The organism is Caballeronia arationis (genome assembly GCF_001544975.2).
Lineage (GTDB): Bacteria > Pseudomonadota > Gammaproteobacteria > Burkholderiales > Burkholderiaceae > Caballeronia > Caballeronia arationis.
In genome coordinates, this window is sequence record NZ_FCOG02000059.1 from 1 (window position 1) to 40488 (window position 40488).

The 40488-nt window shown below is 64.3% G+C and carries 35 protein-coding genes; 28 read left to right on the forward strand and 7 right to left on the reverse strand.

Annotated elements, in window-relative coordinates:
• The 4 genes from AWB81_RS26750 to def all read left to right on the forward strand — a co-directional run.
• Positions 1-1438, forward strand: a 1438-nt coding sequence (locus AWB81_RS26750) for a coiled-coil domain-containing protein (RefSeq protein WP_159938943.1), incomplete at its 5' end; no start/stop codon positions are given.
• A gap of 134 nt (positions 1439-1572) precedes the next feature.
• Positions 1573-2802: a cell division protein ZipA C-terminal FtsZ-binding domain-containing protein gene (locus AWB81_RS26755; protein WP_062639547.1), complete on the forward strand. Its 1230-nt coding sequence runs from the start codon at positions 1573-1575 to the stop codon at positions 2800-2802.
• Between the two features lie 191 nt (positions 2803-2993).
• Positions 2994-5072, forward strand: coding sequence for an NAD-dependent DNA ligase LigA (ligA, locus tag AWB81_RS26760; protein WP_062639548.1), 2079 nt, complete (start codon positions 2994-2996; stop codon positions 5070-5072).
• Entirely contained in the window at positions 5069-5602 is a 534-nt protein-coding gene (def, locus tag AWB81_RS26765) for a peptide deformylase (protein ID WP_062639549.1), read from the forward strand. Before ligA ends, def begins: the two co-directional genes overlap by 4 nt.
• Before the next feature lie 73 nt (positions 5603-5675).
• On the opposite strand, the gene AWB81_RS26770 is transcribed toward def, so the two are convergent.
• The 4 genes from AWB81_RS26770 to map all read right to left on the reverse strand — a co-directional run bounded on the left by AWB81_RS26770 (position 5676) and on the right by map (position 11215).
• Positions 5676-5909 carry a hypothetical protein gene (locus AWB81_RS26770; RefSeq protein ID WP_062639550.1) on the reverse strand — a complete coding sequence of 78 codons (234 nt, stop codon included), beginning with the start codon at positions 5907-5909 and terminating at the stop codon, positions 5676-5678.
• A 226-nt stretch (positions 5910-6135) separates the two neighbouring features.
• Positions 6136-7008 carry a pseudouridine synthase gene (locus AWB81_RS48525; RefSeq protein ID WP_327372519.1) on the reverse strand — a complete coding sequence of 291 codons (873 nt, stop codon included), beginning with the start codon at positions 7006-7008 and terminating at the stop codon, positions 6136-6138.
• A 594-nt stretch (positions 7009-7602) separates the two neighbouring features.
• Positions 7603-10188, reverse strand: a complete 2586-nt coding sequence (locus tag AWB81_RS26780; RefSeq protein ID WP_062639551.1) for a [protein-PII] uridylyltransferase — start codon at positions 10186-10188, stop codon at positions 7603-7605.
• Positions 10189-10405: 217 nt separating this feature from the next.
• Entirely contained in the window at positions 10406-11215 is an 810-nt protein-coding gene (gene map, locus AWB81_RS26785) for a type I methionyl aminopeptidase (protein WP_062639552.1), read from the reverse strand.
• A gap of 439 nt (positions 11216-11654) precedes the next feature.
• On the opposite strand from map, the gene rpsB reads away from it, so the two are divergent.
• The 16 genes from rpsB (at position 11655) to AWB81_RS26865 (ending at position 27613) form a co-directional block, all read left to right on the forward strand.
• Entirely contained in the window at positions 11655-12407 is a 753-nt protein-coding gene (gene rpsB, locus AWB81_RS26790) for a 30S ribosomal protein S2 (protein ID WP_062639553.1), read from the forward strand.
• Positions 12408-12602: 195 nt separating this feature from the next.
• On the forward strand, positions 12603-13484 hold the full coding sequence (gene tsf / locus AWB81_RS26795; protein WP_062639554.1) for a translation elongation factor Ts: 882 nt from the start codon (positions 12603-12605) through the stop codon (positions 13482-13484).
• Positions 13485-13744: 260 nt separating this feature from the next.
• Complete coding sequence (gene pyrH, locus AWB81_RS26800; RefSeq protein WP_062639555.1) at positions 13745-14458, forward strand: UMP kinase; 714 nt, start codon at positions 13745-13747, stop codon at positions 14456-14458.
• A gap of 85 nt (positions 14459-14543) precedes the next feature.
• Positions 14544-15104 (forward strand): ribosome recycling factor, encoded by a 561-nt coding sequence (gene frr, locus AWB81_RS26805; protein ID WP_062639556.1) that lies wholly within the window; start codon positions 14544-14546, stop codon positions 15102-15104.
• Between the two features lie 63 nt (positions 15105-15167).
• Complete coding sequence (gene uppS, locus AWB81_RS26810) at positions 15168-15950, forward strand: polyprenyl diphosphate synthase (RefSeq protein ID WP_062639557.1); 783 nt, start codon at positions 15168-15170, stop codon at positions 15948-15950.
• The gene (locus tag AWB81_RS26815; protein WP_062639558.1) at positions 15944-16756 is read left to right on the forward strand and encodes a phosphatidate cytidylyltransferase; all 813 of its coding nucleotides are present in this window, start codon (positions 15944-15946) and stop codon (positions 16754-16756) included. Before uppS ends, AWB81_RS26815 begins: the two co-directional genes overlap by 7 nt.
• A gap of 10 nt (positions 16757-16766) precedes the next feature.
• Complete coding sequence (locus AWB81_RS26820) at positions 16767-17981, forward strand: 1-deoxy-D-xylulose-5-phosphate reductoisomerase (protein ID WP_062639559.1); 1215 nt, start codon at positions 16767-16769, stop codon at positions 17979-17981.
• A 7-nt stretch (positions 17982-17988) separates the two neighbouring features.
• Entirely contained in the window at positions 17989-19362 is a 1374-nt protein-coding gene (gene rseP / locus AWB81_RS26825) for an RIP metalloprotease RseP (RefSeq protein ID WP_062639560.1), read from the forward strand.
• A 76-nt stretch (positions 19363-19438) separates the two neighbouring features.
• Complete coding sequence (gene bamA / locus AWB81_RS26830; protein ID WP_062639561.1) at positions 19439-21751, forward strand: outer membrane protein assembly factor BamA; 2313 nt, start codon at positions 19439-19441, stop codon at positions 21749-21751.
• Between the two features lie 46 nt (positions 21752-21797).
• Entirely contained in the window at positions 21798-22337 is a 540-nt protein-coding gene (locus tag AWB81_RS26835; protein WP_200822552.1) for an OmpH/Skp family outer membrane protein, read from the forward strand.
• Positions 22338-22378: 41 nt separating this feature from the next.
• Positions 22379-23449, forward strand: coding sequence for a UDP-3-O-(3-hydroxymyristoyl)glucosamine N-acyltransferase (lpxD, locus tag AWB81_RS26840; protein WP_062639562.1), 1071 nt, complete (start codon positions 22379-22381; stop codon positions 23447-23449).
• Between the two features lie 145 nt (positions 23450-23594).
• A complete protein-coding gene (gene fabZ, locus AWB81_RS26845; RefSeq protein ID WP_062639563.1) occupies positions 23595-24053 on the forward strand; it encodes a 3-hydroxyacyl-ACP dehydratase FabZ in 459 nt (152 codons plus the stop codon).
• Between the two features lie 78 nt (positions 24054-24131).
• Positions 24132-24920: an acyl-ACP--UDP-N-acetylglucosamine O-acyltransferase gene (gene lpxA / locus AWB81_RS26850; protein ID WP_062639564.1), complete on the forward strand. Its 789-nt coding sequence runs from the start codon at positions 24132-24134 to the stop codon at positions 24918-24920.
• A gap of 11 nt (positions 24921-24931) precedes the next feature.
• Positions 24932-26098 carry a lipid-A-disaccharide synthase gene (gene lpxB, locus AWB81_RS26855; RefSeq protein WP_062639565.1) on the forward strand — a complete coding sequence of 389 codons (1167 nt, stop codon included), beginning with the start codon at positions 24932-24934 and terminating at the stop codon, positions 26096-26098.
• Positions 26098-26820 (forward strand): ribonuclease HII, encoded by a 723-nt coding sequence (gene rnhB / locus AWB81_RS26860; RefSeq protein WP_062639566.1) that lies wholly within the window; start codon positions 26098-26100, stop codon positions 26818-26820. The genes lpxB and rnhB overlap by 1 nt, the downstream gene beginning before the upstream one ends.
• 10 nt (positions 26821-26830) lie before the next feature.
• A complete protein-coding gene (locus AWB81_RS26865) occupies positions 26831-27613 on the forward strand; it encodes a TrmH family RNA methyltransferase (protein ID WP_062639567.1) in 783 nt (260 codons plus the stop codon).
• A gap of 16 nt (positions 27614-27629) precedes the next feature.
• On the opposite strand, the gene ppsR is transcribed toward AWB81_RS26865, so the two are convergent.
• Complete coding sequence (gene ppsR, locus AWB81_RS26870) at positions 27630-28448, reverse strand: posphoenolpyruvate synthetase regulatory kinase/phosphorylase PpsR (protein ID WP_062639568.1); 819 nt, start codon at positions 28446-28448, stop codon at positions 27630-27632.
• Between the two features lie 445 nt (positions 28449-28893).
• Here ppsR and ppsA point away from each other — a divergent pair, with 445 nt between their 5' ends.
• The 3 genes from ppsA to AWB81_RS26885 all read left to right on the forward strand — a co-directional run bounded on the left by ppsA (position 28894) and on the right by AWB81_RS26885 (position 32796).
• A complete protein-coding gene (gene ppsA / locus AWB81_RS26875) occupies positions 28894-31311 on the forward strand; it encodes a phosphoenolpyruvate synthase (RefSeq protein WP_062639569.1) in 2418 nt (805 codons plus the stop codon).
• Between the two features lie 98 nt (positions 31312-31409).
• On the forward strand, positions 31410-31838 hold the full coding sequence (locus AWB81_RS26880; RefSeq protein WP_062639570.1) for an NfeD family protein: 429 nt from the start codon (positions 31410-31412) through the stop codon (positions 31836-31838).
• 19 nt (positions 31839-31857) lie between these two features.
• Positions 31858-32796 carry an SPFH domain-containing protein gene (locus tag AWB81_RS26885; protein ID WP_062639571.1) on the forward strand — a complete coding sequence of 313 codons (939 nt, stop codon included), beginning with the start codon at positions 31858-31860 and terminating at the stop codon, positions 32794-32796.
• A 57-nt stretch (positions 32797-32853) separates the two neighbouring features.
• Here AWB81_RS26885 and smpB read toward each other — a convergent pair whose 3' ends face one another.
• Positions 32854-33303: an SsrA-binding protein SmpB gene (smpB, locus tag AWB81_RS26890; protein ID WP_062639572.1), complete on the reverse strand. Its 450-nt coding sequence runs from the start codon at positions 33301-33303 to the stop codon at positions 32854-32856.
• A 134-nt stretch (positions 33304-33437) separates the two neighbouring features.
• Between smpB and AWB81_RS26895 the strand changes: the two genes are divergently transcribed.
• Complete coding sequence (locus AWB81_RS26895) at positions 33438-33875, forward strand: type II toxin-antitoxin system RatA family toxin (protein WP_062639573.1); 438 nt, start codon at positions 33438-33440, stop codon at positions 33873-33875.
• On the forward strand, positions 33872-34201 hold the full coding sequence (locus AWB81_RS26900) for an RnfH family protein (protein WP_062639574.1): 330 nt from the start codon (positions 33872-33874) through the stop codon (positions 34199-34201). Before AWB81_RS26895 ends, AWB81_RS26900 begins: the two co-directional genes overlap by 4 nt.
• 83 nt (positions 34202-34284) lie before the next feature.
• Here AWB81_RS26900 and AWB81_RS26905 read toward each other — a convergent pair whose 3' ends face one another.
• Entirely contained in the window at positions 34285-36636 is a 2352-nt protein-coding gene (locus tag AWB81_RS26905) for a Tex family protein (protein ID WP_062639579.1), read from the reverse strand.
• Positions 36637-36818: 182 nt separating this feature from the next.
• Between AWB81_RS26905 and AWB81_RS26910 the strand changes: the two genes are divergently transcribed.
• The 3 genes from AWB81_RS26910 to yoaA all read left to right on the forward strand — a co-directional run bounded on the left by AWB81_RS26910 (position 36819) and on the right by yoaA (position 40393).
• Complete coding sequence (locus tag AWB81_RS26910; RefSeq protein ID WP_235025927.1) at positions 36819-37772, forward strand: colicin transporter; 954 nt, start codon at positions 36819-36821, stop codon at positions 37770-37772.
• Positions 37773-37847: 75 nt separating this feature from the next.
• A complete protein-coding gene (locus tag AWB81_RS26915; protein WP_062639575.1) occupies positions 37848-38078 on the forward strand; it encodes a DUF465 domain-containing protein in 231 nt (76 codons plus the stop codon).
• Positions 38079-38134: 56 nt separating this feature from the next.
• Entirely contained in the window at positions 38135-40393 is a 2259-nt protein-coding gene (yoaA, locus tag AWB81_RS26920) for a DNA repair helicase YoaA (protein WP_062639576.1), read from the forward strand.
• Positions 40394-40488 lie beyond the last annotated feature (95 nt).

Here is a 40488-nt window from a genome sequence, read left to right on the forward strand (position 1 = left end):
TACGCAGGCGTCGCAGGCGCTCTCGGATGCGCGCTCGGCCGCGGAGCGCGCGACGCAGCGCGTCCACGCGCTGCAACTCGACGTGCTGAAGCTCACGCAGGCGCACGAGCGCTACACGCAGCGCAGCACGCAGATCCGCGAGGAACTCGAAGAAATCAAGGCGCAGATCGACGAACAGCGTGCATTGCGGGCGGAATCCGAAGCGAACTTCGAGCGTCACGACGCCGAACTCGCCGAACTGCAGGCGCGCTTCGAAGACAACCAGCTCGCGTTCGAAGCGCTCGACGAGACGCTTACAAACGCGCGTCAGGAAGCACGCGATCTGGAACGCGCGGCGAGCGACGCGAGCTTCGCGGTGCGCGGCCTCGCGGCGAAGATCGAGGAATACAAGCGCAATATCGACACCGCGCACGACCAGAGCGAACGCGTCGCGGGCGCGCTCGAAGACGCGCGCGCCGAACTCGAAACGATCAACGAGCAGACCGCGCAAGCCGGCCTGCAGGACGCGCTCGACATTCGGGCGGCGAAGGAAGAGTCGCTCCACGCGGCGCGCATCGAACTAGACGACCTGACCGCGCGCCTGCGTCAGTCCGACGAGGCGCGCCTGAGCGTCGAGCGTTCGCTGCAGCCGCTGCGCGACCGCATCAACGAATTGCAGTTGAAGGAGCAGGCGGCGCGCATCAGCGGCGAGCAGTTCGTCGAACAGTTGCAGGCCGCGGGTGTCGACGAAGCCGACCTGAAGGCGAAGCTCACGCCGGACCTGAAGCCGTCTTATCTGCAGGGCGAAGTCACGCGCCTGAACAACGCGATCGCGGCGCTCGGGCCCGTCAACATGGCCGCGCTCGACGAGCTCGCGGCGGCCACGCAGCGAAAGGACTTCCTCGACGCCCAGTCGGCCGACCTGAACAACGCGATCGGCACGCTGGAAGACGCGATCCACAAGATCGACCAGGAAACGCGCGCGCTGCTGCAAGGCACCTTCGACGAGGTGAACCGCCATTTCGGTGACCTGTTCCCGCGTCTTTTCGGCGGCGGACAGGCGAAGCTCATCATGACCGGCGACGAAATTCTCGACGCCGGCGTGCAGGTGATGGCGCAACCGCCCGGCAAGAAGAATTCGACGATCCACCTGCTTTCGGGCGGCGAGAAGGCGCTGACGGCTACCGCGCTCGTCTTCGCGATGTTCCAGTTGAATCCGGCGCCGTTCTGTCTGCTTGACGAAGTGGACGCGCCGCTCGACGACGCCAATACCGAGCGCTTCACGAATCTCGTGCGCGCGATGGCGGCGAAGACGCAGTTCCTGTTCATCTCGCACAACAAGATCGCGATGGAAATGGCGCAGCAGCTGATCGGCGTGACGATGCAGGAGCAAGGCGTGTCGCGGATCGTTGCCGTGGACATGGAATCCGCGGCCGGATTCGCACAGAATGCTGGCTGAAAGACATTGAACCCAGAGGAGGCCGGAACAGCGTTCCGGCCTTACGCGCGAGGCGCGGAGTCGGCGCACGCTGAAGACAGCGTGCGCGACAGATCGCGCGGCGCATCGCAACCAGAAAGAATGATGGAGCGTGCATGGACGAGTTGACACTCGGTTTGATCGGCGCCGGTGCCGTGGTGGTGGGCGGCGTCGTGGTCTACAACGCGTGGCAGAGCGCGAAGGTGCGTCGCAGGATGCCTCGCCCGATGCCCGACGAAGCAGCGGATTCGCTCGCCCGCCAGGAGGCGGACGAGGAGCATCCGTTCATCGAACCGGTGCGGCCCGCGCGCCGCGAGCCCGCTATGGGCGAGTCCACCGGCCAGGAAAAGAGCGAAGCGCGCGTCGAGCCGAGCTTCGGCGGCGCGCCGATGCCCGGTGTTGCGCCGGCCGATACTGCCGTTGATCTCCAGGCCGAAGCGACGTCGACCAATGGCGAGCCGCCTGTCGAAAGCGAAGAGTCGCAAGAACCGATCGTGCCCGCCGCGACGACGATCTCTTCGGCGCCGCCCGCACTCGTCGACCGGCGTATCGACTGTGTCGTGCCGATCCGGCTGACCGCGCCGATCGCCGGCGACAAGCTCGTGCCGCTCGCGCAGCGCCTGCGTCGCGCGGGGACCAAGCCGGTGAACATCGAGGGCAAGCCCGAAGGCGAGTCCACGTGGGAATTGCTCAAGAACGGCGCGCGTTACGACGAACTGCGCGCGGCGGCGCAACTCGCGAACCGCAGCGGGCCGCTCAACGAACTGGAGTTCTCCGAGTTCGTGACGGGCGTGCAGCGTTTCGCCGACGCCATCGACGGCGCGCCCGAATTTCCCGACATGCTGGAGACGGTCGGCATGGCGCGCGAACTCGATGCGTTCGCCGCTCAGTGCGACGCGCAGTTGTCGATCAACATCCTTTCGGACGGCGCGCCGTGGTCGGCTAACTACGTGCAGGCAGTGGCGTCGCAGGACGGCCTGCTGCTCTCGCGCGACGGCACGCGCTTCGTCAAGCTCGACGCGAAGCAGAACCCGGTCTTCATGCTCCAGTTCGGCGACACCAACTTCCTGCGCGACGACCTTACGTACAAGGGCGGCCAGATGATCACACTGGTGCTCGACGTGCCGGTCGCCGATGAAGACATCCTCCCGTTCCGCCTGATGTGCGATTACGCGAAGTCGCTGTCCGAGCGCATCGGTGCACGCGTCGTTGACGACCAGCGCCGGCCGCTGCCGGAATCGGCGCTGCTCGCCATCGAAAAGCAGTTGATGACGCTCTACGCGAAGCTGGAGCAGGCCGGCATCCCGGCGGGTTCGCCCGCGACGCGGCGGCTCTTCAGTCAGTAGGCGTCCCGGGCGCCGCCTGAACCACGCAATCGCGCTCCCGAGTCGAACTGGATCGGGGCGCGATTTTTTGTGCGTGTCCGCACGGCCCCGCTCGGGTTGGCCATCCGGCCGATGCCACGATTTACCGATCTTCTGAGACAATCGAACGACCGGATTTCTTCTCCCTTGCCACACACCCTGTCTTGCCACGCATGTCCGCCAAAACAAAAGCCGAATCCGCCGTCAAATCGAAATCCGTGGCCCCCGTGCCGGGCGCCGAGCGGCCGGCGGAGCGCGCCGCCTGGCTGCGTTCGGAACTGGAGCGCGCGAACTACGCGTACTACGTGCTCGACCAGCCGGACCTGCCCGACGCCGAATACGACACGATCTTCAAGGAACTGCAGCAGATCGAAGCCGACCAGCCCGATCTGATCACGCCGGATTCGCCCACGCAGCGCGTCGGCGGCCAGGTGGCGGCGGGCTTCGAGCCGGTCGTCCACGACGTGCCGATGCTGTCGCTCAACAACGGCTTTGCCGACGAAGACATCGTCGCGTTCGACAAGCGCGTGTCCGAGGCGCTCGGTTACGCGCCGGTGCAGTACGCGTGCGAGCTGAAGTTCGACGGCCTCGCCATTTCGCTGCGCTATGACGACGGCCATCTCGTGCAGGCCGCCACGCGCGGCGACGGCGCGACCGGCGAAGACGTCACGGCCAACGTGCGCACGATCCGCTCGATCCCGCTGAAGCTGAAGGGGAGGAACGTGCCGAAACGGCTCGACGTGCGCGGCGAGGCGCTGATGTTCAAGCGCGATTTCGACAAGCTCAATGCGCGCCAGCGCGAGGCCGAGCAGCGCGAATTCGCGAATCCGCGCAATGCGGCGGCGGGCAGCCTTCGCCAGCTCGATCCGAAGATGACGGCGCAGCGGCCGCTGTCGTTCTTCGCGTACGGGATCGGAGTGCTGGAAGGCGCCGACATGCCGCCGACGCACTCGGCGCTGCTCGACTGGTACAGCGAGATGGGTTTGCCGGTGAATTCGGAGCGCGGCGTCGTCGAAGGCGCCGAAGGGCTGCTCGATTTCTTCGGCAAGACGGGAGAGAAGCGCGACGGCCTGCCGTACGACATCGACGGCGTCGTCTACAAGGTCAACCGGCGCGAGGAGCAGGACAAGCTCGGTTTCGTCTCGCGCGCGCCGCGCTTCGCGCTCGCGCACAAGTTTCCGGCGCAGGAAGCGCTCACGCAGCTGCTCGCAATCGACGTGCAGGTCGGCCGAACGGGCGCGATCACGCCGGTGGCGCGGCTCGCACCGATCTTCGTCGGCGGCGCGACGGTCACGAACGCGACACTGCACAACGAGGACGAGGTTCGTCGCAAGGACATCCGCATCGGCGATACGGTGATCGTGCGGCGCGCGGGCGACGTGATTCCGGAAGTGGTCGGCGCGATCCTGGACCGCCGTCCCGACGACGCCCGCGAGTTCGTGATGCCGACCGAATGCCCGGTGTGCGGCTCGAAGATCGAGCGCCTGCCGGACGAAGCGATCGCACGCTGCACGGGCGGCCTCTTTTGTCCCGCGCAGAGGAAGCAGGCGCTGTGGCACTTCGCGCAACGCCGTGCGCTCGACATCGACGGTCTCGGCGAAAAGATCATCGACCAACTGGTCGAGCAGAATCTCGTGCGCACGCCCGCCGATCTCTTCCATCTCGGCTTTTCGACGCTCTCCGCGCTCGACCGTTTCGCCGACAAATCTGCGCAAAACCTGCTCGATTCGCTCGAAAAGGCGCAGAAGACGACGCTCGCGCGCTTTATCTACGCGCTCGGCATCCGCCATGTGGGCGAAACGACCGCGAAGGATCTCGCGAAGCACTTCGGCTCGCTCGATCCGATCATCGCGGCTTCGGTCGAGGAATTGCTGGAAGTGAACGACGTCGGGCCGGTCGTCGCGGAATCGATCCACAACTTTTTCGCCGAAGAGCACAACCAGCACGTGATCGAGCAGTTGCGCGCGAAGGTGTCGTGGCCCGAAGGGCCGCCCGCACCGAAGGCGCCGCAGGGCGTGCTGGCGGGCAAGACGGTCGTGCTGACGGGCACGCTGCCGGCGCTCTCGCGCGAGGAGGCGAAGGAAATGCTGGAGGCTGCCGGGGCGAAGGTGGCCGGCTCGGTGTCCAAAAAGACCGATTACGTGGTGGCGGGGGCGGAGGCGGGCAGCAAGCTCGTCAAAGCCGAGGAACTCGGCATCCCCGTGCTCGACGAAGACGGTATGCGCAGGCTTTTGGAAGGAGTGACTCCATGATTCGCGAAATTCTGAAGATGGGTGATCCGCGGCTCTTGCGCATCGCGCAGCCGGTCGAACATTTCGATACGCCGGAACTGCACGCGCTCGTGCAGGACATGTTCGACACGATGCGTGACGCGAACGGCGCGGGGCTCGCCGCGCCGCAGATTGGTGTCGACCTGCAGGTCGTGATCTTCGGTTTCGGCTACAACGAGCGCTACCCGGACGCGCCATCCGTGCCGGAGACGGTGCTGATCAATCCGATCGTGACGCCGAATTCGCACGACATGGAAGAGGGCTGGGAGGGTTGCCTCTCGGTGCCCGGCCTGCGTGGCGCCGTGCAGCGTTACTCGATGATCCGCTACCAGGGCTTCGACCAGTTCGGCGGCGCGATCGAGCGGCTCGCCGAAGGTTTTCACGCGCGCGTCGTCCAGCACGAGTGCGACCACCTGATCGGCAAGCTTTATCCGATGCGCATCACGGACTTCTCGAAGTTCGGCTTCACCGAGGTGCTCTTCCCGGGACTCGACGCGCCGCGGGACGACTGAGCGTCGCCGCGGCCATCGGGCCACCCGCGATTTGCCGATTACGCAGAAGGCCGCTCCGGGGAGCGGCCTTCGTTCATGCAAACGTCTTTTTGCTGCCGATGTCCGGCTGGCGGAATAGCTTGACGTGCTCGGGGTTTGCCGAGGCCTGGAGCCGCCCGTCCGGAAGGCGCGCGATCACGACCTCGCCGATGCCAGGGCTCATCACGACGACTTCGTCGCGAAGGGCGAGCAGCGCGTCGAGCCGTCGTCGGCCGCTGATTATTTCGAGGCCGGATTTCGTTTCGCGAACAATGATCTCAACTGACATGGCGGTTCTCCCCAATGACGTCTGAAGCATGAAAACGCGCCCTCCAGGCGGTAAAAAGGGCGTTACCTGCCTATCGGATGGATGACATATTTTCTTTAAACAAAATTCAAAAAAAAATCGACGCGCACGATTGGGGTGCATGCGCGTCGATTTAAGTATTTGCGTCGTTTTTTCGCGACGCATTTTTGGCGGGCGGCTCGCGATCGTTTAGCGGTTGCTGCGCGAATCAGAACGTCTCATCCGCCCCCAGATAACGCCATTGTCCGGCGGGCAGTTCGCCGAGCGTGACGTGTCCCATGCGGATGCGTTTCAAACCCACGACTTCGAGGCCGACCAATTCGCACATGCGGCGGATCTGGCGCTTCTTGCCTTCGCGCAGCACGAAGCGCAGTTGTTCGCCGTTCTGCCAGCTCACCTGGGCCGTCTTGAGCGGCACGCCGTCCAGTTCCAGTCCATGGCGCAGGAGCGCAAGGCTCTCGTCCGGCAGATGCTTGTCGACATCGATCGTGTGCTCGCCGAATTTCACGCGCACGAGATATTCCTTGTCGACTTCCGAATGGCCGCCGATCAGTTGCTTCGCGACGCGGCCGTCCTGCGTGAGGACGAGAAGCCCCGTGGAATCGATGTCGAGGCGCCCGGCCGGCGCCAGCGTGCGCAGATGGTTCGGCGAAAACCGGATGCCGGAATGATCCTCGGCCCAATGATTCGACGGATTGATCAGCGTGACTGCGGGTTGATAGCCGTCTTCGGCCTGGCCCGAGACATAGCCGACCGGCTTGTGGATCAGGATCGTGACCAGTTGCGATTGGACCGCGTGCGCCGCGGGCAGGATTTCGATGTTCTGATCCGGGCGGATTCGCGTGCCGAGCGTGTCGATCACCACGCCGTCGACGAGCACCCAGCCTTTTTCGATCCACTCGTCGGCTTCGCGACGCGAGCACAGGCCGAGCTCGGACATCACCTTCGACAGGCGCACGAGGCCTTCCTCGCCGGCGCGCGCGACGCGGGCGGGGGAGGGGGGCGTGTCGGCGGGTTTTGCTGCGGGCTTCGGCGTGGGTTTTGCCGACGGGCGGTCGTTGTCACGACGCGGACGGTCCAAGGACGGCCGCGGCGGGCGCGAATCGTCGCCACGCGACTTGAACGGACGACGCTCGTCGGTGCTTCCGGAGCGATCGCCACGCGGCGCGCCACGGTCGCCAAAGGACGGGCGCGGGCCGCGTTCACCGCTAGCGGATCGCGAATCGTCGCCACGCGACTTGAACGGACGACGCTCGTCGGTGCTTCCGGAGCGATCGCCACGCGGCGCGCTGCGATCACCAAACGACGGACGCGGACCGCGCTCACCGCCGGCAGACCGCGAATCGTCGCCGCGCGATTTGAACGGACGACGTTCGTCGCTACTTCCGGAGCGATCGCCACGCGGCGCGCCACGGTCGCCAAACGACGGACGCGGACCTCGTTCACCGCCAGCGGATCGCGAATCGTCGCCACGCGACTTGAACGGGCGGCGCTCGGCGGTGCTTCCGGAGCGATCGCCACGCGCTGCGCCGGCCTTTGGCCCCGCGGGCCGCGGTCCGGCCGGTGCTTCGGCCCTCACGGGCTTGCGCCCGGCAGCGCTGCCGGAACGAACGGGGGAACGCGCCGGCGTCGCCGGGCGCGGATGTTTGGCTGTCAGTTTGACGCGCATAATTTCTCAGGCTGCGATCGCGCGCAGCAGTTCGGTTTCGACCTGAATCTGGGTCCGGTTGCTGGAAAGGCCTTTGCCGTCGAGCAGGAAAACGTCCTCGACGCGTTCGCCGAGCGTGTTGATCCGCGCGGCCTGCACGCCGATCCGGTGTTGCGCCAGAACCCGCGCGATCGAATAAAGGAGGCCCTGACGGTCGTTCGCCGACACGGACAGGATGTAGTACTGGCCGCGCTCGTCGGGACGCAGGTCCACGCGCGGTGTGATCGGAAAGGTGCGTACGAGCCGCGACAGCCGTCCCTTCGACGGCTCCGGCAAGTTGCGTTCGGCCGTGAGCAAGGTGCTCAGTTGCTCCTCGACCAGATTCGCGATGTCGCGATAATGCCCGTCATGGTCCGGATGCGCGACCAGAAAGTTGTCGAGCGCGTAGCCGTGACGCGTCGTCGTCACGCGCGCGTCGAGCACGGACAGGCCGTTCTTGTCGAAATAGCCGCAGATCGCGGCGAAAAGATCCGGACTATCCTTTACGTACACGAGCACCTGCAACCCTGCGCCGATCGGCGACGGCCGCGCGCGCACGATTGGCTTGATGCTTTCGACGTGCTTGTAGAGCACGCGCGTCTGCCACGCGATATCGGCGGCATCGTGGCGCAGGAAATAGCCGACGTCGAGCTGGTCCCACAGCCGGCGCTGCGCGTGTTCGGGCACGGTTTCGAGGCGCAGGAGCGCGAGCGCCTCTTCCTGGCGCGACTTCAGTTCCGAATGCGCGTCGGGTTCGGCGCCGCCGAGCACGGCCCGCGTCGCGCGGTAGAGATCTTCGAGCAGCTTGCCTTTCCACGCGTTCCAGACCTTCGGGCTGGTGCCGCGAATGTCGGCGACGGTCAAAAGATAAAGCGCGGACAGCCGCCGTTCGTTTTTTACCAGCGCGGCAAACTGCTTGATCACTTCGGGATCGCTCGTGTCCTGCTTCTGCGCGACCTGGCTCATCGTCAGATGCTGCTCGACGAGCCAGACGATCAGCGCGCTGTCCTCGGTGCCGATGCCGTGCTCACGGCAGAAACGCCGCGCGTCGACCATGCCGAGCGTCGAGTGATCGCCGCCACGGCCCTTCGCGATGTCGTGAAAGAGCGAGGCCACGTAGAGCACCCACGGACGCTCGAAATTGCCAATTATCTGGCTGCAGAACGGATACTCGTGCGCATGCTCGGCGATCGCGAAGCGCCTGAGATTGCGCAGCACCATCAGGATGTGCTGGTCGACCGTGTAGACGTGATACAGGTCGTGCTGCATCTGCCCGACGATGCGCCGGAAATTCAGCAGATAGCGCCCGAGCACGCTCGTCTGGTTCATGAGCCGAAACGCGTGCGTGATGCCTTCCGGCTGCTTCAGGATCTCCATGAAGAGCCGGCGGTTTTCGGGATCGCGCCGCCAGTCGCGGTCCATCAGGTCGCGCGCGTTGTAGATGGCGCGCAGCGTGCGCGCAGAAAAGCCCTTCACGCCGCGCGTCTGTTCGTAGAGCAGGAATGCTTCGAGAATCGCGTGCGGTTCGCGTTCGAACACGTCGTCGCGGGCGATTTCCAGCATGCCCTGCTTCTCGACGAAGCGCTCCGAGATCACGCGCGTAATGCCGCTCGTCGACGGGAACAGTTGCGCCTCGACGTTCTGGATCAGGATGGTCGCGAGCTGCGTCACCGCTTTCGCCGCCCAGTAGTAACGGCGCATCAACTGCTCGCTCGCGCGCTTGGTCGCGGTCGCCTGGAAGCCGAAGCTCTCGGCGAGCGACGTCTGCAGGTCGAACACGAGAATGTCCTGCCGGCGCTTCGCGATCACGTGCAGGCGCGCACGCAGCGCCTTCAGAAAGCCTTCATTGCGGCGCAGTTCGCGCGCTTCGCGTTCGGTGATGAGGCCGCGCAGATCGAGTTCGCGCCAGCTGCTGCCGAAGCCCGCCGCCCGCGAGATCCACAAAATGAGTTGCAGGTCGCGCAGGCCGCCAGGGCTTTCCTTGACGTTCGGCTCAAGGCTGTATGGCGTGTCCTGGAATTTGGCGTGCCGCTGGCGCATTTCCAGCACTTTCGCCTGGAAGAACGCGCGCGGGTCGAGCGTCTGCTGGTAGCGCTCGCGAAATACCTGGAACAGCGGCGTGTCGCCCCAGACGCGCCGCGCTTCCAGGAGCGACGTGAGCACGGTCACGTCGTTGCTCGCTTCGTCGATGCATTGCGCGACCGAGCGCACGCTGCTGCCGATGTCGAGCCCGATGTCCCACGCCATGCCGATGAAGCGCTCGATGCGCGCGGTGAGTTCGGCATCGCCGGAGTCGGCCGGCTTGTGGTCCGGCAGCAGCACGAGGATGTCGACGTCGGAATACGGCGCGAGTTCGCCGCGTCCGTAGCCGCCGACCGCGACGAGCGCCGCCCACGACGGCATCCCGCAGGCGTCCCAGGCGCCGCGCAGCGCGTCGTCGGTGGCGCGGGCGAGGGCGTGCATCAGCGAATCGACGTTCGAGGCGGTCTGGAAGCGCTCCAGCAGCGCGGCCTTCTCCGACTTGAAAGCGGCTTTCAGCGATTCACAGGGCGGGGCGACGGCTGTAACGCTCATGGGCGGAAATGGGGAGGGAGCGGTTGAATGGAGCGGACGATCGCGTCCGACGTCCGCTTGCCGGCGGGAGTGTGCTTGCGCTCTGCACTAGGCCGCGCGAGCGCCGGGTTGCACCGGATGTGGCGGAAAGCTGGTCTGACTCTTCATGCGTTGCCTCGAAAGGGGCGCGGAATCGGGATTCGGATGAACTTCGCGTGCGGCAGGCCGCGCCGCCGCGTCAAGCCGTCGCGGCGATCAGTTGCGACGGAGCCTGCGTTCCCGCCGAGACCGTCAGCACTTCGTAACCCGTCGGCGTGACGAGCACCGTATGCTCCCACTGCGCCGACAGACTGCGATCGCGTGTCTTCACGGTCCACTGATCGGGCATCGTGCGGATGTCGCGGCGCCCGGCGTTGATCATCGGCTCGACGGTGAAGATCATGCCGGCTTCCAGTTCGATGCCCGTGCCCGGGCGCCCGTAGTGCAGCACCTGCGGCTCCTCGTGGAACACCTGGCCGATGCCGTGGCCGCAATATTCGCGCACGACGCTGTAGCCCTGCGACTCCGCGTGCTTCTGGATCGCGGCCCCGATATCGCCCAGGCGCGCGCCGGGGCGCACCTGATCGATGCCGAGCCACATGCAGTCGAAGGTGGTCTGCACGAGACGCTTCGCTAGAATGGACCCTTCGCCCACGACGAACATGCGGCTCGTATCGCCGAAATAGCCGTTCTTGATGACCGTAACGTCGATATTGAGGGCGTCGCCGTTCTTCAGCGCCTTCTCGCCAGGGATGCCGTGGCAGATCACGTCGTTTACGGAAATGCAGGTCGCCTTCGGATAGGGCGGGTAGCCGGGCGGCTGGTAGTTCAGCGGCGCGGGCACGGTGCCCTGTTCCTTCACCATGTATTCGTGGCATAGGCGGTCGAGTTCGCCGGTGGTCACGCCCGCCACGATGTGCGGCGTGATGAAATCGAGCACCTCGCTGGCGAGCCGGCAGGCGACGCGCATTTCTGCGATGTCGTGGTCGTTTTTCAGCGTAATGGACATGACTTGTCAGGAAAAATCGTGTAGGCGGCGCTTTCGCGCGAAAGCGGCATTATCGCACCTTGCGAGGCGTGCCGCAGAGGGGCGCGAGGCGCGAGGCGGCCTCGTAAAGCGGATTTTTCCTTTTTCGCAGCGATTCGCGCGCAGTCCTGGTTTTCGGGCCCGGCCGCGCCGATGCAAGGTTCGACGTCCGGGCCGCCCGGCGCCGCCCGGTTTTCCCTCATCCGGGCGCCTTGAGCGGTGTAATCATCGCGTGCTATACTCTTTGGCTAAGTCGGTACCAAGCTTGTCTTCGTCTTATCAATCTCGATCAGACGCTTGCGGGCCCAAGGTTTCGACTTGATTCGCAAGCCGGCGCACCCAGGGTGTCCGGCGTCCGGCAAGAAAAAACGGGCGCAGGATGCGGCAGCCGGCTTAAGACCCAACCCTCGCGGAGAATTTCATGGCAGTTACCATGCGTCAAATGCTGGAAGCCGGTGTCCACTTCGGTCACCAAACGCGCTTCTGGAACCCGAAGATGGCCCCCTATATCTTCGGTCATCGCAACAAGATTCACATCATCAACCTCGAAAAGACGCTGCCGCTTTATAACGACGCGCTGAAGTACGTGCGTCAGCTGGCAGCCAATCGCGGCACGATCCTGTTCGTCGGCACGAAGCGCCAGTCGCGCGACACGGTCGCTGAAGAAGCGCAACGCTCCGGCATGCCGTTCGTCAACGCGCGCTGGCTCGGCGGCATGCTGACCAACTTCAAGACGCTGAAGATTTCGATCAAGCGCCTGAAAGACATGGAAGCAGCGCTGGAATCGGGCGAAACCGAGCGCATGAGCAAGAAGGAAGCGCTCCTGTTCGAACGCGAAATGGCCAAGCTGCAGAAGTCGATCGGCGGCGTGAAGGACATGGGCGGCATTCCGGACGCGATCTTCGTGATCGACGTCGGCTATCACAAGATTGCCGTGACCGAAGCGAAGAAGCTGGGCATCCCGGTCATCGCCGTGGTCGACACGAACCACTCGCCGGAAGGCATCGACTACGTGATCCCGGGTAACGACGACGCCAGCAAGGCCGTCGCGCTGTACGCGCAAGGCGTGGCCGACGCGATCCTCGAAGGCCGTGCGAACGCGGTGAACGAAGTGGTCCAGGCCGCTCGCGGCGGCGAAGGCGACGAGTTCGTCGAGGTCAACGCAGAGGCATAACGAGCCCTGTATCCGGCACAAAAGGGGGCTTTCTTGAAGGCCCCTTTTTTTTAAGCCGCTTTTCTTTTAAGCCGTTTTGAGCCGATTTTTCGGCCGGCGAGCGGGCGCCGCGGCTGCTGCAACCTCGCTGTGACCCAATTCCTGTCGCGGGCACCGAGCCGGCGGCACGTATCAAACAGACTCAAGGAGCGAATGATGGCGGCAATTACCGCAAGCATGGTGGCAGAACTGCGCGCGAAGACCGACGCGCCGATGATGGAATGCAAGAAGGCGCTGACGGAAGCCGACGGTGACATGGCGCGCGCCGAAGAGCTCCTGCGCGTGAAGCTCGGCAACAAGGCGAGCAAGGCGGCATCGCGCGTGACGGCAGAAGGCATCGTGACCGCGCACGTCGAAGGCGGCGTGGGCGCGCTCGTCGAACTGAACTGCGAAACCGACTTCGTCGCAAAGAACGACGACTTCCTCGCGTTCGGCAAGACCATCGCCGAGATCGTGGCGAAGAACAACCCGGCCGACGTGGCCGCGCTGTCGGCGCTGCCGCTGGAAAGCTCGACGGTTGACGCCGTGCGCCTCGCGCTCGTCGGCAAGATCGGCGAAAACCTGTCGATCCGCCGTTTCGTGCGCTTCGAAACCAGCAACAAGCTGGCTTCGTACCTGCACGGCACGCGCATCGGCGTGCTGGTCGAGTTCTCGGGCACGGACGAGCAGGTCGGCCGTGACGTCGCGATGCACGTCGCGGCCATGAAGCCGGTCTCGCTGTCGTCGGACGAAGTCCCCGCCGACCTGATCGCGAAGGAGCGCAGCATCGCCGAGCAGAAGGCCGCCGAATCGGGCAAGCCGGCTGAAATCGTCGCGAAGATGGTCGACGGCAGCGTGCAGAAATATCTGAAGGAAGTCTCGCTGCTGAACCAGCCGTTCGTGAAGAACGACAAGCAGACGATCGAACAGATGCTGAAGGCAGCGGGCGCGTCGGTTGAGAAGTTCGCGCTGTTCGTGGTCGGCGAAGGCATCGAGAAGCGTCAGGACGACTTCGCAGCCGAAGTGGCCGCGCAAGTCGCAGCAGCAAAGCAGGTCTAAGCCCCTTCGCGCGACGGGGTCGCCCGCCGCGCGAATGCAGCATGGCAGCACCCGAATCACGCAGGATCGCGGTGGAACATTCGTTCCGCCAGTTCCCAGGCAGTCAGTCAGGCGGCCAGTTCGGCATCGGATCGTTGTATAAGGGTTAACCCTTGTGGTCGGCCGCCCGATGCCCGAATTTGGCGCGCTTGCCGTAAATGTCGTTTCACCCCTACAGTTCTACGTTGTTGCAACCCTCCTCGGCGCGATCGGAACCTCATATGCCCACAGCCTACAAACGCGTACTCCTCAAGCTCTCCGGCGAAGCCCTCATGGGCGACGATGCTTTCGGCATCAATCGCGCAACCATCGAACGGATGGTGGCGGATGTGGCTGAAGTGGTGCGCATGGGCACCCAGCTCGCGGTCGTGATCGGCGGCGGCAACATTTTTCGCGGGGTCGCGGGCGGCGCGGCCGGCATGGACCGTGCAACAGCCGACTACATGGGCATGCTCGCCACGATGATGAACGCGCTCGCGCTGCAGGACGCCATGCGCCACGCCGGCATCGAAGCGCGCGTGCAGTCCGCGCTACGCATGGACCAGGTGGTCGAGCCGTATATCCGTCCGCGCGCCATTCGCCAGCTCGAAGAAGGCAAAGTGGTGATTTTCGCGGCCGGCACGGGCAACCCGTTCTTCACGACCGATACGGCTGCGGCGCTCCGCGGCGCGGAAATCGGCGCGGAAGTCGTGTTGAAAGCGACCAAGGTGGACGGCGTATACTCCGCCGACCCGAAGAAGGATCCGGACGCGACGCGGTACAGCACAATCAGTTTCGACGAGGCGATCGGCCGCAATCTGCAGGTGATGGACGCGACGGCTTTCGCGCTGTGCCGCGACCAGAAGCTGCCGATCCGCGTGTTTTCCATCACCAAGGCGGGCGCGTTGAAGCGCATCGTCCAGGGCGACGACGAAGGCACGCTCGTCCACGTGTAAACTCTTGCGTATCCGGGCGCGGCGCGGCTCGAAGGCTGGCGCCGTTTACGCCTGTATCGCCAGTAACCAAGGTTTGGAGGTTTAAATGAGTGTGGCTGACATTAAAAAGGGCGTCGACCAGAAAATGCAGCGGTCGATCGAGGCGTTCAAGGCCGACCTCGCCAAGATCCGCACGGGTCGCGCCCATACCGGCTTGCTCGACCATATCCAGGTCGATTATTACGGCTCGAACGTGCCCATCTCGCAAGTGGCGAACATGACGCTCGTCGATGCCCGCACGATCGGCGTCCAGCCGTGGGAAAAGAAGATGGTGCCGGTCGTCGAGAAGGCGATCCGCGAATCCGATCTGGGCCTGAACCCGGCCACCCAGGGCGAGCTGATCCGCGTACCGATGCCCGCGCTGACCGAAGAGCGCCGCAAGGAACTCACGAAAGTCGTGAAGAGCGAAGGCGAAACGGCGAAGATCGCAGTGCGCAATCTGCGTCGCGACGCCAACGAGCAACTGAAGAAGCTCGTGAAGGACAAGGAGATTTCGGAAGACGACGACCGCCGCGCAGGCGACGACGTCCAGAAGCTCACCGACAAATTCGTCGCGGAAATCGACAAGCTGGTTCAGTCGAAGGAAGCCGAGATCATGACGGTCTAAAGACCGCTTGCGGTCCTGCCAGTCGTGCTGGCTTCATTCTGTCGATAATAAGATTCAGCGGCCATGACCTATACCAGCTCTACCGTTCGCGTGCCTGATGTCGCGGCTGTTCCGCGCCATATCGCGATCATCATGGACGGCAACGGCCGTTGGGCGACTGAGCGGCGCCTGCCGCGCGTCGCCGGACATACGCGCGGCGTCGATGCCGTGCGCGCAACCGTCGAAAGCTGCGCACGGCGCGGCGTGGAGTACGTGACGCTGTTCGCGTTCAGTTCCGAAAACTGGCGCCGTCCGACCGAGGAAGTCACGTTCCTGATGCGCCTGTTCGTCACGGCGCTGGAGCGCGAAATCGGCAAGCTGCATGCGAACGGCATCCGTCTGCGCGTCGTCGGCGACATTGCGATGTTCGACGACCGCATCCGCGCGCTGATCCAGCGCGCCGAAACCAAAACCGCCCGCAACACACGACTCACGCTGACCATCGCCGCGAACTACGGCGGTCGCTGGGACATCATGCAAGCCACTCGTAAGCTTGCCGAGCAATCGGCGGCGGAGGGCGAGGCAGTGCGGGTAGACGAGGATTCGTTCGCGCAGCACCTCGCGATGGCATACGCGCCGGAGCCGGATCTCTTCATCCGCACCGGCGGCGAGCAGCGCATCAGCAACTTCCTGCTGTGGCAGCTCGCGTACACCGAGTTTTATTTCACCGATACCTACTGGCCGGATTTCGACGCCGAAGCGCTTGCGCGCGCGATCGAATCTTACGGCGAGCGCGAACGGCGCTTCGGCCGCACGAGCGCACAGCTCGCGTCGCAATCGCAGAAGGCCGACACCCTTTCATGCTAAAGACCCGTGTCATCACGGCAATCGTTCTGCTGGCGGTACTCGTCCCGGTCACGCTGTTCGCGCCGGTCGGGGCGTTCGGTGCGCTGATCGCGTTCGTCGTAGTGTTTGCGGCCTGGGAATGGGCGCGGCTTTTGAAGCTCGGTGGCGTCGGTCCGGTCGTCTATGCGCTCGTTTGCGCGCTCGCGCTCGTCCTGAGCACCTATCTGGGCGTGGCGCCCAAGGGTCTCCTGCAGATGGCCGCGATCTTCTGGGTGCTCGCGGGGCCGTTCGCGCTGTTTCGCAAGCCGGCGCTTGCTTCGGGCGCCTGGCGTCCGTTTCTCCTTTTTGCGGGCGTCGTCGTGTTCGCGGCCTGCTGGCACGCGCTGGTTGCGGCCCGCACGGTCGGCGTGGCGTTCGTGCTATCGCTTCTCCTAGTCGTCTGGCTTGCCGACATAGGCGCATACTTCGCCGGAAAAGCCCTCGGACGCCACAAGCTCGCGCCGTCCATCAGCCCCGGCAAGACTTGGGAAGGCGCCATCGGCGGCTGGGTCGCGGTGATCGTGATCGGCTCGATCGCCGCAGTGACGCTCGTTTTCGCGCCGACCCTGTTCACGGCCTTCGTCGAGCATCTCGGCTGGGCCCGGGCGCTTGTCGCGCTCACCGTGCTGGTCGCGTTCAGCGTGATCGGCGATCTGTTCGAATCGCTCTTGAAGCGCCAGGCCGGCGTCAAGGACTCGAGCGGTCTGCTGCCGGGCCACGGCGGCGTGCTCGACCGCATCGACGCGCTGTTGCCTGTTTTGCCGATCGCACTGCTGCTCGTCGGCTAAAGAAGGATTTATGCAAAAACGTCTGACTTTGCTCGGCTCCACGGGCTCGATCGGCGAAAGCACGCTCGACGTCGTGGCGCGACATCCCGACCGGTTCTCGGTCTACGCGCTCACCGCTCATCGCAACGGCGACAAACTCGTCGCCCAGTGCCTGCGCTTTCAGCCCGCAGTCGCGGTCGTCGGCGACGCCGATACCGCCGCGCGCGTCGAGGCGCAACTGCGCGCGGCCGGCTGCAAGACGGATGTGCAACACGGCGAGAAAGCGCTGGTCGACGCGTCGTCGTCGGCGGAATGCGACACGGTCGTGGCCGCGATCGTCGGCGCCGCGGGCCTTGCGCCCACGCTCGCCGCCGCGCGCACGGGCAAGCGCATCCTGCTCGCGAACAAGGAAGCGCTCGTGATGTCGGGGCAGATTTTCATCGATGCCGTGCGCGACAACGGCGCGGTGCTCCTGCCCGTCGACAGCGAGCACAACGCCGTGTTCCAGTGCCTGCCGCGTGAAGCCGCGATGCACGGCGGCGTGTCGAAGATCATCCTGACCGCGTCGGGCGGCCCGTTCCGCACGCGCGAGCCATCGTCGCTCGTGAACGTCACTCCCGACGAAGCGTGCAAGCATCCGAACTGGGCGATGGGCCGCAAGATCTCCGTCGATTCCGCGACGATGATGAACAAGGGCCTCGAAGTGATCGAAGCGCACTGGCTCTTCGACCTGCCGGGCTCGCGTATCGAAGTGCTGATCCATCCGCAGAGCGTGATCCATTCGATGGTGTCGTACGCCGACGGCTCCGTGCTCGCGCAGCTCGGCAACCCCGACATGCGCACGCCGATCGCGCACGCGCTCGCGTTTCCGGATCGCGTGGAGTCGGGTGTCGCGCAACTGGATCTTGCGCAGATCGCTTCCCTCACGTTTGAAAAGCCGGACTTCGAACGCTTCCCGTGCCTCGCGCTCGCGATCAAGGCGCTGGAAGCCGGCGGCATCGCCAGTGCGGCGCTGAATGCGGCGAACGAAATCGCCGTCGAGGCGTTTCTCGCCCGCCGCATCGGCTTCATGGCGATAGCCGAAGTGGTCGAGCGCGTGCTGAACGCGCTGCCAAACACGAGCGCCGCCACGCTCGACGACGTCCTCGCCGCCGACGCGAACGCGCGCCGCCTCGCGAACGGATTCGTCGACAAGCTGACATCCAGCCCAGCGAGCAATCTGCCCGTCGAGCGCATCGCGCATTGAGGCCGTCATGAACTTCCTGACCGAAATCGTTGCCTTCGTCGTTGCGATAGGCGTGCTCGTCGTCGTCCACGAATTCGGCCATTACAGCGTTGCGCGATTGTGCGGCGTGAAGGTGCTGCGGTTCTCGGTTGGCTTCGGCAAGCCGCTCGTGCGCTGGGTCAGCCAGAAGACGGGCGTCGAATGGACGATCTCCGCGCTGCCGCTCGGCGGCTACGTGAAGATGCTCGACGAGCGCGAAGCCGAAAGCGACATTGCAACGGAGGATTTGCCGCGCGCATTCAACCGGCAGAGCGTCGGCAAGCGCATCGCGATCGTCGCGGCGGGGCCCATCGCCAACTTCATTCTCGCGATCGTGCTGTTCTCGGCCGTATTCGCGGGCGGCGTGACCGAGCCGGCCGCAATCGTCTCGACGCCGGCGGCCGACACGGCAGCCGCGCAGGCAGGCTTCGAAGGCGGCGAAACGATCGTGTCGATGCGCGATGCACAGGCCGGTGGCGACGCGCATCCGATCCGCTCATGGTCCGATCTGCGCTGGAAGCTGCTCGATGCGTCGTTCGATCACCGCAGCATCGTGCTCACCGCGAAGACACCCGAAGGCACCTTCGACTTCCCCGTCGATGTCGCGGGCATCGGCGATCCGGACGCCGATCAGGACTTCATGGACAAGCTCGGCTTCGCGCCGGGCGGCGGCACGCTCTCGGTGGCGGGCCTGGAAGCGGGCAGCGCGGCGCAGAAGAGCGGCCTGCGCGCGGGCGACAAGCTGCGCGCGATCGACGGCAGGAAGGTCGAGAACGCCACGGGTTTCATCGACTACGTGCGCGCCCACGCGGGTAAGCCGGTGACACTTACGGTCGAGCGCGACGGCCGTCTCATGACCGTGACGGTCGTGCCGGATGCGAAGCGCGACGAGCAGACCGGCCACGACATAGGGCGCATCGGCGCGGCGCTCGCGAACCAGTTGCCGAGCGTCGACGTGCGTTACGGACCGCTCGAGAGCCTGCGCCTCGGCGTGAACCGCACGTGGGATATCAGCGTGTATTCGCTGCGCATGTTCGGGCGGATGATCGTCGGCGAGGCCTCGCTCAAGAACCTCTCGGGACCGGTGACCATCGCTGATTATGCGGGCAAGAGCGCGAGGCTCGGATTGTCGGCGTTTGTATCGTTTCTGGCGCTTGTCAGCATCAGTCTCGGAGTGTTGAACTTGTTACCGATTCCGGTATTGGACGGTGGTCATCTGTTATATTATTTGGTTGAAGCCATTACCGGCAAAGCGGTATCCGATCGCTGGCAGCTGGTTCTGCAACGGGCGGGCCTCTTGTGCATCGTCGCTTTGTCGATGATCGCACTGTTCAACGATCTGGCTCGCCTAATCCGTTTTTGATCCATTTTCACCAGGTCTGGCGGCGTCTCATGAGGGACCGCCGGAACTGATGCAGCTATAACACTGGGGAAGCACGTTGTTCAAACCTCATCGCTTTGTTCCTAAGACGGCTGTGGCCGCGGCACTGGCCGCAACCGGCATGGCGGCACACGCGACCACGCCTTTTGTCGTGCAGGATATCCGGATCGACGGTCTCCAGCGCATCGAACCGGGTTCAGTCTTCGCCTACCTGCCGATCAAGCAAGGCGACACGTTTACCGACGACAAGGCATCCGAAGCGATTCGCGCTCTCTATGCAACGGGCTTCTTCAACGACGTGCAGATTGCCACTGAAGGCAACATCGTCGTAGTGCAGGTGCAGGAACGTCCGGCCATCTCGCAAATCGATTTCGCCGGGCTCCATGAGTTCGACAAGGACAACCTGACGAAGGCATTGCGTTCGGTCGGTTTGTCGCAGGGCCGTTCGTACGACAAGGCGCTCGTCGATCGCGCCGAGCAGGAACTGAAGCGCCAGTATCTGACGCGCGGCTATTACGCCGCCGAAGTCACGACGACGGTGACGCCGGTCGACCGCAATCGCGTGGCGATCCTGTTCTCGGTGGCCGAAGGTCCGAGCGCGAAGATCCGCCAGATCAACTTCATCGGCAACAAGGCCGTGAGCACGAGCACGCTGCGCGACGAGATGCAGCTCTCCACGCCGAACTGGTTCTCGTGGTACACGAAGAACGATCTGTACGCGAAGGAAAAGCTCACGGGCGACCTCGAGAATGTCCGCTCGTATTATCTGAATCGCGGCTACCTCGAATTCAGCATCGACTCGACGCAGGTCTCGATCTCGCCCGACAAGAAGGACATGTACCTGACGATCGCGCTGCACGAAGGCGAGCCGTACAAGGTCAACAGCATCAAGCTCGCGGGCAATCTGCTCGACCGCGAGGCTGAGCTCACGAAGCTCATCAAGATCAAGCCGGGCGAGCGCTTCTCGGCCGAAAAGCTGCAGGCGACCACGAAGGCGATCGTCGATAAGCTGGGCGAATACGGCTACGCGTTCGCGCAGGTCAACGCGCAGCCGCAGATCGACCAGTCGAACCATACCGTCGACCTCACGCTGCAAGTTGATCCGAGCCGCCGCGTCTATGTGCGGCGCGTGAACATCGTCGGCAATACGCGGACGCGTGACGAAGTGGTGCGTCGCGAAATGCGTCAGCTCGAAAGCTCGTGGTTCGATTCGAGCCGCCTCGCGCTGTCGAAGGACCGCGTGAACCGCCTCGGCTACTTTACCGACGTAGACGTGACGACAATTCCTGTCGAAGGCACGAACGACCAGGTCGACGTGGACGTGAAGGTCGCGGAAAAGCCGACCGGCGCAATCACGCTGGGCGCGGGTTTCTCGTCGACGGACAAGGTGGTGCTGTCGGCGGGCGTGTCGCAGGACAACGTGTTCGGCTCCGGCACGAGCCTCGCGGTGAACGTGAACACCGCGAAGACGTACCGCACGCTGACGGTGACGCAGGTCGATCCGTACTTCACGATCGACGGCATCAAGCGCATCACCGACGCGTACTACCGCACGTACCAGCCGCTCTATTACTCGACCGATTCGAGCTTCAAGATCATCACGATGGGCGCCGACACGAAGTTCGGCATCCCGTTCTCCGAGCAGGACACCGTGTATTTCGGCGCCGGCATCGAGCAGAACACGATGGACGTGGACGCCAACACGCCGACCGCGTACAAGAACTACGTGAACGAGTTCGGCCGAGTGGTGAACAACATCCCGCTGACGGTCGGCTGGTCGCGCGACAATCGTGACAGCGCGCTCGTGCCGAGCCGCGGCTACTACCTGCAGACGAACGCCGAATACGGCACGCCGCTCGGCAACACGACCTACGGCAAGTTCGACGCGCAGTTCCAGTATTACTACTCGTTCGCGCGCGGCTTCGTGCTTGGTTTCAACCTGCAGGGCGGCTACGGCAAGGGCCTGCAAGGCCAGACGTACCCGATCTTCAAGAACTACTACGCGGGCGGTATCGGTTCGGTGCGCGGCTATGAGCCGAGCTCGCTCGGTCCGCGCGACGCCTCGACGGGCGACCCGATCGGCGGCTCGCGCATGGCAGTCGGCAATATCGAACTGACGTTCCCGCTGCCGGGCACGGGTTACGACCGCACGCTGCGCGTCTTCACGTTCCTCGACGCTGGTAACGTCTGGGGCGACCCGGGTCAGGGCGGTACGGAAGGCGGCTCGAACGGCCTGCGCTACGGCTACGGTGTCGGTCTCGCGTGGATCTCGCCGATCGGCCCGCTCAAGCTGAGCGTCGGTTTCCCGCTGCAGAAGCACACGGGCGACCAGTATCAGAAGTTCCAGTTCCAGATCGGCACGGCGTTCTGACGTGATGCGTGACTCGTTTCTGCCCTTTAGTGACGTGAGGAAGACTTTGCGAACCGGTAAGCTTTCGAAACATTTGGGGTCGGCCCTTGTGCTGTCGATGATCCTCGGCTTCTCGGGCGTTGGCGCATACGCGCAGGACACGGGTGCCGCACGGATCGCGGCCGTCAATTCCGACCGCATCCTGCGCGAGTCGGCGGCGGCGAAAGCGGCGCAATCGAAGCTCGAGCAGGAGTTTTCGAAGCGCGACAAGGCGCTGCAGGAAATGGCGCAGCGCCTGAAAACAATGTCGGACGGCATGGACAAGAATGGTCCGTCGATGTCGCCTTCGGATCGCGCAGCGCGTCAGCGCGATCTTTCGCAGCTCGACGCGGACTTCCAGCGCAAGCAGCGCGAATTTCGCGAAGACCTGAACCAGCGCCGCAACGAAGAACTCGCCGCGGTGCTGGAACGCGCAAACAAGGTCATCAAGCAGATCGCCGAGCAGCAACACTACGACCTCATCGTGCAGGAAGCAGTGTACGTGAGCCCGCGTATCGATATCACCGATCAGGTGCTGAAGGCCCTCGCCGCCAGCAGCGCGAACTGATCAGGAGCCGCAGACGGATGGCATCAGGCATGACATCGGGAATGACGATCACGCTCGCTGAACTGGCCAGGCGCTTCGGCGGCGACATTGTCGGCGACGCGGAACAGCGCGTCGGTAGCCTGGCCCCGCTCGACAAGGCCGACGCGGGGCAACTCGCGTTCCTCGCAAATCAGAAATACCTGCCGCAAGTTGAGACGACGCGGGCCGGCGCGGTCCTGATTTCCCTTGCGGATCTGGAAAAAGTAGCGGCGCGGGACGGCCTTAACTTCATCGTCACGCCAAATCCGTACGCTTATTTCGCGCGCGTCGCGCAGGCGTTCATCGACCTCGCGACGCCGGCCGCCAAACCGGGCGTGCACCCGAGCGCGTCGATCGACCCGGGCGCCAAAGTCGCGGCGAGCGCCGTGATCGGCGCGCACGTGACGGTGGAAGCGGGCGCGGTGATCGGCGAACGCGCGAAGCTCGACGCGGGCGTCGTGATCGGCCGGGGCGTGAAGCTCGGCGACGACGTTCATCTCTATCCGAACGTAACGGTCTATCATGGCTGTAAGCTCGGCGCGCGCGTGATCGTGCATGCTGGCGCGGTGATCGGTGCGGACGGCTTCGGTTTCGCGCCGGACTTCGTCGGAGAAGGCGACGCACGCACCGGCAGCTGGGTGAAAATCCCGCAGGTCGGGGCGGTGGATATCGCGGAAGACGTCGAAATCGGCGCGAATACCACGATCGATCGAGGCGCGATGGCGGATACCGTCATCGAGGAATGCGTGAAGATCGACAATCTCGTGCAGATCGGGCACAACTGCCGGATCGGCGCGTACACCGTGATCGCCGGCTGCGCGGGCATCGCGGGCAGCACGAACATCGGGCGGCATTGCATGATCGGCGGTGCGGTGGGCATTGCGGGCCACGTGACGCTGGCGGACCACGTGATCGTCACGGCGCAGTCGGGCGTGTCGAAGTCGCTCACGAAGCCGGGCATGTACACGAGCGCGTTTCCCGCCGTGAATCACGCCGACTGGAACAAGAGCGCGGCCATCATGCGCAACCTCGACAAATTGCGCGACCGCATCAAGGCGCTCGAAGCGGCTCTGGACGAGCGCAAGGGCGAGTAGCACGGCAGCCTCGACAAGCGGGCCGTTCGAGCCGCACGATCAAAGATAAAAGCAGCGACAACAGCAGAGACGACAGCATCCCAGGCGGGCCGCGTGCGGTCCGCAGTCAACACCCGCGCTTAAAAGGCGCGCGAGCAGAACGATCATGAGCACAGAAAAAATCAATCTCGACATCCACAAGATTCTTACGTTGCTGCCGCATCGGTATCCGATCCTGCTCGTCGATCGCGTGCTCGAACTTGAGCCGCACAAGAGCATCAAAGCGCTGAAGAACGTGTCGATCAACGAGCCGTATTTTCAGGGTCACTTCCCGACGCGTCCGGTGATGCCGGGTGTGCTGATTCTCGAAGCGCTGGCGCAGACGGCCGCGCTGCTGACGTTCGCGGAAGAACCGCACGATCCGGAAACGACGCTCTACTACTTCGTCGGCATCGACGGCGCGCGCTTCAAGCGCGTGGTGGAGCCGGGCGATCAGCTGATCCTGAACGTCACGTTCGAGCGGTACATGCGCGGCATCTGGAAATTCAAGGCGCGCGCCGAAGTCGAAGGCGCGGTCGCCGCGGAAGCCGAACTCATGTGCACCGTGAAGAACACCGACGCGTGATCGCGGCACGGCCCCGGGCACATCGGCACCGAACCACACGCAACGTGGCGAACAGAACAGAACACTAGGCGAGGGCGCATGAGCAAGATTCACCCTACCGCGATCGTCGAGCCGGGCGCTCAGCTCGATGAATCCGTCGAGATCGGACCGTATGCGATCGTCGGCGCGCACGTCGTGATCGGCGCGCGCACGACCGTCGGCTCGCACAGCGTGATCGAAGGTCACACGACGGTCGGCGAAGACAATCGCATCGGCCATTACGCGTCGGTCGGCGGCCGTCCGCAGGACATGAAGTACAAGGACGAACCGACGCGGCTCGAAATCGGCAATCGCAACACCATCCGCGAATTCACGACGATCCACACGGGCACCGTGCAGGACCAGGGCCTGACCTCGATCGGCGACGACTGCTGGATCATGGCGTATGTGCACGTCGGCCACGACTGCCGGCTCGGCAGCAACGTGATCATGTCGAGCAACGCGCAGCTCGCGGGCCATGTGACCGTGGGCGACCACGCGATCGTCGGCGGCATGTCGGGCGTGCACCAGTTCGTGCGCATCGGCGCGCATTCGATGCTGGGCGGAGCGTCGGCGCTCGTGCAGGACGTGCCGCCATTTGTGATCGCGGCGGGCAACAAGGCGGAGCCGCACGGCATCAACGTCGAAGGACTGCGCCGGCGCGGCTTTTCGGCGGAGGCGATCTCGGCGCTGCGCGCGGCGTATCGCGTGGTCTACAAGAGCGGCCTGTCGCTGGAAGAAGCGAAGGCGCAGCTGCGCGAACTCGCGACCGCCGGCGGCGACGGCGACGCGCCCGTCGGGGCGTTTTCCGACTTCATCGCGGCGTCGCAGCGCGGCATCATCCGCTGAACGCCGCTTCGATGACGCTGTTACCCAATCCCTTGCGCGTCGCGATGGTCGCGGGCGAGCCGTCCGGCGACCTGCTGGCGGCGTCGCTGCTCGGCGGGCTCAAGGAGCGGCTGCCGGCCGCGACGCACTATAGCGGCATCGGCGGCCCGCGCATGACGTCCGTCGGCTTCGACGCCCACTGGCCGATGGACAAGCTGACCGTGCGCGGATATGTCGAAGCGCTCAGGCACATCCCCGAGATTCTCGGCATCCGCAATGAACTGAAGCGGCAGTTGCTGGCGGAGCCGCCGTCGGTGTTCATCGGCGTGGACGCGCCCGATTTCAATTTCGGGCTCGAACACGCGCTGCGCGACGCGGGCATTCCGACCGTGCATTTCGTTTGTCCGTCGATCTGGGCGTGGCGCGGCGGCCGCATCAAGAAGATCGTGAAGGCCGTCGATCACATGCTGTGCGTCTTTCCGTTCGAAACCGCGCTGCTGGAGAAGGCGGGCGTTGCGGCGACTTACGTCGGCCATCCGCTCGCCGACGAAATCCCCATCGAGCCGGATACGCTTGGCGCACGCCGCGAACTCGGGATCGCCGAGGGCGGTCCGGTGATCGCCGTGCTGCCGGGGAGCCGCCGTTCGGAGATCGCGCTGATCGGTCCGACGTTCTTCGACGCGATGGAACTGATGCAGTTGCGCGAACCCGGCGTGCGTTTCCTGATGCCGGCTGCGAATCCGGCGCTGCGCGAACTGCTGCAGCCGCTGGTCGAGGCGCATCCGCACCTGAATCTCACGATCACCGACGGCCGCGCGCAAACCGCGATGACTGCTGCCGACGCGATTCTTGTGAAAAGCGGCACGGTGACGCTCGAAGCGGCGCTCCTGAAAAAGCCGATGGTCATCTCGTACAAGGTGCCGTGGCTCACGGGCCAGATCATGAAGCGCCAGGGCTATCTGCCGTATGTCGGCCTGCCGAACATCCTCGCGGGGCGTTTCGTCGTGCCGGAAATCCTGCAGCATTTCGCGACGCCCGAAGCTCTCGCCGACGCCACGCTGAAACAGTTGAATGACGACGCGAACCGCCGTACGCTGACGGAAATTTTCACGGAAATGCACCACGCGCTGCGCCAGAACACGGCGCAGAAGGCGGCGGAAGCTGTCGCGAACGTGCTCGAATCCCGGAGGCCGCGATAATGGCGGGCGCAGCGAAAAAGCCAGCGAAGGCGCTATTGAAGCAGCGCGGCCTGAATTTCGACTCGCCGCTCGACGTCATTTGCGGCGTCGACGAAGCGGGGCGCGGACCGCTCGCCGGTCCGGTCGTCGCGGCGGCGGTGATTTTCGACCCGGCCAAGCCCAAGATTCGCGGTCTCGACGACTCGAAGGCGCTCAGCGCGAAGAAGCGCGAGGAACTGTACGAAAAGATCGTCGATCGCGCGCTTGCTTACTGCGTCGCCTCGGCGAGCGTCGAGGAAATCGACACGCTCAACATCCTCCACGCCACCATGCTCGCGATGAAGCGCGCGGTGGAAGGCCTGTCGGTCGCGCCGACGCTCGTGAAGATCGACGGCAACCGCTGCCCGATTCTCGCGATCCGTTCGGAAGCCGTGATCGGCGGCGACGCGCTCGTAGCGCAGATCTCGGCAGCGTCGATTCTCGCGAAAGTCACGCGCGACCGCATGCTGCTGCAATTGCACGAGACGCACCCCGTCTACGGTTTCAACGCGCACGCCGGCTATGGCACGCCGCAGCATCTCGCGGCGCTGCGCGACCACGGGCCGTGCGAGCATCACCGGCGGTCGTTCGCGCCGGTGCGCGAGGCGCATGCGCGCCTTGGCATCGTGCTGCCGGAACTCGCGCCGGAAGTGATCGCGGCCACCGCCGCGCTCGATCAGGACCCGGACGCCCGCGCCTTCTGACCTCTCCAACGTGAAATCCATCACCTCGCGGGACAATCCGCTCTACAAGCGCCTGAAGGCGCTCGCCGGTTCGACCGCGCAGCAGCGCAGAAGCGGCCACGCGCTGCTCGAAGGGCTGCACCTCGCGTCCGCCTATCTCGATGCCGCCGGCCAGCCGGAGACCTGCATCGTCACCGAAGGCGCGCTGCAGCACGAGGAAGCGCGCGCGATCGTCGCGCGTATCGAGGAAAAGCGCGTCCACACGCTGCCCGATGCGCTGTTTGGGCAGCTGTCGAGCGTCGTGCATGGCGTCGGTATGTTGCTGCTCGTCGAGAAGATCGACGCGCCGCTGCCTGAGCGCGTCGCCTCGACCTGCGTCGTGCTCGACGGCGTGCAGGACGCGGGCAATGTCGGATCGATCCTGCGAAGCGCGGCGGCGGCAGGCATACAAAACGTGTTTTGCGCGCCGGGGACGGCTTACGCGTGGTCGTCGAAGGTGCTGCGCTCGGCGATGGGCGCGCATTTCCTGCTGAATATTTTCGAGGATGCCGAGCCGGCCAGCCTGATCGCGCGGCTCGACGTGCCCGTCACGATCACCGATTCGCACGGCGCAAAAGCGATCTACGACTGCGATCTGTCAGGCGAACTCGCCTGGGTGTTCGGCAACGAGGGAGCGGGCGTGTCGCAGGCATGGCGCGATGCGGTGACGCATCGCGTGACGATTCCGCAGCCGGGCGGCATGGAGTCGCTGAACGTGGCGGCCGCAGCCGCCGTGTGTCTTTTCGAGCAATGTCGCCAGCAGCGCGGCATCTGAACTTCAGCAATCGCCCTCAGTAATACGACGGCCGCTCCAGCTTGATTTCCTGGAGGATGGTCGTCGCGATTTCCTCGATGGACTTGTGCGTCGAGGACAGCCACTTGATCCCCTCGCGCTTCATCATCATTTCCGCTTCGTTGATCTCATAGCGGCAGTTCTCCAGCGCCGCGTACTTGCTGCCCGGCCGCCGTTCGTTGCGGATTTCCGAAAGCCGCTGAGGATCGATCGACAGACCGAACATCTTGTCGCGGTGCTCCAGAAGCGGCGTCGGCAGCTTGCCACGCTCGAAATCTTCCGGGATCAGCGGGTAATTGGCGGCTTTTACGCCGTACTGCATCGCGAGGTAGAGGCTCGTCGGCGTCTTGCCGCTGCGCGAGACGCCCACCAGGATCACGTCGGCCTCGGTCAGGTTGCGGTTGCTCTGGCCGTCGTCGTGGGCGAGCGAGAAGTTGATCGCCTCGATGCGGTTCTTGTATTCCTCGGTGTCCGCGTTCTGGTGCACGCGCCCCATTGCGTGCGTCGACTTGATCTCCAGTTCGTGCTCAAGCGGCTCGATAAAGGTCTGGAACATGTCGAGCACGAGCGCATTCGACGATTTCACGATCCGGTTCGATTCGCTGTCGACGAGCGTCGTGAAGACGATAGGACGGCGCCCGTCGAGCGACACGGCCTCGTTGATCTTCTCGACGGTGGCAAACGCTTTGTCGCTCGAATCGACGAACGGCACGCGCACGAGCCTGAATTTCTGGTCGAACTGGGAGAGGATCGAGTGCGCGAAGGTTTCGGCAGTGATCCCGGTACCGTCGGAGACGATGAATACGGATGGCGGCATCGGTGAAAGGGAACGAGAGTGGGCGAACGCGCTCAAATCGATACGCTTTTCATTGAGCGAACTAAAAGCCTACTGAACAGGGACGATGTGCGCCGGCGCACCGTTGACGTCGATTAAGCTGCGCATTTGTCGGCTCGGCAGAACATTTCGAGAGCCAGCACGGTAGAATAGCGGCAACCTGTTCGATAAGCAATTGCGAACAATTTGATATCGAATCTCGTCGTTTCCACCCGGTATTCGCGCGATTTTCCTGCAGATCGGCGTCGTTTCGAGCAAATAATCATCGACTCGACGCATGTCCGAATCGTGTTTTTTGACCGCTCCGGACTTTTTTGCGATAGCTCATCAAACAGGTTGTGCAAGGTACGGCACGCGCTTTCAACGGGCGCGGCCGCACGAGAGCCCGCTTGCATGATCGAGAATTTCATCCACCTCAGGGGCTTGTATGACTAACGCAGTCAATGTTGCGAAAGATGTCGCAAAGGATCAGGCGTATGTAGTTCCATTCGAGCAGTTGCGAATGACCGATGTTGAAATCGTCGGCGGCAAGAACGCGTCGCTTGGCGAAATGATCAGCCAGCTGGCGAACGCCGGCGTGCGCGTGCCGACCGGCTTCGCCACGACGGCACTGGCCTTTCGCGATTTCCTCAATCACAACAACCTGACCGACCGCATCGCGAAGCGTCTCGAAACGCTCGACGTCGACGACGTGAAGGCGCTCGCCGAAGCCGGCAAGGAAATTCGCCAGTGGATCATCGATGCACCGATGCAGCCGCGTCTCGAAGCGGACATCCGCGCGGGATTCGACACGCTGCAAAGCAGCTCTCCCGAAGAGCTGTCGTTTGCGGTGCGTTCGTCGGCGACTGCGGAAGACCTTCCGGACGCCTCGTTCGCGGGCCAGCAGGAAAGCTATCTGAACGTGGTCGGCGTCGAGGACGTGCTCGACCGCATGAAGCACGTGTTCGCGTCGCTCTACAACGACCGCGCCATCTCCTATCGCGTCCACAAGGGCTTCACGCACGCTGAAGTCGCGCTGTCGGCGGGCGTGCAGCGCATGGTCCGCTCGGACGTGGGCGCCGCGGGCGTCATGTTCACCATCGATACGGAATCGGGCTTCAAGGACGCCGTGTTCATCACGTCGAGCTATGGCCTCGGCGAAACGGTCGTGCAGGGCGCCGTGAACCCGGACGAGTTCTACGTCTACAAGACCACGCTCGCAGCCGGCAAGTATCCGATCATCCGCCGCTCGATCGGCTCGAAACTGATCAAGATGGAATTCACGAAGGCGGGCGAAGAAGGCCGCGTGAAGACCGTCGACGTGACGCACGAGCAGCGCAACCGCTTCTCCATCACCGACGACGACGTGATCGAACTCGCGAAATACGCGGTGATCATCGAGAAGCACTATCAGCGTCCGATGGACATCGAGTGGGGCAAGGACGGGCGCGACGGCAAGATCTTCATCCTGCAGGCGCGTCCGGAAACGGTGAAGAGCCAGGCGGCCGGCAAGGCCGAGATGCGTTTCAAGCTGAAAGGCCAGTCGAACGTGCTCGCAACGGGCCGCGCAATCGGCCAGAAGATCGGCGCGGGCCCCGTGCGCGTGATTCACGATCCGTCGGAGATGGAACGCGTGCAGCCGGGCGACGTGCTCGTTGCCGACATGACGGACCCGAACTGGGAGCCGGTGATGAAGCGCGCAGCGGCCATCGTGACGAACCGCGGCGGGCGCACCTGTCACGCGGCGATCATCGCGCGCGAACTGGGCGTGCCGGCAGTGGTCGGCTGCGGCGACGCCACCGACGTGCTGAAGGAAGGCTCGCTCGTGACGGTATCGTGCGCGGAAGGCGACGAAGGCAAGATCTACGACGGCCTGCTCGAAACCGAAGTGACCGAAGTCCAGCGCGGCGAACTGCCCGAGATTCCGGTCAAGATCATGATGAACGTCGGTAACCCGCAGCTCGCGTTCGACTTCTCGCAACTGCCGAATGCGGGCGTCGGCCTCGCGCGCCTCGAATTCATCATCAACAACAACATCGGCGTGCACCCGAAGGCGATTCTGGAGTACCCGAACATCGACGCCGACCTGAAGAAGGCGGTCGAGAGCGTCGCGCGCGGTCATGCATCGCCGCGTGCGTTCTACGTCGACAAGCTGACCGAAGGCATCGCCACGATCGCGGCGGCGTTCTATCCGAAGCCCGTGATCGTGCGTCTGTCGGACTTCAAGTCGAACGAGTACAAGAAGCTGATCGGCGGCTCGCGCTACGAGCCGGACGAAGAAAACCCGATGCTCGGCTTCCGGGGCGCGTCGCGCTACATCGCCGACGACTTTGCCGAAGCGTTCCACATGGAATGCATCGCGCTGAAGAAGGTGCGCGAGGAGATGGGGCTCGACAACGTCGAGATCATGGTGCCGTTCGTGCGTACGCTGAAGCAGGCGGAGCGCGTGGTCGGGCTGCTCGAGAAGTTCGGCCTGAAGCGCGGCGTGAACGGGCTCAAGCTCATCATGATGTGCGAAGTGCCGTCGAACGCGATTCTCGCCGAAGAGTTCCTGCAGTTCTTCGACGGCTTCTCGATCGGCTCGAACGATCTGACGCAGCTCACGCTCGGCCTCGACCGCGACTCCGGCATGGAACTGCTCGCCATCGACTTCGACGAACGCGATCCGGCCGTGCAGTTCATGCTGAAGCGCGCAATCGAGACGTGCCTGCGGCTCGACAAGTACGTCGGCATCTGCGGGCAGGGTCCTTCGGATCACCCGGACCTCGCCGAATGGCTCGCGAAGGAAGGCATCAAGTCGATGTCGCTGAATCCGGACACGATCATCGATACGTGGCAGACGCTCGCGAAGGCGTTGAACAAGTAAGCAAGCATCACATGGCGGCCTCGCGATAGCCTTTTCGAGACGGCTGCCGTGCTATAAACACCCCGGATATTCCGGGGTGTTTTCGTTTGGAGACTGGCATGGCCGCAGGCGGACTTTTGTGGTGGATCGCAGCCGGCGTGCTCGTGGTGATGGAACTGTTCACGGGCACCTTCTATCTGCTGATGGTCGCGCTCGGTTTCATCGCGGGCGGGCTCGCGCACTGGGCCGGCGCGACGCTCGCCGTCGAACTCGCGGCGGCAGCGGGCGTGGCGCTCATCGCGGTCATAGTGTTGCGCCGCTCGCGCTTCGGTAACTGGAAAAAACGCGACGCCTCGCGCGATGTCAACGTGAACCTCGACATCGGCGAGACGCTGCAGGTGAACGAATGGCACGAAGGCCACGCACGCGCGATGTATCGCGGCGCGCAATGGGATATCGAACTCGCGCCGGGCGAAATCGAAGGCGCGGGCTGGTACCGGATCACGGCGATGCAGGGCAACCGCCTCGTCGTTGCGGCAAAGCGCTAACAACAAAGGAGTCTGAGTGATGGACGTAACTATCGTCGGGGCAATCCTGCTGGTGATCGTGGTCGTGATCGCCGGGCAAACCATCAAGATCGTGCCGCAGCAGCATGCGTGGGTGCTCGAACGCCTCGGCCGCTATCACGCGACGCTCACGCCCGGTCTCACGATCGTGTTGCCTTTCATCGATCGCGTCGCCTACAAGCATGTGCTGAAGGAGATTCCGCTCGAAGTGCCGAGCCAGGTTTGCATCACGCGCGACAATACGCAGTTGCAGGTGGACGGCGTGCTGTACTTCCAGGTGACGGATGCAATGAAGGCGTCCTACGGTTCGAGCAACTTCGTGTACGCGATCACGCAGCTCTCGCAGACGACACTGCGCTCCGTGATCGGCAAGCTGGAACTCGACAAGACGTTCGAGGAGCGCGATTACATCAACCATTCGATCGTCACCGCGCTCGACGAAGCGGCGTCGAACTGGGGCGTGAAGGTGCTGCGCTACGAGATCAAGGACCTTACGCCGCCGAAGGAAATCCTCCACGCGATGCAGGCGCAGATCACAGCCGAGCGTGAAAAGCGCGCGGTGATCGCGGCATCGGAAGGGCGCAAGCAGGAGCAGATCAATCTCGCGTGGGGCGCGCGCGAGGCCGCGATCCACAAGTCCGAAGGCGAGCGGCAGGCGGCGATCAATCAGGCGCAGGGGCAGGCATCGGCGATTCTGGCGGTCGCCGAGGCGAACGCGCAAGCCATCGAAAAGGTCGGTGCGGCCATCCAGTCGGGCGGCGGCATGGAGGCGGTGAACCTGAAGATCGCGGAGCAGTATGTCGGCGCGTTCGGCAATATCGCGAAGCAGGGCAACACGCTGATCGTGCCCGGCAATCTCGCGGACATGAGTTCGATGATTGCCTCCGCCTTGTCGATCGTGAAGGGCGAGGGCGGCAGCGCCGTCATTCGCAAGAGCTAAGACAAAGGGCGTCGACCTGCGCGGTCGACGCCCTTTTTTATCGGCGACGCGACTTCGTCAGCGCGTCGATGTGCGCATGATGCGCGCCTTTTCGCGTTCCCAGTCGCGCTTCTTCTCGGTTTCGCGCTTGTCGTGCATCTTCTTGCCTTTCGCGAGACCGATCTCGCATTTGACGCGGCCCCCTTTGTAATGAAGATTGAGCGGCACGAGCGTGTGGCCCCGCTGCTCGACTTTGCCGATCAGCTTCGAAATCTCTTCCTTGTGCAGGAGCAGCTTGCGCGTGCGCACGGGATCGGGATGAATGTGGGTGGAGGCTTCCGGCAAAGGGCTGATATGCGCGCCGATCAGATACAGCTCGCCGTCACGAATGATGACGTAGCCTTCCTTGATCTGCGTGCGGCCGGCGCGGATCGCCTTGACTTCCCACCCTTCAAGCACGAGCCCGGCCTCGTAGCGATCTTCGATGAAGTAATCGAAGAAGGCTTTTCTGTTGTCGATGATGCTCATGAATGGAAAGTGCCCAACTCGTTTAAAATCGTGATTTTAGCAGCGCGGCGCCGGACGAGGCCGAACCCTCGCCTGTAACGTCTGATGAAGCAGGCCGCGATGCTTCCCACTCTTGCCACTGTGTTGCGCCCTTTATGGCAGATGTCCAGAAAACCGTATTGATCCGCCACTCGGCGGAACAGATGTTCGACCTCGTCACCGACGTCGCCGACTACCCCAATTTCCTGCCGTGGTGCGGCGGCGTCGAAGTCCGGCGTCAGGACGAAACCGGGATGGAAGCGAAGATCGACATCAACTTCAAGGGGATCAAGCAGCACTTCGCGACGCGCAACACGCAGAAGCGGCCGACCAGCATCGATATGGAGTTCATGGACGGCCCTTTCAAGAAGTTCACCGGATATTGGCGCTTCACGCCGCTTCGGGCCGATGCGTGCAAGATCGAGTTCGCGCTGCACTACGAATTTTCGAACGTGATCCTGGAGAAGATCATCGGGCCGGTGTTCAGCCACATCGCGAATACGTTCGTCGATTCGTTCGTCAAACGCGCCGACCAGAAGTACGGCAAGGCATGAGCATGCGCATCGATGTCTGCTATGGCTTGCCAGGGGAACAAAGCTTCCTCGCGACGCTGGACTTGCCTGAAGGCGCCACCGTGCAACAGGCCATCGACGCGAGCGGCGTGCTTGCGCGCCATCCCGAAGTCGATCTGACGACGCAGAAGGTCGGCGTGTTCGGCAAGTTCCGTCCGCTCGATGCCGTGCTCGTAGATTTCGATCGCGTCGAGATTTACCGGCCGCTGAAGGTCGATCCGAAAATGGCGCGTCAGCGGCGCGTCGAGAAGACGCGCAAGGCGGGCTCGATCGAAGGAAGGAAGTGGCAGTCGAAGGATTCGCGATAGAACCGTGACGTCCGCTGCGCGCGGGCAGCAAAAAGGCCGTTCCGGCGTGCGCCGGAACGGCCTTTTTGTCTTTGAGGCGAGCGTCAGCGCTTGAGCTTCGCGAACGCTGCCGCCATCGCGCCCGCCGGCTCCGCCTCGCGGCGGTTGTTGCCGCGCACATCGCGCGCGCTGCCGCCACCGCCGCGCCGGTCCTGCGCGCCGCGCTGCGAACCCGCGCCCGCACCCGCCGCGGTGTCTGCCGGGGCGAAATCGTCGTCGAGACGCATTGTCAGCGAAATGCGCTGGCGCTTCACGTCGGTTTCCAGCACCTTGACCTTCACCACCTGACCGGCTTTCACGACTTCGTGCGGGTCCTTGATGAACTTCGTCGACATCGCCGAGACGTGCACGAGCCCGTCCTGATGCACGCCGATATCGACAAACGCGCCGAATGCCGCCACGTTCGTCACGACGCCTTCCAGCACCATGCCCGGCGTGAGGTCCGAGATCTTCTCGACTCCTTCGCGGAACGTCGCCGTCTTGAATTCCGGGCGCGGATCGCGGCCGGGCTTCTCCAGTTCGGAGAGAATGTCGCGCACGGTCGGCAGGCCGAAGCGCTCGTCGACGAATTCCGCCGGCGACAGGCCCGAGAGCGCCTCGCGCTTGCCGAGCACATCGGCGACGTGCTTGTTGATCTTCGCGAGAATGCGCTCGACGACCGGATACGCCTCGGGGTGTACCGATGACCGGTCGAGCGGATTCGCACCGTTGTTGATGCGCAGGAAGCCCGCGGCCTGCTCGAAGGTCTTGTCGCCGAGACGCGGCACCTTCTTTAGATGCTCGCGCGACGGGAACGGCCCGTTGGCATCGCGGAATTCGACGATATTGCGCGCAAGCGTCGCGTTGAGCCCCGACACGCGGGCGAGCAGGGCAACCGACGCGGTATTTGCATCGACGCCGACCGCGTTTACGCAATCCTCGACGACCGCGTCGAGCGAGCGCGCGAGTTCGCGCTGGTTCACGTCGTGCTGGTACTGGCCGACGCCGATCGCCTTCGGCTCGATCTTGACGAGTTCGGCGAGCGGGTCCTGCAGGCGGCGCGCGATCGACACGGCGCCGCGCAGCGACACGTCGAGATCCGGAAACTCCTTCGCGGCGAGTTCGGACGCTGAATACACCGATGCGCCCGCTTCCGACACGACGATCTTCTGCAGGTTGAGTTCCGGATGCTTCGCGATCAGTTCGCTCGCGAGCTTGTCGGTTTCACGCGAGGCCGTGCCGTTGCCGATGCTGATCAGTTCGGCCTGCGTCTGCGCCGCGATGCGCGCGAGCTTCGCGAGCGAGCCGTCCCAGTCGCGGCGCGGCTCGTGCGGATAGATCGTGTCGGTGGCGAGCAGCTTGCCGGTGCGATCGACCACCGCGACCTTCACGCCGGTGCGCAGGCCCGGATCGAGGCCGATCACGGCCTTCGGGCCGGCGGGCGCGGCGAGCAGCAAGTCCTTCAGGTTGCGCGCGAACACGCGGATCGCTTCGGCTTCCGCTTCCTCGCGCAACTGCGTGAGCAGGTCGTTTTCGATGCTCGGCTGCACTTTCACGCGCCAGCACCAGCGGCACACGTCGGAAAGCCATTTGTCGGCCGGGCGCCCCTGGTTCGCGATGCCGAAATGCTGCGCGATCATCGCTTCGCCGGGATGCGGCACTTGCGCATCGAGTTCCTCGCCGAGACCCAGCTTGACCATCAGCACGCCGGCGTTGCGTCCGCGAAAGAGCGCGAGCGCGCGGTGCGACGGCACGGTGCGGATCGTCTCGCTGTACTCGTAGTAGTCGCGGAATTTCTCGCCTTCCTCGCCCTGCTTGCCGTCGACCACCGTCGACATCACGCGGCCCTGGTTGTACAGGTAGTCGCGCAGCCTGCCGAGAATCTCGGCCGTCTCGCCGAATTGCTCGGAAAGGATGTCGCGCGCGCCGTCGAGCGCGGCCTTCACATCCGCGACGCCTTTCTCCGCGTCGACGAATTTCGCGGCTTCGGCTTGCGGATCGAGCTTCGGATCGGCGAGGAGCGCGTCTGCGAGCGGCTGGAGACCGGCTTCGCGGGCGATCTGCGCGCGCGTGCGGCGCTTCGGCTTGTACGGCAGATAAAGGTCTTCGAGGACCTGCTTGCTGTCCGCGCCTTCGATCGCGGCGCGCAGTTCGTCGGTGAGCTTGTCCTGCTCGTCGATGCTGTGGATGATCGACGCGCGGCGGTCTTCGAGTTCGCGCAGATACAGGAGCCGTTCTTCGAGATTGCGCAGTTGCGTATCGTCGAGATTGCCGGTCACTTCCTTACGATACCGGGCGATGAACGGGACGGTCGAGCCTTCGTCGAGGAGTTGCACGGCTGCGGCGACCTGGCGCGGCTGGACGCTCAACTCCGTGGCGATGCGCTGTACGATCTTGACTGCTACGGTTTCCGTCATGGGTTTCTGCACTGCCTGCTGGCTCATCAAGGGCGTCGGCGCTTTCGTGCAGGACTCGCGCGAGGCTCGCGGGAGCTTTGGGGCACGAGCACGCCGGCCGGGTTGCTGAAGCGGGGCATTTTGCCATAAATGCCGGGGCGTCCCGGCGCGCGGTGATAGAATTTCGGGATCGTTCAAGCCGCTTGCCCATCACGTTGCCGACCTCCCGCCTGATCCACGTCCCGCCGAGCGTATCGTTTGCGAGCGCATCGAAATCTGCCGTCGCTTCGTCCTTTGCCCTGCCGTGGCGGGCGGTCACGCCGGCTGTGCGGCGGGTCGTCGCGCTGGCGTCGTCGCTTGCCGTGCTGGCCATGACCGCGGTGATGCCGGCGCAAAACGCGCTGGCGCAGACCTCGAAACCGAAGCCGATCGATCCGACCACGTCGGTGAGCGCGAAGCCGCTCGACGGATCGGCGAAGGCGGACAATGCGTCGGTTTCGATCACGGAGGTCTCGCCCGACGCCGGCTTCGCCAGCCGCCAGAAGGCTCTGAACAAGCGCACGGAAGAGAACGACTACCGCTATGGCGTCGCGCAGCACGACTGTTACAGCACGTTCTTCGTGAATCACTGCCTCGACAAGGCGCGCGACGAAATGCGTGGCGAGCAGCGCAAGATCCGCACGGAGCAACTCGCGCTCGACGACGAGCAGCGCGTGCAGCATGCGAAGGAACGCGACCGGCAGACCGCGATCAAGCGCGCGCAATACGAAGCCGATGCACCGCAACGCGCGGCGACCGAGAAGTCGAACGAGACCTCGTTTGCCGAGAAGCAGCGCCAGAACGAACTGGCGGCGGCGCAGCGCAACGCCGAGGCGCCGCAGCGCGCCGCGAACGAGGCCGCGTATCAGCGCAAGCAGGCGGACTACCAGAAGCAGCTCGACGAAGCACGCGCGCGCGGCGCGCAGGACGCGCGCGATCGCGATCAGAAGGCGGATCGCTATGCCGAAAAGCAGCGGCAAGCGGAGCTTCACAAGGCGGAAGTCGAGGCGCGCCAGAAAGAGGCGGCGGCCAAGCAGCAGCAGAAGGCGCTCGAGGCCCAGCAGGAGCAAGAGCACCAGCAACAACTGAAACAGCAGCAACAGCAGCAGAGCAAGTAGCACCTTCGGGCCGGACAGCAACCTCGGGCGATGCCGTATTTCATGCGAGCCGCGCCGTGATGTGAGGAGGCGAGCATGCAACAGCGTTTGACCAACACGCCAGCCGTGACCGTGGATGCAGCCATGATCCGCGATCGCATCGCGCAATTGCAGACCGAGCATCACGATCTCGATACGCTGATCGGCAAGATGGCGACCGTGCCCGGCATCAACGACCTCGAGTTGCGGCGCCTGAAAAAGCGCAAGCTCAAGGTGAAAGACACCATCATCCTGCTGCAATTGCAGTTGGAGCCGGACGCGCACTGAAGCCGCGCATCGACCGTGCATCGCGCGCGCTCCGGCATTCGCAGGAACCGCTTGCCTTGAACTCACCCGCATCCCAGTCGCGTACGAACGCGAACCAGAACGCGAATCCGGACGACGCCATCGCGCCGCTCGTCCTCGCGGACAAGCGCCGTACCGAACTCGATTCCATCTTTTCTGCCGTGGGCGTGCTCGCGCGCGCCATCGACGGCTATCGTCCGCGCGCGTCGCAGATCGACATGGCGCGCGCCGTCGCGGCCGCGATGGAAGCGTCGGGCCGCGCGATGCCCGAGCCCGCGATGTTCGAGGCGCAGCGTCGCCCCGCGCGCAAGCTCGGACCGTCGGATGCGCCGAAGTCGAGCGGCGAAGAGCAGTCGGACGAGGTCGGCATCGCGACCGCGAAGGCGGCGATCGACGGCGGCGAGAACACGCTGATCGTCGAGGCGGGCACGGGCACCGGCAAGACCTATGCGTACCTCGTGCCGGCGATGCTGTGGGGCGGCAAGGTCGTCGTCTCGACGGGCACGAAGCACCTGCAGGACCAGCTGTTCCAGCGCGACATCCCGACCGTGCGCGACGCGCTCGCGGTGCCGGTGTCGGTCGCGATGCTCAAGGGCCGCGCGAACTACCTGTGTCACTACTACCTGCAGCGCACCGCGGACAACGGCCGCCTGCCGACGCGCCAGGACACGTCGCATCTGCAGGACATCATCCGTTTCGCGAAGATCACGCGCACCGGCGACAAGGCCGAACTCGCGAGCGTGCCCGAGAATTCGCCGGTCTGGCCGATGGTCACGTCCACACGGGACAACTGCCTCGGCCAGGAGTGTCCGCACTACAAGGAATGCTTCGTGATGCAGGCGCGTCGCGAGGCGCAGCAGGCGGACATCGTCGTGGTGAATCACCATCTGTTCTTCGCCGACGTCATGCTGCGCGACACTGGCATGGCCGAATTGCTGCCGACCGCGAACACCATCATCTTCGACGAAGCGCATCAACTGCCCGAGACCGCGACGCTCTTCTTTGGCGTTACCGTCTCGACGACGCAGTTCCTCGAACTCGCGCGCGATACGGTCGCGGAAGGCCTGAGCCACGCGCGCGACGCCACCGACTGGACCAAGCTCGGCGCGGCGCTCGAACGCGCCGCGCGTGACGTGCGGCTTGCGTTTCGCGAGGATTCGGTGCGCATGGCGCTCGGCCAGCTCGCCGACGATCATCCGCTATTCGAAGCGCTCGACACGCTCGAAACGCATCTCGATGCGCTGACCGCCACGCTCGGTGCGCACGCGGAGCGCGCGGAGCCGCTGCAGGCGCTCGTGCGCCGTGCGCGCGAATTGCAGACGCTGCTCGCCGGCTGGACCGCGCCGCCGACTTCGACTGAACGCGCGGTCGTCGAGGACGAGGAGACGGCGCGGGAAGCCGCGAAGGCCGATCCGAACGAGATGGTGCGCTGGATCGAAGTGTTTTCACATACGGTGCAGTTGCACGAGACGCCGCTTTCCGTCGCGCCGATCTTCGCCAAGCAGCGCGCGGGCGTGCCGCGCGCGTGGATCTTCACCTCGGCGACGCTTTCGGTGCGCGGCGACTTCACGCACTACGCCGCACAGATGGGGCTGAATGCGCGCCGTTCGATGACCCTGCCGAGCCCCTTCGACTATCCGACGCAAGGGCTGCTCTACGTGCCACGCAACCTGCCGCAGCCGTCGTCGCCGCAATTCACCGATGCCGTGTTCGAAGCGGCGCTGCCGGCGATCGAGGCCGCGGGCGGCGGTGTATTCGTGCTGTGCACGACGCTGCGCGCGGTCGACCGCATCGCGAACCGCCTGCGCGACACGATCGAGCGGCGCGGCTGGGACACGCCGCTGCTGGTTCAGGGCGACGCGAGCCGTACCGAATTGCTCGATCGATTCCGCGCGTACGGCAATGCGATCCTCGTCGGGAGCCAGAGCTTCTGGGAGGGCGTCGACGTGCGCGGCGACGCCTTGTCGCTCGTCGTCATCGACAAGCTGCCGTTCGCGCCGCCGGACGACCCCGTGCTGTCGGCGCGGCTCGAAGCGCTGACAAAAAAGGGTTTGAGTCCGTTCGCCGTGCATCAGTTGCCGCAGGCGGTAATCACGCTCAAGCAGGGCGCGGGCCGACTGATTCGAGCGGAGACCGATCGCGGCGTGCTGATGATCTGCGATACGCGTCTCGTCGATAAACCGTACGGGCGTCGCATCTGGCAAAGCTTGCCGCCGTTCAAGCGCACGCGCGAAATCGACGTCGTGCGCGAATTTTTCGCGAATCCTGCCAGCGGCGCGGCGCTCGCTGAGGAATAAAAAAACCCGGCCAGGCGGCCTAATGCCGTTCAGTTAAGCACTGGACGGCATTTTAATTTTGGTGCGGGAAGTGGTTGTAAACGTTGCGCCGAGCT

Excerpts from the sequence above, each read along its gene's own strand:
- AWB81_RS26755 (WP_062639547.1), top strand. The coding sequence starts at position 1,573 with ATGGACGAGTTGACACTCGGTTTGATCGGCGCCGGTGCCGTGGTGGTG.
- ligA (WP_062639548.1), top strand. The coding sequence starts at position 2,994 with ATGTCCGCCAAAACAAAAGCCGAATCCGCCGTCAAATCGAAATCCGTG.
- def (WP_062639549.1), top strand. The coding sequence starts at position 5,069 with ATGATTCGCGAAATTCTGAAGATGGGTGATCCGCGGCTCTTGCGCATC.
- AWB81_RS26770 (WP_062639550.1), bottom strand. The coding sequence starts at position 5,909 with ATGTCAGTTGAGATCATTGTTCGCGAAACGAAATCCGGCCTCGAAATA.
- AWB81_RS26780 (WP_062639551.1), bottom strand. The coding sequence starts at position 10,188 with ATGAGCGTTACAGCCGTCGCCCCGCCCTGTGAATCGCTGAAAGCCGCT.
- map (WP_062639552.1), bottom strand. The coding sequence starts at position 11,215 with ATGTCCATTACGCTGAAAAACGACCACGACATCGCAGAAATGCGCGTC.
- rpsB (WP_062639553.1), top strand. The coding sequence starts at position 11,655 with ATGGCAGTTACCATGCGTCAAATGCTGGAAGCCGGTGTCCACTTCGGT.
- tsf (WP_062639554.1), top strand. The coding sequence starts at position 12,603 with ATGGCGGCAATTACCGCAAGCATGGTGGCAGAACTGCGCGCGAAGACC.
- pyrH (WP_062639555.1), top strand. The coding sequence starts at position 13,745 with ATGCCCACAGCCTACAAACGCGTACTCCTCAAGCTCTCCGGCGAAGCC.
- frr (WP_062639556.1), top strand. The coding sequence starts at position 14,544 with ATGAGTGTGGCTGACATTAAAAAGGGCGTCGACCAGAAAATGCAGCGG.
- uppS (WP_062639557.1), top strand. The coding sequence starts at position 15,168 with ATGACCTATACCAGCTCTACCGTTCGCGTGCCTGATGTCGCGGCTGTT.
- AWB81_RS26815 (WP_062639558.1), top strand. The coding sequence starts at position 15,944 with ATGCTAAAGACCCGTGTCATCACGGCAATCGTTCTGCTGGCGGTACTC.
- AWB81_RS26820 (WP_062639559.1), top strand. The coding sequence starts at position 16,767 with ATGCAAAAACGTCTGACTTTGCTCGGCTCCACGGGCTCGATCGGCGAA.
- rseP (WP_062639560.1), top strand. The coding sequence starts at position 17,989 with ATGAACTTCCTGACCGAAATCGTTGCCTTCGTCGTTGCGATAGGCGTG.
- lpxD (WP_062639562.1), top strand. The coding sequence starts at position 22,379 with ATGACGATCACGCTCGCTGAACTGGCCAGGCGCTTCGGCGGCGACATT.
- fabZ (WP_062639563.1), top strand. The coding sequence starts at position 23,595 with ATGAGCACAGAAAAAATCAATCTCGACATCCACAAGATTCTTACGTTG.
- lpxA (WP_062639564.1), top strand. The coding sequence starts at position 24,132 with ATGAGCAAGATTCACCCTACCGCGATCGTCGAGCCGGGCGCTCAGCTC.
- lpxB (WP_062639565.1), top strand. The coding sequence starts at position 24,932 with ATGACGCTGTTACCCAATCCCTTGCGCGTCGCGATGGTCGCGGGCGAG.
- rnhB (WP_062639566.1), top strand. The coding sequence starts at position 26,098 with ATGGCGGGCGCAGCGAAAAAGCCAGCGAAGGCGCTATTGAAGCAGCGC.
- ppsR (WP_062639568.1), bottom strand. The coding sequence starts at position 28,448 with ATGCCGCCATCCGTATTCATCGTCTCCGACGGTACCGGGATCACTGCC.
- ppsA (WP_062639569.1), top strand. The coding sequence starts at position 28,894 with ATGACTAACGCAGTCAATGTTGCGAAAGATGTCGCAAAGGATCAGGCG.
- AWB81_RS26880 (WP_062639570.1), top strand. The coding sequence starts at position 31,410 with ATGGCCGCAGGCGGACTTTTGTGGTGGATCGCAGCCGGCGTGCTCGTG.
- AWB81_RS26885 (WP_062639571.1), top strand. The coding sequence starts at position 31,858 with ATGGACGTAACTATCGTCGGGGCAATCCTGCTGGTGATCGTGGTCGTG.
- smpB (WP_062639572.1), bottom strand. The coding sequence starts at position 33,303 with ATGAGCATCATCGACAACAGAAAAGCCTTCTTCGATTACTTCATCGAA.
- AWB81_RS26895 (WP_062639573.1), top strand. The coding sequence starts at position 33,438 with ATGGCAGATGTCCAGAAAACCGTATTGATCCGCCACTCGGCGGAACAG.
- AWB81_RS26900 (WP_062639574.1), top strand. The coding sequence starts at position 33,872 with ATGAGCATGCGCATCGATGTCTGCTATGGCTTGCCAGGGGAACAAAGC.
- AWB81_RS26905 (WP_062639579.1), bottom strand. The coding sequence starts at position 36,636 with ATGACGGAAACCGTAGCAGTCAAGATCGTACAGCGCATCGCCACGGAG.
- AWB81_RS26915 (WP_062639575.1), top strand. The coding sequence starts at position 37,848 with ATGCAACAGCGTTTGACCAACACGCCAGCCGTGACCGTGGATGCAGCC.